The 57671-nt window shown below is 34.2% G+C and carries 48 protein-coding genes, 2 tRNA genes and 1 riboswitch (1 of these 51 running past the window's edge); of the genes, 24 read left to right on the forward strand and 26 right to left on the reverse strand.

Annotation, left to right across the window (positions count from 1 at the left end):
• The 12 genes from DM444_RS14720 to DM444_RS14775 all read right to left on the reverse strand — a co-directional run.
• The coding region (locus DM444_RS14720; protein ID WP_162614980.1) for an Ig-like domain-containing protein at positions 1-4853 on the reverse strand (4853 nt) is incomplete at its 3' end.
• 518 nt (positions 4854-5371) lie between these two features.
• Positions 5372-6295, reverse strand: a complete 924-nt coding sequence (gene queG / locus DM444_RS14725) for a tRNA epoxyqueuosine(34) reductase QueG (RefSeq protein WP_111287975.1) — start codon at positions 6293-6295, stop codon at positions 5372-5374.
• On the reverse strand, positions 6295-7641 hold the full coding sequence (locus DM444_RS14730) for a cytochrome P450 (protein WP_111287977.1): 1347 nt from the start codon (positions 7639-7641) through the stop codon (positions 6295-6297). Before DM444_RS14730 ends, queG begins: the two co-directional genes overlap by 1 nt.
• Before the next feature lie 11 nt (positions 7642-7652).
• Positions 7653-8675, reverse strand: a complete 1023-nt coding sequence (gene ruvB / locus DM444_RS14735; protein ID WP_111287979.1) for a Holliday junction branch migration DNA helicase RuvB — start codon at positions 8673-8675, stop codon at positions 7653-7655.
• Between the two features lie 108 nt (positions 8676-8783).
• Entirely contained in the window at positions 8784-10586 is a 1803-nt protein-coding gene (locus DM444_RS14740) for a cytochrome c oxidase subunit I (RefSeq protein ID WP_111287981.1), read from the reverse strand.
• A 30-nt stretch (positions 10587-10616) separates the two neighbouring features.
• The gene (locus tag DM444_RS14745; RefSeq protein ID WP_111287983.1) at positions 10617-11807 is read right to left on the reverse strand and encodes a cytochrome c oxidase subunit II; all 1191 of its coding nucleotides are present in this window, start codon (positions 11805-11807) and stop codon (positions 10617-10619) included.
• Between the two features lie 19 nt (positions 11808-11826).
• Complete coding sequence (locus DM444_RS14750; RefSeq protein ID WP_111288520.1) at positions 11827-13221, reverse strand: quinol:cytochrome C oxidoreductase; 1395 nt, start codon at positions 13219-13221, stop codon at positions 11827-11829.
• A gap of 27 nt (positions 13222-13248) precedes the next feature.
• Complete coding sequence (locus DM444_RS14755) at positions 13249-13794, reverse strand: c-type cytochrome (RefSeq protein WP_111287985.1); 546 nt, start codon at positions 13792-13794, stop codon at positions 13249-13251.
• An 8-nt stretch (positions 13795-13802) separates the two neighbouring features.
• On the reverse strand, positions 13803-14327 hold the full coding sequence (locus DM444_RS14760) for a DUF3341 domain-containing protein (RefSeq protein WP_008466841.1): 525 nt from the start codon (positions 14325-14327) through the stop codon (positions 13803-13805).
• A complete protein-coding gene (gene nrfD / locus DM444_RS14765) occupies positions 14320-15723 on the reverse strand; it encodes an NrfD/PsrC family molybdoenzyme membrane anchor subunit (RefSeq protein WP_008466839.1) in 1404 nt (467 codons plus the stop codon). The genes DM444_RS14760 and nrfD overlap by 8 nt, the downstream gene beginning before the upstream one ends.
• Positions 15724-15757: 34 nt before the next feature.
• Positions 15758-18808 (reverse strand): TAT-variant-translocated molybdopterin oxidoreductase, encoded by a 3051-nt coding sequence (locus DM444_RS14770; RefSeq protein WP_111287987.1) that lies wholly within the window; start codon positions 18806-18808, stop codon positions 15758-15760.
• A gap of 32 nt (positions 18809-18840) precedes the next feature.
• The gene (locus DM444_RS14775) at positions 18841-20175 is read right to left on the reverse strand and encodes a c-type cytochrome (RefSeq protein ID WP_111287989.1); all 1335 of its coding nucleotides are present in this window, start codon (positions 20173-20175) and stop codon (positions 18841-18843) included.
• Positions 20176-20394: 219 nt separating this feature from the next.
• On the opposite strand from DM444_RS14775, the gene DM444_RS14780 reads away from it, so the two are divergent.
• On the forward strand, positions 20395-20784 hold the full coding sequence (locus DM444_RS14780) for an SPOR domain-containing protein (protein ID WP_111287991.1): 390 nt from the start codon (positions 20395-20397) through the stop codon (positions 20782-20784).
• Between the two features lie 99 nt (positions 20785-20883).
• Here DM444_RS14780 and DM444_RS14785 read toward each other — a convergent pair whose 3' ends face one another.
• From DM444_RS14785 to rimP, 4 genes are all read right to left on the reverse strand, one after another.
• Entirely contained in the window at positions 20884-21393 is a 510-nt protein-coding gene (locus tag DM444_RS14785) for a DUF4920 domain-containing protein (protein WP_111287993.1), read from the reverse strand.
• 151 nt (positions 21394-21544) lie between these two features.
• A complete protein-coding gene (gene infB / locus DM444_RS14790; protein ID WP_111287995.1) occupies positions 21545-24424 on the reverse strand; it encodes a translation initiation factor IF-2 in 2880 nt (959 codons plus the stop codon).
• 59 nt (positions 24425-24483) lie between these two features.
• Positions 24484-25737, reverse strand: coding sequence for a transcription termination factor NusA (gene nusA / locus DM444_RS14795; protein WP_012023705.1), 1254 nt, complete (start codon positions 25735-25737; stop codon positions 24484-24486).
• A 19-nt stretch (positions 25738-25756) separates the two neighbouring features.
• Complete coding sequence (rimP, locus tag DM444_RS14800) at positions 25757-26221, reverse strand: ribosome assembly cofactor RimP (protein ID WP_162614981.1); 465 nt, start codon at positions 26219-26221, stop codon at positions 25757-25759.
• Between the two features lie 176 nt (positions 26222-26397).
• On the opposite strand from rimP, the gene DM444_RS14805 reads away from it, so the two are divergent.
• The 3 genes from DM444_RS14805 to DM444_RS14815 all read left to right on the forward strand — a co-directional run bounded on the left by DM444_RS14805 (position 26398) and on the right by DM444_RS14815 (position 29690).
• Entirely contained in the window at positions 26398-27222 is an 825-nt protein-coding gene (locus DM444_RS14805) for a universal stress protein (protein WP_111287999.1), read from the forward strand.
• A 181-nt stretch (positions 27223-27403) separates the two neighbouring features.
• Positions 27404-28825, forward strand: coding sequence for an aldehyde dehydrogenase family protein (locus DM444_RS14810; protein WP_111288001.1), 1422 nt, complete (start codon positions 27404-27406; stop codon positions 28823-28825).
• Positions 28826-28886: 61 nt separating this feature from the next.
• Positions 28887-29690, forward strand: coding sequence for a helix-turn-helix domain-containing protein (locus DM444_RS14815; protein ID WP_111288003.1), 804 nt, complete (start codon positions 28887-28889; stop codon positions 29688-29690).
• A gap of 57 nt (positions 29691-29747) precedes the next feature.
• Here DM444_RS14815 and DM444_RS14820 read toward each other — a convergent pair.
• Positions 29748-29818: transfer RNA gene (locus DM444_RS14820), tRNA-Gln, on the reverse strand.
• 109 nt (positions 29819-29927) lie between these two features.
• Positions 29928-29998 (reverse strand) — tRNA-Gln (locus DM444_RS14825).
• 246 nt (positions 29999-30244) lie between these two features.
• Between DM444_RS14825 and DM444_RS14830 the strand changes: the two genes are divergently transcribed.
• Together DM444_RS14830 and DM444_RS14835 are read left to right on the forward strand one after the other, a co-directional pair.
• Positions 30245-33526, forward strand: a complete 3282-nt coding sequence (locus DM444_RS14830) for a glycosyltransferase family 117 protein (RefSeq protein ID WP_111288005.1) — start codon at positions 30245-30247, stop codon at positions 33524-33526.
• A gap of 98 nt (positions 33527-33624) precedes the next feature.
• Positions 33625-34266: a polysaccharide deacetylase family protein gene (locus DM444_RS14835; RefSeq protein ID WP_111288007.1), complete on the forward strand. Its 642-nt coding sequence runs from the start codon at positions 33625-33627 to the stop codon at positions 34264-34266.
• A 24-nt stretch (positions 34267-34290) separates the two neighbouring features.
• On the opposite strand, the gene DM444_RS14840 is transcribed toward DM444_RS14835, so the two are convergent.
• The 6 genes from DM444_RS14840 to DM444_RS14865 all read right to left on the reverse strand — a co-directional run bounded on the left by DM444_RS14840 (position 34291) and on the right by DM444_RS14865 (position 38767).
• Positions 34291-34593: a thioredoxin family protein gene (locus DM444_RS14840; protein ID WP_008466807.1), complete on the reverse strand. Its 303-nt coding sequence runs from the start codon at positions 34591-34593 to the stop codon at positions 34291-34293.
• Between the two features lie 73 nt (positions 34594-34666).
• Entirely contained in the window at positions 34667-35902 is a 1236-nt protein-coding gene (locus DM444_RS14845; RefSeq protein ID WP_111288009.1) for a metallophosphoesterase, read from the reverse strand.
• A gap of 167 nt (positions 35903-36069) precedes the next feature.
• The gene (locus DM444_RS14850; protein WP_111288011.1) at positions 36070-36261 is read right to left on the reverse strand and encodes a hypothetical protein; all 192 of its coding nucleotides are present in this window, start codon (positions 36259-36261) and stop codon (positions 36070-36072) included.
• A gap of 104 nt (positions 36262-36365) precedes the next feature.
• Entirely contained in the window at positions 36366-37694 is a 1329-nt protein-coding gene (locus DM444_RS14855) for a sensor histidine kinase (RefSeq protein WP_239455689.1), read from the reverse strand.
• 10 nt (positions 37695-37704) lie between these two features.
• On the reverse strand, positions 37705-38379 hold the full coding sequence (locus DM444_RS14860; protein WP_111288013.1) for a response regulator transcription factor: 675 nt from the start codon (positions 38377-38379) through the stop codon (positions 37705-37707).
• A 181-nt stretch (positions 38380-38560) separates the two neighbouring features.
• Positions 38561-38767 (reverse strand): hypothetical protein, encoded by a 207-nt coding sequence (locus DM444_RS14865; protein WP_111288015.1) that lies wholly within the window; start codon positions 38765-38767, stop codon positions 38561-38563.
• A gap of 190 nt (positions 38768-38957) precedes the next feature.
• On the opposite strand from DM444_RS14865, the gene polA reads away from it, so the two are divergent.
• Both polA and DM444_RS14875 read left to right on the forward strand, forming a co-directional pair.
• Entirely contained in the window at positions 38958-41801 is a 2844-nt protein-coding gene (gene polA / locus DM444_RS14870) for a DNA polymerase I (protein ID WP_111288017.1), read from the forward strand.
• A gap of 60 nt (positions 41802-41861) precedes the next feature.
• Complete coding sequence (locus DM444_RS14875) at positions 41862-42371, forward strand: hypothetical protein (protein ID WP_162614982.1); 510 nt, start codon at positions 41862-41864, stop codon at positions 42369-42371.
• 58 nt (positions 42372-42429) lie between these two features.
• On the opposite strand, the gene DM444_RS14880 is transcribed toward DM444_RS14875, so the two are convergent.
• Positions 42430-43455 (reverse strand): LacI family DNA-binding transcriptional regulator, encoded by a 1026-nt coding sequence (locus tag DM444_RS14880; RefSeq protein WP_111288021.1) that lies wholly within the window; start codon positions 43453-43455, stop codon positions 42430-42432.
• Between the two features lie 209 nt (positions 43456-43664).
• Here DM444_RS14880 and DM444_RS14885 point away from each other — a divergent pair, with 209 nt between their 5' ends.
• The 6 genes from DM444_RS14885 to tsf all read left to right on the forward strand — a co-directional run bounded on the left by DM444_RS14885 (position 43665) and on the right by tsf (position 48327).
• Positions 43665-44411, forward strand: a complete 747-nt coding sequence (locus DM444_RS14885) for a ferritin-like domain-containing protein (RefSeq protein ID WP_111288023.1) — start codon at positions 43665-43667, stop codon at positions 44409-44411.
• 25 nt (positions 44412-44436) lie between these two features.
• Positions 44437-45249: a ferritin-like domain-containing protein gene (locus DM444_RS14890; protein ID WP_111288025.1), complete on the forward strand. Its 813-nt coding sequence runs from the start codon at positions 44437-44439 to the stop codon at positions 45247-45249.
• A gap of 191 nt (positions 45250-45440) precedes the next feature.
• Positions 45441-45896 (forward strand): 50S ribosomal protein L13, encoded by a 456-nt coding sequence (rplM, locus tag DM444_RS14895; RefSeq protein WP_095927953.1) that lies wholly within the window; start codon positions 45441-45443, stop codon positions 45894-45896.
• Positions 45896-46282: a 30S ribosomal protein S9 gene (rpsI, locus tag DM444_RS14900; RefSeq protein ID WP_111288027.1), complete on the forward strand. Its 387-nt coding sequence runs from the start codon at positions 45896-45898 to the stop codon at positions 46280-46282. The genes rplM and rpsI overlap by 1 nt, the downstream gene beginning before the upstream one ends.
• Positions 46283-46458: 176 nt before the next feature.
• Positions 46459-47223 (forward strand): 30S ribosomal protein S2, encoded by a 765-nt coding sequence (rpsB, locus tag DM444_RS14905; RefSeq protein WP_095927954.1) that lies wholly within the window; start codon positions 46459-46461, stop codon positions 47221-47223.
• A gap of 141 nt (positions 47224-47364) precedes the next feature.
• The gene (gene tsf, locus DM444_RS14910; protein ID WP_111288029.1) at positions 47365-48327 is read left to right on the forward strand and encodes a translation elongation factor Ts; all 963 of its coding nucleotides are present in this window, start codon (positions 47365-47367) and stop codon (positions 48325-48327) included.
• Between the two features lie 57 nt (positions 48328-48384).
• Here the strand turns inward: tsf and DM444_RS14915 are convergent, their stop codons facing one another.
• Positions 48385-50448, reverse strand: a complete 2064-nt coding sequence (locus DM444_RS14915) for a M3 family metallopeptidase (protein ID WP_111288031.1) — start codon at positions 50446-50448, stop codon at positions 48385-48387.
• 172 nt (positions 50449-50620) lie between these two features.
• Here DM444_RS14915 and DM444_RS14920 point away from each other — a divergent pair, with 172 nt between their 5' ends.
• The 10 genes from DM444_RS14920 to DM444_RS14965 all read left to right on the forward strand — a co-directional run.
• Entirely contained in the window at positions 50621-51283 is a 663-nt protein-coding gene (locus DM444_RS14920) for a queuosine precursor transporter (RefSeq protein ID WP_111288033.1), read from the forward strand.
• Positions 51284-51297: 14 nt separating this feature from the next.
• Positions 51298-51975 carry a hypothetical protein gene (locus tag DM444_RS14925; protein WP_111288035.1) on the forward strand — a complete coding sequence of 226 codons (678 nt, stop codon included), beginning with the start codon at positions 51298-51300 and terminating at the stop codon, positions 51973-51975.
• 165 nt (positions 51976-52140) lie between these two features.
• On the forward strand, positions 52141-52575 hold the full coding sequence (locus tag DM444_RS14930) for a lipocalin-like domain-containing protein (protein ID WP_111288037.1): 435 nt from the start codon (positions 52141-52143) through the stop codon (positions 52573-52575).
• Positions 52576-52648: 73 nt separating this feature from the next.
• On the forward strand, positions 52649-53212 hold the full coding sequence (locus DM444_RS14935) for a DNA-3-methyladenine glycosylase I (RefSeq protein ID WP_111288039.1): 564 nt from the start codon (positions 52649-52651) through the stop codon (positions 53210-53212).
• Positions 53213-53297: 85 nt separating this feature from the next.
• Positions 53298-53395: riboswitch (TPP riboswitch) on the forward strand.
• A gap of 65 nt (positions 53396-53460) precedes the next feature.
• Positions 53461-53667 carry a sulfur carrier protein ThiS gene (gene thiS / locus DM444_RS14940; protein WP_111288041.1) on the forward strand — a complete coding sequence of 69 codons (207 nt, stop codon included), beginning with the start codon at positions 53461-53463 and terminating at the stop codon, positions 53665-53667.
• Between the two features lie 119 nt (positions 53668-53786).
• Complete coding sequence (gene thiC / locus DM444_RS14945; protein ID WP_111288043.1) at positions 53787-55610, forward strand: phosphomethylpyrimidine synthase ThiC; 1824 nt, start codon at positions 53787-53789, stop codon at positions 55608-55610.
• A 126-nt stretch (positions 55611-55736) separates the two neighbouring features.
• The gene (locus DM444_RS14950) at positions 55737-56327 is read left to right on the forward strand and encodes a thiamine phosphate synthase (RefSeq protein WP_111288045.1); all 591 of its coding nucleotides are present in this window, start codon (positions 55737-55739) and stop codon (positions 56325-56327) included.
• The gene (locus DM444_RS14955; protein ID WP_111288047.1) at positions 56285-57025 is read left to right on the forward strand and encodes a hydroxymethylpyrimidine/phosphomethylpyrimidine kinase; all 741 of its coding nucleotides are present in this window, start codon (positions 56285-56287) and stop codon (positions 57023-57025) included. Before DM444_RS14950 ends, DM444_RS14955 begins: the two co-directional genes overlap by 43 nt.
• Positions 57018-57656, forward strand: coding sequence for a thiamine phosphate synthase (locus DM444_RS14960; RefSeq protein WP_111288049.1), 639 nt, complete (start codon positions 57018-57020; stop codon positions 57654-57656). Before DM444_RS14955 ends, DM444_RS14960 begins: the two co-directional genes overlap by 8 nt.
• Positions 57637-57671: the 5' portion of a thiazole synthase gene (locus DM444_RS14965; protein WP_111288051.1), read on the forward strand. It continues 742 nt past the right edge of the window; 35 of the gene's 777 nt are visible here — the first part of the coding sequence; it begins with the start codon at positions 57637-57639; its stop codon lies beyond the right edge, outside the window. Before DM444_RS14960 ends, DM444_RS14965 begins: the two co-directional genes overlap by 20 nt.

Here is a 57671-nt window from a genome sequence, read left to right on the forward strand (position 1 = left end):
TGGCTTACGTAATAGGTTCCTGTTGCCAAAGCATCTGTTCCCGCAAGCGCTGTTCCGCCTGTAGAAGCTTTATACCATTTTAGGCCTGTTCCAGAAGCAGTCAGATCGCTTACCGTTTTATTTTCTGAAGAGCAGAATGCCTGTGCTGAAGCTGATGGAGCCGATGGCGTAGGATTGATTTTTACATCAACCGAAGTTCTTGCGCTTTCGCATCCCTCTGCCGAAGTCTGGCTTACGTAATAGGTTCCTGTTGCCAAAGCATCTGTTCCTGCAAGCGCTGTTCCGCCTGTGGAAGCATTGTACCATTTTATGCCTGTTCCGGTAGCAGTCAGATCGCTTACCGTTTTATTTTCTAAAGAGCAGAATGCCTGCGCCGAAGCTGATGGAGCCGATGGCGTAAGATTTATTTTCACATCAACCGAAGTCCTTGCGCTTTCGCATCCGTTTAGTGTTTCGCTAACGTAATATGTTTTTGTTGAAAGTATATCTGTCCCTGCCAAAGCGCTTCCGCCTGACGAAGCAGCATACCATTTATAGGCGCTTCCCGATGGCTGTAGATTGCCAACTGTTCTGCTGTCCGCAGAGCAGAATGACTGCGCTGCTGCTGTGGGTGCCGAAGGTGTAGCTGTTACTGTTACGGCAACCGAAGTTCTAGCGCTTTCGCATCCGTTTAATGTCTCACTAACGTAATATGTTTTTGTTGAAAGCGCATCTGTTCCTGCCAAAGCGCTTCCGCCTGACGAAGCATCATACCATTTATAGGCGCTTCCCGATGGCTGCAAATTGGCTACAGTTCTATTATCCGCAGAACAGAATGACTGTGCTGATGCTGTCGGTGCTGAAGGAGTCGCGGTTACTGTTACGGCAACCGAAGTTCTAGCGCTTTCGCATCCGTTTAGCGTTTCGCTAACATAATATGTTTTTGTTGAAAGCGCATCTGTTCCTGCCAAAGCGCTTCCGCCTGACGAAAAATCATACCATTTATAGGCGCTTCCCGATGGCTGTAGATTGCCTACGGTTCTGTTATCCGCAGAACAGAATGACTGTGCTGCTGCCGTCGGTGCTGAAGGTACTGAATTAACTGTAACTGTTGTTGCCGCTGAAATTGCACTAGGACAACCAGAAGCATTTGTTACTTTAACAGTATAATTTCCAGAAGCAGAAACAGTAATTGATTGTGTTGTTGCTCCTGTTGACCACAGATAACTACTTCCGCCTGTAGAAGTTAAGGTTACACTTCCGCCTTGACAGAATGTTGTTGCTCCATCTGCTGAAATAGTAGGCGTTGCCGGCGTAGGGTTTACTGTAACTGCTACCAAAACTCTTGCACTTTCACAACTGTTAAGTGTCTGACTTACATAATAATTCCCAGAAGATAAAGTTTCGCTTCCTAAATATTGCGTTCCTCCAGTACTTGCATTATACCATTTTAAGTTAGATCCTGTTGCAACTAAATCGCTAACTTTTTTAGCATCAGCAGTACAGAAAGTCTGAGCTGAAGCTGTAGGTGCAGTTGTATTATTTATAGTAACTGCTACTTGAGTTCTTTGACTTTCGCAACCATTTAGTGTCTGACTTACATAATAATTCCCTGTAGATAAAATTTCAGTTCCTGAATATTGTGTTCCTCCAGTAATTGCATTATACCATTTTAAATTTGATCCTGTTGCAACCAATTCGCTTACCTTTTTAGCATCTGGATAACAGAATGATTGCGCTGATGCTGTTGGTGCAGCTGTATTATTTACGGTAACTGTTACTTGAGTTCTTGAACTCTCTCCACAGCTATTACTTTGGCTTACAAAATAGTTTCCTGAAGATAACGTTTCTGTTCCTGCATATAACGTACCGCCTGTAGCTGCGTTATACCATTTATAAGCTGTTCCTGAAGGTGTTAAATCACTAACTTTTTTATTATCAATTGCACAAAATGTTTGCGCAGAAACTGTAGGTGCTGATGGTATTGTATTTATCGTAACTGTAACCTTAGTTCTATCACTTTCTCCACAGCTGTTCGCTGTCTGACTAACATAATAATCTCCATTAGTCAAAGCTTGCGATGCTGAAAGTGCTGTACCGTTTGAAGATACATTGTACCATTTTATATTAGTTCCTGTTGCTTGCAAATTATTAACTGTACTATTGTCCGCAGCACAAAATGACTGTGAAGCTGCAGCAACTGGTGCTGAAGATTTTGAATTCACAGTTACAGATACTGCAGTTCTTGAACTTTCGCAGCCATTTGCTGAAGTTTGGCTCACATAATATGTTCCAGTAGCCAATGATGCTGTTGATGCATACTGCGTTCCCCCATTATTGGCATTATACCATTTTAGACTAATTCCTGTAGCAACTAAATCACTTACTTTTTTATTTTCAGAAGAACAAAATGTTTGAGATGAAGCAGTTGGCGCTTCAGGTGAAAAAGTTACAGTTATTGAATTTGAACTGGCACTAGCACATCCTGAACTATTTATTATTTTTAATGAATAAGTTCCTTCACTCGTTATTGTAATACTTCTGGTAGTTTCACCATTAGACCATAAATAACCCGTTCCATTATACGAACTCGCATTTCCAGTAGCCCTTAGTACCGCATTACCTGAACTTGTACATGAAGCTTGTCCTGAATTCACATTAATTACAGGCGTATTAGGTAGCGGATTAATTGTTACTACAACTGATTTTACAACCGAACACCCATCAGAAGAAAGAGCTTTTATGTAATAAGTTCCTGAAGTCGTTACAGCGTTTGGCGATGATAATGCTGCTGTCGCTGCCGCATTTGTCCAATATGAAAACGTTAGATTTGAAGAACTTCCTGCTGTTACGGCAGAAGCTGTTAAATCAACTGTTGAAGGCGAGCAAACTGCTGCTGGATTGGTTACAACAAGATTTGCTGTTTTTGGATTTACAGCTGCACTCGCAGAATTGTTTGCTGTGTTTGTATCAATCGCGGTTGGCAATGATGCTGTATTAGTATAATTTCCAGACGCATTTACTGTAGCAACAATTTTTAATGTCATTGATGTTTGCGCCTCAACATCACCAATACTCCAGATACCTGTTCCTGAATCATAAGCCCCTACTGATGGTGTTGAACTAACGTAAGTATATCCCGAAGGAAGTAAATCAGTTACAGAAACTCCTGAAACATTATTACCTCCTAAATTACTTACTTTCACAGTAAACTCTACATTCGATCCTGGACAAGGCACTGCATTATCAACAGTTTTAGTAATTCCTAAATCGGTACATAATGTAACATTTACTGCTTTTGACTGGGTTTGGCTTCCACAAACTAAAGTAGAAGAAACCGAGTAAGCTCCTGTTTTTGTAGCGGTATATGTTGCAGAATTAGCTCCGCTAATAGCAGTTCCATTATAATACCATTGATATGGCGCAAAACCTGTTGGTGTTGTTAGTTCTGCTGTGTTATTAGTACAGCCTCCTCCAGAAATATAAGTAAGTCCTGGATCATCTGGCTGTGCTGCAAAATTTGAGAAAAACCCTGCCATAGAGAATCCTCCTGCCTGTTGTACAATCGAAACTGTTAATTTAGCATCACTGGCAATTGAAAGATATTCCGGACTTCCTATCTGAACACTATTAAAATTGATAATATACCAACCTGTTGTTCCTATCTGATAACGAGCCCCAACACCAGATATGTTGGCAATATTGGTACCATTTACAGTTACAATATCTGTGGCACTTCTTAAAAGAATGTATCCAAAATAATCTAATGTTCCTGAATTATAATTTCTAAATTTTGCTGTCTCTATAAAATTGGATCCCCCACATTCAGAAACTGGTGCAATAGTTGAAATATCAACCTCACAGCCTTGTGCTGTACCTGAATATACAGCCACTCTTTTATCAGCAACGATATGTGAGGCTGTAAAATTGGTGCTATTTGAACCGTTCACAAAAGTATAAAACTGACCTGCCTGCGCTAAAGTAACTGTATTTGTAGTTACCAATGCTCCAGTAGTAGAATATCCTTCAACTTTTACAACTGTATTATCTTTTGTTGCTACTACAGTAGTCTGTTCTGCTGTACTATTACCCGTTCCTCTTTCCAAAAAATATTCTGTTCCCAAAACAGCCTCAGGCGGAATCTGATTGTATGCACTATCCCCACAACCACCTGGAGTATCAATCGCAGCCGATGTGTTCATTACAATAGGATTCGAAGATTCAACCAACGTTCCTATTGCTGCTTTAAATAAATAACTCTGCCCAGCATTTAAAGTAGTGGTAACAGTATTATTAATTTTTATTGTAGTATTATTAACGGTAGCCATAATACTATAAATAGGACGCTGATCTCCGTAATTATTAAAATTTCCTAAAGACCCGTCTCTATAATATCCTACTCTAAATCTTATTCCAAGTCCTGCATCTCCAAAACTAGTTAAAGCAGCATTTCCTTTGATATCCTTATCTACATCAGTACCCGATAAAGCATCAGAAGCGACGTTTCTTAAATTAATAGACACTGGAGCACTACCTTCTACAATTAATCCTGCACCGTTTAAAACAGTATTAAAAGCATACGCCTTTGTTGTACTTGGAGTGCCAGAAAATCTGTATACAGCGGGAGTTCCTTTAATTGCTGTAAGACTAGTTACTAATGTCCCATCACTTTTTGATACAGTAATGTTTACACTAGTTGTAGAATTTGTTGCTATAACAATTTCATTAGCATTGTTAAAATACTGCCAAGGAGCTGGAGCAATATAGTGTTTCGTATAAAATTGAGCCGAAGCGCTATAAGCGGTTAGTAATAAAAAAACAAAAAGAAAAGTTAGCCTGGAAAAACAAGGCTTTCGAAAAGTAAAGTTACGCATAGACAACTTGAGTTTGTGGAACAGAAATATAAGACACTAAAAAACAGATGATTGTTTTTAGCATATTGGTGAGATACGTGAAAAAAGATAAAATGGATTTAAAAAAACTTGAAAAAGCTTTTTCAAGACAAACACATAAAAATGAAATTATGTTGACCATTGACATATAGTAAAAAAGACTTAAAAAAGTCTATTAGGTTATAAATTAGTAGATTGGAAGTGCGAAAGTATATTAGGGAATGTATTAGAACTACATTATTCCGACAAAATGCAGATAAACTCGTCGAACAACAGTTTTTAACAAATGCTGAAGCATTTTTAAGTTAAAAAATGTAGGAAATTAATAACGAATGAGTCAAAAAGTCTTAAATAATTATCAATAAAATGCATTCTTACAGAATATATTGACAAAACAGCAATAAATCGTAAGATAAAAAAATAAGATTTTACTTGAATTAATTATTTTAAAACACTGAAAAACAATAAATTAAAAAATAAAGACTAAAAACTTAACATTTCTACTCTAAAAATTTAATATTACGTTTTAAACCTTCAAATTTTGTTCTTTTGATAGGTGAATTTTTAAAAACAAGTTTAAAAGTTTCTTCAGTGATTTCCATCCAGTCTTTTTTAGTAAAAGAAAGTAAATCTGGGTTTGGATTAAATAGAGGTTCTGAATGTGGTTTAGAAAATCGATTCCATGGACAAACATCTTGGCAGGTATCACATCCAAACATCCATTCATCAAATTTTCCTTTCATTTCATTAGGAAGGTTCTCTTTTAATTCGATAGTGTAATAAGAAATACATTTACTACCGTCAACTATATAAGGGGCCACAATAGCTTGTGTAGGACAAGCATCTATGCAGGCTGTGCAAGTACCACAGTGATCTGTTACCGCATGATCATATTCTAATTCTAAATCAATAATTAACTCCGCGATGAAGTAAAAAGAACCTACTTTTTGAGTAATTAAATTGCTGTTTTTTCCAATCCAGCCAAGTCCGCTTTTGGCTGCCCAAGCTTTATCTAAAACTGGCGCTGAATCTACAAAAGCACGTCCAGAAACTTCCCCAATATTTTCTTGAATAGAATGAAGAAGCTCCTTCAATTTATCTTTAATTACAAAATGGTAATCTTGTCCGTAAGCATATTTTGAAATTTTAAAACTTTCATCATTCTGCAATGAATCGGGATAATAATTAAGCAAAAGAGATACAACACTTTTACCATCATCAACTAACAAAGTTGGATCTAAACGCTTGTCAAAATGATTTTCCATATAAGCCATTTGACCATTACGATTATTCTTCAACCAGTTTTCAAGTCGAGGCGCTTCTTGTTCCAAAAAACCTGCTTTGGATATCCCACAAGAAAGAAAACCAAGTCTTTTCGCTTCATCTTTAATAAATTTCGAATATTTCTCTTTAGAATTTATCATTACCTTTCAGAAAAAACGACTTCAAGTCCAACAGGTTTTAGGGTAATTAAGGGATTAAAATTGATCGTATTACCCATTGAAACAATTTTATATTTTTTGACAATATAAGAAATTGCCAAACACATTTCGTAAATGGCAAAACCAGCACCAATGCACATCCTTGGTCCTGCTCCAAAGGGATAAAAATATTGCATAGAATGCTTCTTTTGTTCCCCTAAAAAACGATTGGGATCAAAGTGATCTGGGTTCTTCCAGTACTTCGGATTTCGATGCAACTCATAAAAAGAAACCCCAATCAGAGTATCTTTTTTTATATTAAATGTTCCTAAAGCATCATCTTCAACATTTTGTCTATCTGTAATCCAAGCTGGCGGATATAAACGCATAGATTCATTTAAAACAGCATTTATATAGGGCATTTTCTGAAGCTGTTCCACAATATTCTCCGTTTCAGATTCAGCATTAAGAACCTCTTCAAATATACTTTGTTGTACATCAGGATGATTTCCCAATAAATACAATGTAAAAGTTAAAGCATTTGCAGTTGTTTCATGTCCAGCAATAAAAAGAATTTTTATCTCATCAATTAATTGTTCAATTGACATTCCTTCGCCAGTATCTTCGTAGCGAGTTTCCAAAAGCATATTAAGCAAATCGTTCACCTCATTTTTAGAGGAAACTCTTTCTTCAATTAGACCTCGAATAATTTTATTATTTTCTTTAGCCAACTGAAGATGCTTTTTTACTTGACCACTCACCGAAAACCACCAAGCTTTATGAGGCAGTCTGATTTCTTTAATTAAAAAATTCTGAACTGCTTCAATAATATACTTAATTCTATCTAGTTTTTCTTCGGTAATAGAAAATTGAAACAATGATTTAGCTACAACGTTAAAAGCTAATTCGCTCATAACAGGAAAAAGATCCATTTTTTCATCTTTTACAATTGTTTCTAATTCTGAAATAATCGTAAGTTTCATATTTTCGACCAGCTGATTCATCTTCTGTTTATGAAAAGCAGGCTGAATAAGTCTTCTTTGTTTTAACCAAAATTCACCGTCAACAGTTAGAAGACCTTTTCCTAAATATTTAGACAAATAAACTGACTGAAATTTTGATTTGTGATAATTCTTTTGGTTTTTCTGTAAAATGTATTGTGCTACATCATTATCTCTTGATAAAATGATGTACTTTGATTTTCCAATTCTAATAGAAAACGAATCACCAAAATTATCAAAATACTTTGTATGATACGGGATTGGATTTCTACGAATTCCTTCCGCATCAATAAAAAATCTTAAAATAGATAGTTTTGGGGGATAATTATATTTTCTTTTAACAGACATTTATATCAAAACTAAAACAATTCTCCCTGATTATTAATATTAACTTTTCCAAGATGTTTATATGCTTTGTCTGTAACTTCTCTACCACGAGGTGTTCGCATAATAAATCCTTCTTGAATTAAAAAAGGCTCATATACTTCTTCGATTGTTTCGCTACTTTCACTCACAGCAGTTGCTAAAGTTGAAAGCCCAACTGGACCGCCTTTAAATTTATTAATAATAGTTAATAATATTTTATTATCCATTTCATCTAGACCATGAGCATCTACATTTAGAGCTTTTAAAGCATATCTAGAAATTTCTAGATCAATTCTACCATTTCCTTTAATTTGGGCGAAATCACGAACCCTTCTTAGCAACGCATTTGCGATACGAGGAGTTCCACGGCTTCTTCCTGCAATTTCAATTGCCGCTTCTAGATCAATAGGCATTTTTATAATAGATGCACTTCTTTCAACAATTGTTGTCAAAAGTTCTGTAGTATAATATTGTAAACGTGAAGATATTCCGAAACGGGCGCGCATTGGAGCCGTTAATAATCCAGATCGAGTAGTTGCTCCAATTAAAGTAAAGGGATTCAAATTAATTTGCACTGTTCTTGCATTCGGACCAGATTCAATCATAATATCAATCTTAAAGTCTTCCATTGCAGAATACAAATATTCCTCAACTACTGGACTTAATCGATGAATTTCATCAATGAACAAAACATCTCTTTCATCTAAGTTTGTTAGCAATCCTGCTAAATCCCCAGGTTTATCTAATACCGGCCCTGAAGTAATCTTGATACCAACTTGTAGTTCATTAGCTAAAATGTTAGCCAAAGTAGTTTTCCCAAGACCAGGAGGACCATGAAAAAGAGCATGATCAAGTGCTTCACCACGTTGATTAGCAGCAGCAACAAAGACTTTTAAATTTTCCAAAACTTGATCTTGTCCAGCAAAATCATCAAATGACAGCGGACGCAATCTTTTTTCAAGATCTAACTCTTCTGAGTTATATCCTTTAGTAGTAGGATCTAGATTTTCATTCATCCTACAAAGATATATAAACTAATCAGTTTGTAAAACAGTTGAACTGAACGTTTAAAACTTTAACTAAACAAAAAAGACTGTCATCTCTGACAGTCTTTTTATTATTTTTTAGTGGTGTAAAACTTCTTCACCTTCTTTCATTGGTACATTTTGAGGAACAAAATCTACATCATGATTTGGGTTACTGTAGTCATACGGCCAACGATATACATGAGGAATTTCTCCTGGCCAGTTTCCGTGGATATGTTCAACTGGAGTAGTCCACTCTAAAGTTGTAGATCTCCATGGGTTCTGAACTGCTTTTTTACCGTAGAAAATACTGCTAAAGAAGTTGTATAAGAATACTAATTGGAACGCACCTCCTACAAGAGCAAATGTTGTAATTAAAACATTCACATTTTGTAAATCATCAAATAATGGGAAGTTTGTGTTAGTATAGTAACGTCTTGGTAAACCAGCTAATCCGATAAAGTGCATTGGGAAGAAAACTCCATAAGCACAAACTGCAGTTACCCAGAAGTGGATATAACCTAAGTTTTTGTTTAACATTTTTCCGTACATTTTAGGGAACCAGTGGTAAATACCAGCAAACATTCCGTAAAGTGCAGAGATACCCATTACTAAGTGAAAGTGAGCAATTACGAAGTAAGTATCGTGAACGTTAATATCTAAAGTACTATCTCCTAAAATGATCCCTGTTAAACCTCCAGTGATGAAAGTAGAAACCATTCCGATAGAGAATAACATTGCAGGGTTAAATTGTAAGTTACCTTTCCATAAAGTTGTAATCCAGTTAAATGCTTTTACAGCAGATGGAATTGCAATCAATAAAGTTGTAAAAGTAAACACAGATCCTAAGAAAGGATTCATACCTGAAATAAACATGTGGTGGCCCCAAACGATAGTTGATAAGAATGCAATTGCAAGAACTGACATAATCATCGCTCTATAACCAAAAATTGGTTTACGAGCATTTGTAGCCATAATTTCTGAAACAAGTCCCATCGCTGGTAAGATTACGATGTAAACCTCAGGGTGTCCTAAGAACCAGAATAAGTGCTCAAACAATACTGGAGAACCTCCTTGGTAGTGTAAAACCTCTCCTGCAATATAGATATCAGATAAGAAGAATGAAGTACCAAAACTTCTATCAAAAATCAATAATAAAGCTGCAGATAATAAAACTGGGAACGAAATAACACCAATAATAGCTGTTACGAAAAATGTCCAGATTGTAAGCGGAAGTCTAGTCATAGACATTCCTTTAGTTCTTAAGTTAAGTACAGTAACAATGTAATTTAAAGATCCCATCAAAGAAGATGCGATGAAAATAGCCATAGATACTAACCATAGTGTCATACCTGTTCCTGATCCTGGAATTGCTTGTGGCAATGCACTTAAAGGAGGGTAAATTGTCCATCCTGCAGATGCTGGTCCAGCTTCAACAAATAAAGAACATAACATTACAACAGCTGATAAGAAAAACAACCAGTATGAAATCATATTCATAAATCCAGATGCCATATCTCTTGCCCCAATTTGAAGCGGAATCAATAAGTTACTAAAAGTTCCACTTAAACCTGCCGTCAGTACAAAGAATACCATGATGGTACCGTGAATTGTAACTAAAGCTAGATAAATATCATTTGCCATTACACCATCAGGTGCAAATTTATCTCCTAATAAAACATTAAATATTTTGAAAGACTCTTCTGGCCACGCTAATTGCATTCTAAAAAGCAAGGACATTGCAATCCCAATTACTCCCATAACAATACCAGTAATCAAGTATTGTTTAGCAATCATTTTGTGATCAATACTAAAAATATATTTAGTAATGAACGTGTCTTTATGATGATGTTCGTGCTCGTGATCGTGTCCGTGATCGTGACCGTGCGCTTCTGCTGACATATATTTGTACTTTAAATTTTCTTAATAATATTATTTCATCGCAACTTTAGCTACAGCTGCTTTAACTGTATCAACAACAGTTTTAACAGTGTCAATTACTTTTGCAGCAGTATCTGTAGTTGGTGCAGCTCCTTCAGCTGGTTTCTCAGCAGCTTTTGCAGCTTTAATATCCTGAGCTAAAGTAGTTTTTTCACTTAACCATTTTTTGTAATCTTCTGGAGTATCAACTACTACTTTCATTTGCATGTTATAGTGTGAAGCTCCACAAATTTTGTTACATAATAATAAGTAGTCAAATGTATAAGGATCTAAAGCTGTTCCGCCTTTCGCAACTAACTCAATGCTTTTTTCAGCTCTAAGTTTGTTGATGTTTGCAACTTTTTCAACCATAAAAGGCAACTCTCTATATTCTGCAGTAGTGTAAGTTGGAACGAAAGCAAATTCAGTAACCATACCTGGAACACAGTTCATTTGAGCTCTAAAGTGTGGGAAGTAAGCTGAGTGCAATACATCCTGAGAACGCATTTTAAAGTGAACTTTTTTACCTTTAGGAATATGCAATTCTGAAACTACGATATCATCTTGAGCATTTGGATCTGACATATCAACCCCTAAAGTATTTACTCCTTCGATTAAACGAACGTTAGCTTTACCTAAAACGTTATCTTGTCCAGCGTATCTTGCAGTCCATTTAAATTGCTGAGCATATAATTCAATTTCGATTACATCTTCATCTTTATCAACGAACATAATGTTATTCCAAGCGTACAATCCGTAAAGAATTAAACAAGCTAAAACTACAGATGGAATAATACTCCAGATTGCTTCTAATTTATTACTATCAGCAAAAAATAATGCTTTTTTATCTTTATTTCCTCTATTTTTAAAAGAAAACCAGTATAGTAAACCTTGCGTAATAAATTGAACTAAAAAAATTAAAACCCAAGTAATATTCATTAAATTATCCACTAAAAGTCCATGCTCTGAAGCAGGGGTATGAAGTGCTAAACCTCCCCATTTTAGTAAACCGTAAATCGTAAATATATATATGAATGCCAAGAAGCCAAACATAACATACCCTTGAATATTATTATCATTATCTGATGCAACTTGAGAATCGTCCGAAGAAGCTCCAACCTGTGTAAGATCAAATATCTTGGTCAATTGCCATAATGCAACTGCTAATAAAACTAAAACTATAATTACCAACAAACTTGTCATCTGTTTACTTCTTTAAATATTAATAATGAAAATGTTTACTTTCTTCGATGAAAGGATTTCTTTTTGCAAGCAAAGGAGATTTAGTTAATGCAGTAAATACAACAAATATAAATAAACCTAAGAAGAAAAGAATCGATGCAATTTCAGGAACTCCAATAAACCATTTGTCTCCTACTGTACCAGGCATGATCATATTAAAGAAATCAACATAATGACCTAATAATATCACAACACCAGCCATAACAATAACCCAGTTAAGACGTTTAAAGTCAGTATTGATTAATATTAATAATGGGAAAACAAAGTTCATAACAACCGCTCCAAAGAAAGGAAGGTTATATAACTGAATTCTTGTTACAAAATAAGTTACCTCCTCTGGAATGTTAGCATACCAGATCAACATGAACTGAGAGAACCATAAATAAGTCCAGAAAACACTAATACCAAACATAAATTTAGCTAAATCGTGAATGTGGCTAGTATTTACATACTCTAAATAACCTTTAGATTTTAAATAGATAGTAACTAATGCAATAGTTGTAATACCGCTTACAAAGAAAGAAGCAAATACATACCATCCAAATAAAGTACTAAACCAATGTGGATCAAAAGACATAATCCAGTCCCAAGACATAATAGACTCAGAAACAATAAAGAATACTAAGAATCCCGCAGATGCTTTGAAATTCTTTTTGTAGTAAAGATCATCATTTGCTTCATCTTGTGCTAAACAGTTTTTTCTAGAAAAATGGCGGTAGATATTCCATCCTAATAAAAAGATAAATGCTCTTGCAATCCAGAAAGGAAAGTTTAAATATCCTGATTTTCCAGCAATTATAGCATCATAATTTGGGCTTTTAGGATCGGTTACACCTTCTCCTAACCATACGAAAATATGATTAAAATGTAATCCACATAATACTAAAAGTATAAAGAAGATTATAGAACCAGCAGGCAAATATGCTGTTATACCTTGCATAACTCTAAATAAAACTGGAGACCATCCTGCTTGAGCTACTTGTTGAATAGCATAAAAGGCTAAAACCCCCATTGAAAGCAGTAAAAAGAAAATACAAGCTACATATACAGCAGACCAAGGCTTATTTTGCAATTGGTGTAATACGTGCTCTAAATGTTTTTCGTGCTCATTTGCACCAGAAACTTCAGCATGCTCAGCTCCTTTATGAGAGTCATGTGCAACTTCAGCAGCCTCATGATGACCTGCTTCTTTGTGAGATGTCTCCGCTTTTTCTTCATGCGCCGCACCATGAGAACCATGTTCATCTGCAGCTAGTATTTTTTCAACTTCTTGAATATCTTTTGGTGCACTTAAAAAACCATACCCAATTCCTAATAGACCAACGGCCATTAAGATGATAGAAAAAGTTTTTAATTTACTTGAAAATGTATACATATCTATTACGATCAGTTTGTTCAACAATTATAATTGGCTTTTTAGTTTCAGAACATAGTCAGCAACTAACCAACGTTCGTGAGCACTTAATTGATTTGCATGTGAACCCATTGCATTTAAACCATAAGTCTCAACATGAAAGATACTTCCTTCAGTGATCTCTCTGTCTTTATAGCTAGGTACTCCAAGAAATTTCTCTCTTTCAACCAATTTACCTTTACCGTTACCAGCAGCACCATGGCAGCTAATACAGTAAATTTCAAAAAGCTCTTTACCTTTTCCAGAATTTCTTTCTTCTTCAGTCAAAGGTGATTTCAAATTAGCTTTTGCTAATTCATAACCAGCAGTTGAATTTTCATATTCATAAGGTTCAAAACCTCTATTGATAGTTCCTGCAACAGGAAGCTGTCCTTCTTTTCCTCCCTTAAATATTTTTGCTTCTGTATATGGCTCGTAAGCAACAGATTCATACATATTTGGGAAATACTGATAGTTCGGTGCCGAATTATTGTGGCAAGATGAAACTAAAATAGTTATACCAACTAAAAGTGTTATTTTATATATCCTTTTCATAGCTACAATTAATTCTTTTCAATTACTTTAACTTCAACAGCTCCCGTTCCTTCAAAGAAAGAAACCAACTCTGCTTCGTTATCATTTACAGCAACCTCCATTAAAAAGTGGTCATCAGTTGTTCTTACATCTGGGTTTTCAGCTTCTTTAAAAGGCCATAATCTACTTCTCATATAAAAAGTGATTACCATTAAATGAGCTGCAAAGAATACAGTCATCTCAAACATAATAGGCACAAAAGAAGGCATATTTTGGATAAAACTAAAACTTGGTTTACCTCCAATATCCTGTGGCCAGTCATGAATCATGATGTAACCCATCATAGTTGTTGCAACAGAAATACCAACACAACCATATAAAAAAGCACATATTGCTAATCTTGTTGGTGCTAATCCCATGGCTTTATCCAATCCGTGAACTGGGAATGGAGTAAAAACCTCTTCAATATGATGATGAGCAGCTCTAGTTTTCTTTACTGCATTCATCAAAACGTCATCGTCATTATAAATGGCGTATATAACTTTATTACTCATGATGTGAATCTTTACTGTTTGCTCTTTCTCTAATATAATTATCTCCTGTTCCTTTCAAAATTGTTTTAACCTCTGCCTGAGCAATTACAGGGAATGTTCTAGAGTATAATAAAAACAATACAAAGAAGAAACCAATTGTTCCAATGAAAATTCCAATATCAACAAATGTTGGTGAAAACATTGTCCAAGAAGATGGAAGGTAATCTCTATGTAAAGAAGTAACAATAATTACAAATCTTTCAAACCACATACCGATGTTTACAACAATCGAAATGATGAATGAGAACATGATACTAGTTCTTAATTTTTTGAACCACATGAACTGAGGAGAGAACACATTACATGTCATCATTGACCAATATGCCCACCAGTAAGGTCCAGTAGCTCTGTTCAAGAATGCATATTGTTCATATTCTACACCTGAATACCAAGCTACGAATAACTCAGTGATATAAGCTACACCAACGATAGATCCAGTAATCATAATAATGATGTTCATTAACTCGATGTGCTGTAATGTGATGTATGCTTCAAGATTAGATACTTTTCTCATAACGATCAACAATGTATTTACCATCGCGAATCCTGAGAATACCGCTCCAGCAACGAAGTATGGAGGGAAAATTGTTGTATGCCATCCTGGAATTACAGAAGTAGCAAAGTCCATAGATACAATCGTGTGTACAGAAAGTACAAGAGGAGTAGCTAAACCAGCTAATACTAAAGATACTTCTTCAAAACGTTGCCAGTCTTTAGCTCTACCGCTCCATCCAAAACTTAAGATAGAATAAACTCTCTTATTAAATGGAGTAATAGCTCTATCACGAAGCATTGCAAAGTCAGGCAACAAACCAGTCCACCAGAAAACTAATGACACTGAAAGATACGTTGAAATCGCGAATACGTCCCAAAGTAAAGGTGAGTTAAAGTTTACCCATAAAGATCCAAATTGGTTTGGAATAGGCAATACCCAGTATGCTAACCATGGACGTCCCATGTGAATGATTGGGAAAAGACCTGCTTGAACTACCGAGAAGATAGTCATTGCTTCCGCAGAACGGTTAATAGCCATTCTCCAACGTTGACGGAAAAGTAATAATACCGCAGAAATTAATGTTCCAGCGTGACCAATACCAACCCACCAAACGAAGTTAGTAATATCCCAAGCCCAGCCAACTGTTTTATTTAATCCCCATGTTCCGATACCGGTAGATACGGTGTAAATTATACAACCTAACCCCCAAAGGAAGGCTATTAATGCGATTGAAAATACAATCCACCATTGCTTGTTTGCAGGCCCCTCAACAGGTGCAGCTACATCTACAGTTACATCGTGATAAGATTTATCACCAATAACTAAAGGTTTTCTAATGGGTGCTTCGTAGTGAGACGACATAATCCTTTATATTGTTTCTTAATTAATAATTTTACTAAGTATTTCTAACTTTAACATGGTAAACCACATTAGGTTTTGTACCTACATGCTCTAATAAGTGGTATGATCTTTCGTCAGCAGCTAATTTAGCAACTTTACTTTCTTTATCATTCACATCACCAAATATCATCGCTCCTGAAGAACAAGCACTAGAACAAGCAGTTTGGAATTCACCATCTCTAACTGGACGGCCTTCGTTTTTAGCTTTTAATTTAGTTGCTTGTGTCATTTGGATACACATAGAACATTTCTCCATAACACCACGAGAACGTACGTTAACATCAGGATTAAGAACCATACGGCCTAAATCATCGTTCATATGATAATCGAACTCGCTGTTTTTGTTGTATAAGAACCAGTTAAAACGACGTACTTTATATGGACAGTTGTTTGCACAGTAACGAGTACCAACACATCTGTTGTAAGCCATATGGTTTTGACCTTCACGACCGTGAGAAGTTGCAGCAACAGGACAAACTGTTTCACAAGGTGCGTGGTTACAGTGTTGACACATTACAGGTTGGAATGCAACTTGAGGATTATCTCCTGCTTTCTCCATTTCATTAAATGTAGATAATGAACTAGATAAACCAGCAATTCCTTCTTTTCTTTCATTATCACCTTCAAAAGTACTTTCAGAAGAGTAGTATCTATCGATACGCAACCAGTGCATATCACGGCTTCTTCTTACCTCTGCTTTACCTACAACTGGAACGTTGTTTTCAGCGTGACAAGCGATAACACAAGCTCCACATCCAGTACAAGCATTTAAGTCAATTGAAAGGTTGAAGTGATGCCCTGTCGTACGATCAAATGATTCCCAAAGATCTACAGTAGTAGCCTCAACTTCTTGATGGTCTAAAGATACCATTGGTTTTTCATTCCAATGTTCAGCATCTTTAGTATTGAATATTTCTAAAGTTGTTTCTTTAATAATATCTCCTCTACCCATTAAAGTTTTCTGACCTTGAACACAAGCAAACTCATGTACTCCTCCAGCTTTAACAATAGATACAGATTGAACATTATTGAAACCTTTATATAAAGCGTAAGCATTTAAACCTACTTGCATTTCTTCTTTTAGAGCTGCTTTACGTCCATAACCAAGAGCTAGACCTAAAGTACCAACTGCTTGACCTGGCTGAACGATAACTGGAACATTTTCCAATTTAACCCCATCAACAGTGATAGTAGCATAACTACCATTTAAACCACCGTTTGCAACAATTTCATTTGTTAAACCAAGTTTTTTAGCATCAGCATTAGACACTGTAACATAGTTATCCCAAGAAACTCTTGTAATTGGATCTGGAAACTCTTGCAACCATGGGTTGTTCGCGTGCTGTCCATCTCCTAATCCTGTTTTAGTATATAATACTAATTCAAAATCACCAGCAGATTTTGATTTTGCAACAGCATTTGCAGCAGTAGCAGCATCAATAGCTCCTCCAGATAATGCCGTAGCTCCAAGAACAGCTACACCATCATGTAATACTTTATTCCAAGAAGCACCTGCAGTATAAGCTCCAGAATTTGCTTTTAAGTAGTCATAATAAGTACCAGCAGTACCATTTACTGACAATAAAACATCTTGAAATTGTTTTGTATTGAAAATAGGACGGATTGTAGGCTGAGTTAAGCTATATGTTCCGCTTGTAAGTTCAAGATCTCCCCAAGATTCTAAGTAGTGAGGAGCTGGTGCAGCAATTGAAACAATTGATGCAGTTTCGTCTTCTTTTAATGAAAAAGCAACAGACGTTTTAACTTTTTTCAATCCAGATACGAAAGAATCTGAATCAGCTAAAGTATAAACAGGATTAACTCCACTCATAATTAAAGTGTGAACACTTCCTGCATTCAAATCTTTAATTAACTGTGCAACTGCAACATTAGAACCTTTTCTAATTTGTCTAGCTCCAGCAGTACTAAAAGCTTCACTAGCCAATACTTGATTGATAGCTAAAACTAATAATTGAGCATTTTTATCTTCAATTCCAGATACTAAAACTCCTTTTGAACCAGCAGCTTTAAGCTGTTGTGCAGCTTTTACTACTTCAGCTTTAAAGTTTCCTTCTAAAGCTACAGGAACAGAAGCACCTACAACAATATTATAAATTTGAACTAAAGCTTGCTTTTGAGCAGCTACAGTCATTGGAACACGCTTATCAGCAGCAGCTCCAGATAATGTCATGTTTGATTCAAACTGAAAGTGACGAGACATTTTTCCGTTTTGAGGAATACGTCCTTGTGCATATCCAGTATCATATCCTCCACCTTGCCAATCTCCTAAGAAATCTGCTCCAACAGAAACGATTAAAGAAGCTTTTGAAAAATCATAATCAACTAAAGCTCTTTGCCCGTAAACAGATTCAAAAGCATCTAAAGCCTCAGATGATGAAACTGCATCATATACAACGTGCTTAGCGTTTGGATTTTTTGCAATAAATTCAGCAATTAATTTTTCTGTAGATGGACTTGCTAAAGTATTAGTCAACAATACTACTTGACCACCTTTAGCTTTTGCATCTGCTAAACTTGATTTGATTTTCAAATCAACAGCTGACCAAGAAGAATTTTTACCATCCACTTTTGGCTCTTTCAAACGAGTACTGTCATACAAACCTAAGATAGAGGCATGAATTCTAGCATTCGCAGAAAATTTAGCTCCTGCAATTGTATTGTTTTCAATTTTAATTGGACGACCCTCACGAGTTTTCACCAAAAGATTAGCAAAATCAAATCCATCAAAAACTGTAGTTGCATAATAATCTGCAACACCAGGAATGATTTGTTCTGGTTGTAATACATAAGGGATAGACTTGTGAACAGGACCTTCGCAAGCAGCTAATGTTACAGCCGCTGTACTAAACCCTACGTACTTTAAAAAGTCACGACGTGAAGTTCCTGATGTAGCTAAAGCATCTGCATTACCTAAAAACTCATCAGTAGGAATTTCTTCAACAAATTCGTTATTTCTAAGCGCCTCAACAATAGAGCTATTTTCTAGCTCTTCAACACTTTTCCAGTATTTTTTGTTTGATGACATTGTATATATATATTAAAATCTTAATAAATCGATTAATAGTGGCATTTACCACATTCTAAACCTCCCATTTGCGCTGCAGTTAATTTCTCTACACCGTATTTTTTAGAAAGTTCAGCATGAATTTTGTCATAGTAAGCATTACCTTCCATCTTAACATCAGTTTTTCTATGGCAATCAATACACCATCCCATTGTTAATTTAGAGTACTGCTTCATGATTTCAAATTCTTGTACTGGTCCGTGACAAGTTTGACATTCAATACCTGCAACAGAAACGTGTTGAGAGTGGTTGAAGTAAACAAAGTCAGGCAAGTTATGAATACGAACCCATTTTACAGGCTGTGTTTTTCCAGTATAAGCTTGTTTAGTCTTATCCCATCCAACAGCATCATATAATTTTTGGATTTGAGCATCGTAGAATGCTTTACTGTACTCAGGAGTAGCAGTAGTTTCAGCAACCTCTGAAATGTTTTTATGACAGTTCATACAAACATTTAAAGAAGGAATACCAGCTGTTTTACTTACACGAGCAGCAGAGTGGCAATATTTACAATTGATTTCGTTATCACCAGCGTGAATTTTGTGAGAGTAGTGAATTGGCTGAATTGGCTCATAATTTTGATCCACACCTACTTGCATTAAGTATCCATAAACAAAATAACCACTTGCCAAAAGCAAAAAGATCGAAGTTACCAAAACCAAGAATTGATTTTTAGCGAAAGCTTTCCAGATTGGAAGTCTTGCTTCTTTTGGAGCAACCTCAATACCGTTTTTATTTGCAACTTTAGTCAACACTTTGTTCACCATGAACAGCATAACAACTAAAATAGCCATAACAAGAGCAAGAGCTCCTAAAATAATGTTATTTGAAATAGCACCACCTTCTACGTTAGTCCCTGGAGGCGTAGCAGCAGTAGTTGCACCAGGAGCTGGTTCTGCTTTTTTCTCAGAAGTATAAGCAATAATATTATCGATATCGCCCTCCGATAATTGAGGAAAAGAAGTCATTACAGCTTTGTTGTTTTCTTCAAAAAGCTTAACAGCTACAGCATCTCCTGATTTAATCATATCAGAACTGTTGTGCACCCACTTGTAAATCCAAGCCATTTCATGCCTTTCAGCAACGCCTCTTAAAGCAGGACCTGTTGATTTAGCATCTAATTTGTGACATGCAGCACAATTTGCATTAAAAAGTTCTTTCCCTTTTACTGGATCACCGCCTCCTGCAGCCGGAGCAGCCGCTGCAGCTTCAGGCGCCGCCGGAGCAGCAGCTTCTTGAGCAAATGAAGTTAGGGAGAAAATTAACGTTAGCGATAAGCTAAGCAGCAATTTTCTTGAGATCGAATTATGGTTACCCACCTTTTTCATATAGTATAAATAATTGTCTACTAATTTTTGGTATGATTTTTTCTGTAATAAAACCAGTAAAATCTATACCCTCTTTTAAAACTTGCACAAAAATACGACTTATGAGCTATTCTCAAAACCTTAAAATACCCTTAAATATCAATTTATATCAATTCTAAATAATATTAAAATTTCACACTCAAACTTTAAATAGTATTTTTGCATAAAAACCATCACATTATGAGAATTTTAAGTCCTTCAAAAAACCTTTTCTTAACAATTACTACGATTGCTTTCGCGCACAATATTAACGCTCAGGACCAAAATTTAACATTGAATCAAGACCCTAAATTTGAGCAATTGCTAAATGAGAAGCGCAAAATTAACACGTCAATAAATACAAACGATACTTATAGAATTCAAATCTTTAGTGGTAAAAGCGACGAGGCTAAAAAAACACTATCGGATTTTAAAAGAGAAAATTCAGACATTGACGGAACAATTATTTTTAGCACACCAAACTATAAGGTAATCGTAGGGAATTTCAAGACAAGAATTGAAGCTGAAAGAAACTTAGCTGAGATTAAAAAAAGATACAAAACAGTCTTTTTACTCAAACCTGGGAAATAATTTATTTCAAATAAAAAAGCGAGATTTTCATCTCGCTTTTTTATTGCTTTTAACATTTAAATATTCCAATTTTTCTAAATAAAATCAGTGGTATTTTACTTAGTTTACTACTTTAATACCACTAGCCAAAAAACGTATCTCTTCTTTAGGAGCTTTAATAGCGTCTATTTCTGTTTTGCTTTTTTTAGCATCTTTCGCATAATGCTTTAGTTCGTCAACAGAAGTAACTTTTCTTTCTGCGCTTCCTTCTAAAACAACATTTTTACCTTTTAATGCAGTTGGCACAAAAAATGCATAATCTTTCATCTTAACAAAGAAAGATGCTCCATCTTCAGTTTTAACACTCACCCAGCATCCTCTTTTTGGACAAACATCAGTCACTTCACCTTTCACTGCAACTTTTTCTATTTTATTTACAGCTTTTAAATCTTTCTCTAATGCCTCAACCGAAATCGCTTTACTTACCGTGGTATTCGATACATTTTCCCCATAATAATCCCCTATCAATGCATTACCTGCCGGTGGAGCTGCTTTTTCAACTGGTTCTTGAGAAAAAGAAAAAGTAGAAAAACAGATAAATAAAATCGTGGTATAAAATCCTTTTTTCATATTTCATTATTTTTTAATTCAACGCATTAAAATTTCAACAAACTAAAGTACACATTTATTACAACTCATTACAAAACAATTCAACCCAAAAAAAATATTCATAAAAAAAGTCCCAATTTACATTGGGACTTTTAAATATAGTAATTGAATCTTATTTCAATTTCTTTTTGATTGCTACTTCATGGTAAGCTTCAATAACATCATTCATTTCGATATCATTAAATCCTTTTATCTGAATACCACAATCGTAACCTTTAGTTACTTCTTTAACATCATCTTTGAAACGTTTCAAGGCAACTAATTCACCTGTATGAACCACAACTCCATCTCTAATAACTCTGATCTTAGAAGTTCTTAAGATTTTACCATCTGTCACCATACAACCAGCAATTGAACCCACTTTAGAAATTTTGAAAATCTCACGAATTTCAGCATTACCTAAAACTTCTTCTTTCATTTCTGGAGCCAACATTCCTTCCATCGCATCTTTCAAATCATCGATAGCTGCGTAGATAATAGAGTAGTAACGGATATCAATTTCTTCTTTATCAGCAAGCTGTCTTGCATTTCCTGCTGGACGAACGTTAAATCCGATAATAATCGCATCTGATGCAGAAGCTAAGTTAACATCGGTTTCTGTAATTGCTCCAACTCCTTTATGGATAATATTAATTTGAACTTCTTCTGTAGAAAGTTTAGAGAACGAATCTGATAATGCTTCTACAGAACCATCCACGTCTCCTTTAAGGATTACGTTCAATTCTTTAAACTGACCAAGAGCGATACGACGTCCAATTTCGTCAAGCGTAATATGTCTTTGAGTACGAACAGATTGTTCACGCATTAACTGAGAACGTTTAGATGCAATTTGTTTTGCTTCTTTTTCGTCTTCAAATACATTAAACTTATCACCTGCTGTTGGAGCTCCATCTAAACCTAAAACAGATACCGGAGTCGAAGGACCAGCACTTAAAACTGTATGTCCTCTTTCATCATGCATTGCTTTAACCTTACCGTGATGTTTACCAGCAAGCATATAATCTCCAATTTTCAAAGTACCTTGTTGTACTAAAATCGTAGACACATATCCTTTCCCTTTATCTAAGAAAGCCTCAACAACAGTTCCTTGAGCTGCTTTGTTTGGATTTGCTTTTAGATCTAAAATCTCAGCTTCCAATAAAACTTTCTCTAATAACTCTTTTACACCTGTTCCAACTTTTGCAGAAATATCATGTGATTGAATTTTTCCACCCCAATCTTCAACAAGTAAATTCATACCAGCCAAACGCTCTTTAATTTTGTCAACGTTAGCATTTGGTTTATCAATTTTATTGATTGCAAATATAATTGGCACTCCCGCAGCCTGTGCGTGAGAAATAGCTTCTTTTGTTTGTGGCATGATGTCATCATCCGCCGCTACTACGATAATAGCAATATCTGTAACTTGAGCTCCACGTGCACGCATCGCGGTAAACGCCTCGTGACCCGGAGTATCTAAGAATGCAATTTTTTGTCCATTATCTAAAGTAACTCCATACGCTCCAATGTGCTGTGTAATACCTCCAGACTCACCAGCGATAACATTCTCTTTACGGATATAATCCAGTAAAGATGTTTTACCGTGGTCAACGTGACCCATTACAGTAACGATTGGCGCTCTTGTTACTAAATCTTCTTCTCTATCTTCTACAACTTCTATTGCTTCTTCAATATCTACTGTAATAAATTCAACATCATAACCAAATTCATCTGCTACAATAGTTAATGTTTCAGCATCTAGACGTTGGTTCATGGTTACCATGATACCAAGAGACATACAAGTTCCAATTACTTTAGTAATCGGCACATCCATCATGATCGCAATTTCACCTACAGTAACGAACTCTGTAACTTTAATAGTTTTACTTCCTTCGTCAAGAGCCCTTTGCTCATCATCAGATTTCTGACGGTGCGTTTCTCTTTTATCTCTTCTATATTTAGCCGCTTTAGATTTTCCTCCTTTACCTTGAAGTTTTTCAAGAGTTTCTCTAATTTGGTTTTTTACTTCTTCTTCCGTTGGCTCAACTTTAGCTACAATCGCAGGACGATTCCCTTTTACGAAACCAGGTCTTTGACTTCTGTTCGCATTGAAACCTCCGCCACTATTATTATTTTGAGCTGGTTTATTTGTATTTGGAGTTCCTGGCGCATTACCTGTAGCAGGTTTTGGCGCACCAGGTGTACCTGGTTTAGGACCAATTCTTTTACGCTTATTTTTATTTGCGTTATTATTATTACCAACTCCAGGAGCTCCAGGTTTATTCTGAGCCACTTTTGGATCTTCTTTCTTTTTCTTAGGCTTATTAAATTGAGATAAATCAATTGTTTGTCCTGTCAGAGTTGTTCCAGTAAGTTTTTGATATTGAGTAGTAATAGTTTCCTCTGAAGTTGTTGGATCAGTAGACACGATTGGCTCCTGCGCAACTTTAGAAGATTCTGCTTTAACTTCTTTTTTCTCAGTAATAATAGGTTCTTCTTTTTTTGTTTCAACAACAGGAGTTGAAACAACTGGTTCAGATTTCACCGTTTCATTTTGAACAGGTTTTTCTGGTTGCACAGGTGCAACAACAGCTTTAGGCTCTTCAACCTTCGCTGGTTCCTCAGAAGGAGTAATTGCAGGTTTTTTAGGATTCAAGTCGATTTTACCAACTTGTACAGGTCCCGAAACAACCGCTCTTGCTTTGATTATTTCTTGTTGTTTTTGACGTTCCTCTTCTTGTCTGCGTTTGTCCTCAATTTCTTTCTCACGCTCTACACGCAACGCTTCTTTTTCTTTTCTCTTTTCTTCTCCAACCTCTTTAGAAGCCTCCTTATTCCCCTTATCGCCCGCAAATTGGCTTTGAAGGATATTAAATTCACTGTCAGAAATTTTTGCATTAGGATTAGCATCAATAGCAATTCCTTTATCTTTTAGATAATCTACAGCTCTTTCTAACGAAATATTTAATTCCCTTAAAACCTTGTTTATTCTTATTACTCTCTCTTCAGACATATAACCTTTTTATTATTACCTTTTTCGTTGTGTTGTTAGAGCAGATATTCAGCTATTTCCTAGCTATCAAACTCTTCTTTTAGTATTTTCATAACGTCTAGAATAGTTTCCTCTTCTAAATCTGTTCTTCTTACTAAATCTTCTACGTCGTGTTTCAAGATACTTTTTGCAGTATCCAAACCTATTTTTGCAAATTCTTCAATTACCCACTCTTCGATTTCATCTGAGAACTCTGTCAATTCAACATCGTCTTCATCTGCAACTGTTCCAGCGACATCTCCTTCACGAATAACATCTAATTCATAACCTGTCAATTGACCTGCTAATTTAATGTTGTGACCGCCTCTACCAATTGCTTTAGAAACCTCTTCTAATTTCAAGAAAACTTCAGCTCTTTTACTTTCCTCATCAATTTTGATAGAAGAAACTTTTGCAGGGCTTAATGCTCTTGTAATAAATAATTGAATATTATTTGTATAGTTGATAACGTCAATATTTTCATTTCCAAGCTCACGAACAATTCCGTGAATACGAGAACCTTTCATTCCTACACAAGCTCCAACTGGATCAATTCTATCATCATAAGAATCAACAGCTACTTTTGCTTTTTCACCAGGAATACGCACTACATTTTTCACTGTAATTAATCCGTCAAAAACTTCTGGAATTTCTTGCTCAAATAATTTTTCTAAAAACTTTTCTGAAGTTCTAGACATAATAATTTGAGGTTTGTTTCCTTTTAATTCAACGCTTTCGATAATACCGCGAACATTATCACCTTTACGGAAGAAATCTGATGGAATTTGTTTTTCTTTTGGAAGAACAATTTCATTTCCTTCATCATCAACTAAGATAACAACTCTTGGACGTACGTGATGCACCTCTGCTGTATAAATATCACCGATAATATCTTTAAATTGTTTGTAAAGATTTGTGTTATCGTGTTCGTGAATTTTAGATATTAGATTTTGACGAAGCGCTAAGATAGCTCTTCTTCCTAAATCAATCAATTTTACTTCTTCAGAAACCTCTTCACCAATTTCAAAATCCGCTTCAATCATTCTTGCTTCCGTCAAGGTAATTTCTTCGTTTTCAAAATCCAGATCTTCATCAGCAACAATTACTCTTCTTCTCCATATTTCCATATCTCCTTTATCAGGATTTATAATAATATCGAAGTTATCATCAGATCCGTATTTTTTCTTCAATGCATTTCTAAACACATCCTCTAAAATTGCCATAAGCGTTACACGATCAATAAGTTTATTATCTTTAAACTCTGAGAATGAATCGATTAATGCTAAATTTTCCATGCGAATTCTTTAATTAAAATTAAAATGTTACTGTAACAACTGCCTCTTTAATTTCTGTATAAGGTATTTGTTGCTCTTTTTGAACTGTTTCTTTTCCTTTTCCTACTTTTTTAGGTTCCCTTGCTTTCCAAGACAAAATTATAAAAACATCGTTAGCTTCTATCAATTCTGCTTCGATTTTTTCAGTATTTGTGGTAACAATCAACGTTCTACCGATATTTTTTTTGTATTGTCTTACCATTTTCAGAGGTGTCCCTACTCCAACTGATGCTACTTCAAGCGAAAAATCCTGTTCTTCACGATCTAGATTATTCTCGATTGCACGGCTAATGTCAATACAGTCTTGCAGCGCCACTCCATTATCTCCGTCTAAACCAACACTAATTTTAAAAGAATCCGAAACAGCCAGATCAACCAAAAAGATTGATGGTTTTTCGAGAAGAGCTTCCGTAATTAATCCGTTTACTTTTTCTTTGAATGTCATAATTTTATAAAAAGAGGGGACACTTAGTCCCCTCATTATTTAGATTTTAATAAATAACAGTGCAAATATAGTGTTTTTTTTATAAATCAAATAAATTGATTGCTCTAAAAATATTTCATACCTTTATAATAGCATTAAAACATAGAATTATTCACATTATTAACCCCTCAAAAATCATGAAACGAATTTTAGTACCTACCGACTTCTCAGAACACGCCGAAGACGCTTTAAAAGTTGCCGCTCAAATAGCGAAAAAGAATAATTGCGAAATTATTCTTCTTCACATGCTCGAATTGCCGCATCAGACAAATGACGCGATAATGGGCGGAGCAAGCATCCCTGAAAGCATGCTCTTTATGAAGAAGGCAAACGAAACACTTGACGAAGTTGCTGCAAGACCTTATTTAGACGGAATTCCAGTAACTGAGGTTGTAAAAATGGACAAACCAATACATGGAATCACACAAATCAGTAAAGATTACGATGTTGATTTGATCATAATGGGATCTCATGGATCTTCTGGTGTTGAAGAATTACTAATAGGTTCTAATACCGAAAAAGTGGTTAGAAATTCAGAAATCCCAGTTTTAGTTATCAAAAAAGACATTCCTAGTTTTAGTGCCGCTAATATCGTTTTCGCATCTGATTTCTCAGAAGAAGCAAAAAAACCTTTTAAAAAACTTTTAAAATTTGTAAAACTATTTGATTCAAAACTACACCTAGTTACCATTTGCACTCCTAATAGCTTCAAACCAACTCACGTTAGCGAAGAAGTTATGAATGAGTTTATATCTGAATTCGACATTCCTAATTACACAACCCAAATTTACAACGACACCAATATCGAAAAAGGAATTATCAATTTCTCTAACAGAATAGATGCCGACATTATTGGAATGTTCACACATGGCAGAACTGGCTTCGCACACTTCTTTAACGGAAGCATCAGCGAAGGCTTAGTTAATCATGCCGTTAGACCCGTTATTACCTTGAAAATCTAACAACCAACATATCAACATTAGTAAAAGCTTCTCAATTGAGAAGCTTTTTTTTATGCAATTTAATATTTCAAACAAAATCACACTGAGCTTTTCAACAAAGCATATTTGAGCTTTTCAACAAAGCGAAACGCGTTATTAATGCAGAAATTTGTCAAATAAAAATTCATTAAAAAACTACAACATGAAAACAATAGACAAAATTTACATTAATGGAGAATTTGTAACTCCTCAAGGAACAGAATATTTTGACCTTATTAGCCCAACAACAAATGAAAAATTAGGAAAAGTTCGTTTAGGGAATACTGAAGACACTCAAAATGCAATTAGAGCTGCAAAAAATGCTTTTAAAACTTTTTCAAAAACTACAGCTTCAGAAAGAATTCAATATCTGACAAACATTAAATCTTCTGTCGAAAAAAGAAAAAATGACTTTATTAATGTAATGACAGAAGAATACGGAGGCACATTACAATTTGCAACCGTAAGCTATGATTATATGCTAAAAAGTTTCGATTCTGCAATCAACCTTCTTAATATTTATGATTTTACCAAAACCATGGGAGAATCTGAAGTCCAAATGACACCAATTGGCGTTGTCGGAATTATTATTCCGTGGAATTCCAGCAATGGTTTTATCTGCAGCAAATTATCAACTGCAATTGCCGCAGGATGCACAACTGTTATTAAACCAAGTGAAATGAGCGCACAACAAACACAATTAATCATTGAATGTCTTCATGAAGCAAATCTTCCAAAAGGAATATTCAATATCGTAAATGGATTAGGAGAAATTGTTGGAGCCGAAATAAGCAAAAACCCAGACATCGCTAAAATCTCTTTTACAGGATCAACCAACGTTGGAAAAATTATCGCAAAAGAAGCAATAAACAGCATGAAACGTGTCACTCTTGAACTTGGCGGAAAATCTCCAAATATTATTTTAGATGATGCCGATTTCTCAAAAGCCATTCCGCTTGCTATTGGCGCTGCGTTTATGAATAGCGGGCAAGCCTGTATTGCCGGTACTCGATTATTGATTCCTGAAAACAAGCTAGAAGAAATCAAACCAATCATTAAAGAGATTGTTTCAAATATAATTGTTGGTGATCCTAAAAATCCAAATACCGCGGTTGGACCAATGGTTAGCACAAAACAATATAACCGCGTTCAGGATTACATTCAGATTGGAATTAATGAAGGCGCAGAAATTCTAACTGGCGGACTAGGAAAACCTGACGGATTAGAAAATGGAAATTTTGTCAAACCAACTGTTTTCATTAATGCAAACAACCAAATGCGAATTGCCAAAGAAGAAATTTTTGGACCTGTTTTATCTATTATCACTTATAAAACAGAAGAAGAAGCAATTGAAATCGCAAACGACACCACTTACGGATTACAAGCCTATGTAAGTTCATCAGACGAAAAAAGAGCTCACAATGTCGCTTCTCAAATTAATGCTGGACGTGTTCAGATAAACGGAATTGGACACGACCCAATGGCTCCTTTTGGCGGATTCAAACAATCTGGAATAGGACGTGAATTTGGAACATTCGGATTGGAAGCTTATTTAGAACCAAGAGCTTTGATTCAGCAAAAATAATTTTACAGATCTGGAAATCTTCTTCAAAAAGATTTTCCAGATCTTTTAGTAATTTTACAATATGAGCACGAAAACAGAAAAACCAAAAATACTTTACTCTTGTTATTATTCGCGAAGCCGCGAAGGAGAACATTTTATTCCTGAACACGTTTTTAGCTATCAAATTTCTGGCGAAATGATTGCTTCTGACAACAAAAACACTTTTTATTCAAAACCAGGAGATTTTCGTTTTAGCAGAAGAAATAATTTAGCAAAATTCACCAAAATTCCACCTGAAGGAGGCGAATTCAAAACCATTTCTCTTTTTCTAGACCAAGAAATCTTGCGAGAAGTAAGCAAAGAATACAATTTAAAGTCTGACAAAAAAGTAGATTCGGACGCTATGTTTTCATTAGCTCCTAACCCACTTTACAAATCTTTTATGGAATCATTGCTTTCCTATCTTGAAGTTGAAGAAGAAAACAATGAAACTTTGTTCCATTTAAAAATCAAAGAAGCCATTCATCTTTTATTAAAAGTAAATCCTGAACTAAAAGATATTTTATTTGATTTCAACGAACCAGGCAAAATTGATTTGGAAGCATTTATGAACAAAAATTTCCATTTTAATGTTCAAATGCAACGATTCGCCTATCTTACTGGACGAAGTCTAGCAACATTTAAAAGAGATTTTCAAAAAGTTTTTCAAGAAACACCTGGAAAATGGCTGTTAAACAAAAGGCTTCAGGAAGCTTATTATTTAATAAATGAAGGAAAATCTCCATCAGAAGTTTACATTGGAGTCGGCTTTGAAGACTTATCTCATTTCTCTTTTTCATTCAAAAAGAAATTCGGAATTGTTCCTTCTTCTTTAAAACACTCATAAGTCACAACTTAAATTTATTCCATAAAAAAAGCCTCTCATTTCTGAGAGGCTTTTCTGTTGGTCTACTAGGACTCGAACCTAGAAAGACTGCACCAAAAACAGTTGTGTTACCATTACACCATAGACCAGCAGTGCTGTTAAGCGGGTGCAAAATTAGAACTTTATTTAATTTATGCAAATTTTTTACAAAACTTTTTTGCATAAAAAAAAGCCTCTCATTTCTGAGAGGCTTTTATGTTGGTCTACTAGGACTCGAACCTAGAAAGACTGCACCAAAAACAGTTGTGTTACCATTACACCATAGACCAGCAGTGCTGTTAAGCGAGTGCAAATTTAAGGCTTTATTTAGTTTACGCAAACTTTTTGGGCAAAAAAAAACACTTTTTTTCATTTTTTTACTTTTAAAATTTTCACTACAATCAAAAACACCTCATAGCCAACGCGTTACTTTTAAATGATAGTTTTGTAGAATTTTTTGTTAATGACCTTTTCTTTACATAAAAAAACATTTTCTTTGTAGGATAGAAAAACATTCAAATTTTTAACACCTAAATATGGCACAATTCAATTTCAATAAATGGAATACCGTTATTGGTTGGTTTGCATTTGCAATCGCTTTAATCACTTATACATTAACAGTTGAACCTACAATGAGCTTTTGGGATTGTGGAGAATATATCGCTACCGCAGCCAAACTTGAAGTAGGTCACCCTCCGGGAGCTCCGCTTTTCCAAATGATGGGTGCATTTTTTGCCATGTTTGCAATAGACGCACAACATGTAGCTGTAATGGTTAACATGATGTCTGTTTTCTCTAGCGCATTTACTATATTATTTCTGTTCTGGTCTTCGTCTATGATCTTAAAAAAGATTGTAGCTCGTTTTGCTGAAATCGACCAAAACAATTCAATTGTTATTCTAGGAAGCTCTTTTGTTGGGGCTTTAGCTTATACATTTTCTGATAGTTTTTGGTTTAATGCTGTTGAAGCAGAGGTTTACGCAATGGCTTCTTTATTAATTGCATTACTTTTTTGGCTTGGTTTACGCTGGGAACAAGATATGGACAAACCAAAAGGAAACAAATGGCTTTTAATCATTTCGTTGGTTGTTGGTCTTTCGTTTGGAGTCCACTTTATGGCTCTTTTAACTATTCCATCTATCGGATTTTTATACTATTTCAAACACTACGAAAAAGTTACAATCAAGAATTTCCTTATTGCTAATGTAGTTGTTATTGGAATTTTATTATTCATTTTCAAATTACTACTTCCATTAACTATGGCATTTTTCGGGAAAACCGAAATCTTCATGGTAAACAGCATGGGACTTCCTTTTAACTCAGGAACTATTTTTGTAGCATTATTATTTATTGCTTTTTTCTATTTTGGATTAAAATACACTAAACAAAAAGGATTTATATTCTACAACACTATAATATTATGTATTTTATTCATTCTGATTGGTTTCTCTACATGGTTAATGCTTCCTGTACGTGCAAATGCAAATACAGTTATTAACGAAAACAAACCTTCTGATGCTACTGAGGTTTTAGCGTATTATAATCGTGAACAATATGGGGTGAATCCTTTATTTTATGGACCTCAATACACAGAACTTTTTTCTGGCCTTGATGCTAAAACACCTTATTTGGACAAAAAACCTAACTACGAAAGAGATTATAAAACAGGTAAATATATCATTACCAACAATTATAAAAATGCAGAGCAAAATTCTGACGACAATCAAAAAGCGGTTCTGCCAAGAATGTGGAGTACAGAAACGGCTCACATTCAAAACTATATCAATTTTACAAATCCTCCGAAATTCAGAATTAACCCTAACTATGATTATGATGAAGATTTGTCAAAATATGGAATAGACGCTAGCCAATTAAGCGAAGACGAATACAACAAAGCTACAGCTCAATTGCGTAATGAAGTTGAAAAAACAGTTTCTGAATTCAGAAAAGCTTACGCACAAAAACAAATTGATAACGAAGGTTATATTAAATTCTTAAGAAGTTATGGTGACTACTTAATTATCGAAAAACCAACTACAGTAGACAATTTCAGTTTTATGTTTGAGTATCAATTTGGATACATGTACTGGAGATATTTAATGTGGAATTTTGTTGGACGCCAAAATGATGTTCAAGGTAAATACGATAATTTAGATGGAAACTGGATCAGCGGTATCAAACCTTTAGATTCAATTCATTTAGGTTCTCAAGACAATTTGCCATCAGATGTATTAAATAACAAAGGAAGAAATGTTTACTATTTCCTTCCATTTATTTTAGGTTTAATTGGTATCATGTACCATGCTAACAAAGATTTAAAGAGCTTTTATGTTCTTTTGGCTTTATTCTTATTTACAGGAATTGCATTAAAAATATACTTAAACGAAAGACCTTTTGAACCTCGTGAAAGAGATTATGCACTTGTAGGATCGTTCTATGTCTTTGCTATCTGGATCGGATTTGGTGTTTATTCCCTTTATGAAAGTTTCCAAAAATATCTAGCTCCAAAAATTGCTGGACCAGTTATCATTGCTGGAAGCTTATTAGCCGCTCCTATTTTAATGGCTTCACAAAACTGGGACGATCACGACAGATCTGGAAGATATACTGCTGTTGCAATGGCAAAAGCATATTTAAGTTCTTGTGATAAAGACGCAATTTTATTCACCATTGGAGATAACGACACCTTCCCGCTTTGGTATGCGCAAGAAATTGAACATTTTAGAACCGATGTAAAGATTGTAAACACTAGTTTATTTATGACAGATTGGTACATCGATCAAATGAAGGCTAAGTCTTATGAATCTAATCCGTTGCCTATTTCTTTTGTACATAGCCAATATGTAGGAGACAATTTAGATTATACAGCTTATATTCAAAAAATTGATACCCGTTGGAATATTAAGGATTTCATTGATTTCATCAAAAATCCTAAATCGACTGTTGGATTACAAAATGGACAAACTATTCATTTCTATCCAACTAACAAGATCAGAGTAAATGTCGATAAAGACGCCATCATTAAAAACAAAGTAGTTAATCCTAAATACAATGATTCTATTGTTCCTTACTTAGATATTGACATTAAAGGAAGCGCATTATACAAAAACCGTTTAATGATGCTTGATATCTTAGCAAATAACAATTGGAAGAGACCAATCTACTTTAGTGGTGGTGCTTTTGATGATGAAGATTATTTATGGTTAAAAGATTATCTGCAATTAGACGGAATGGTTTACAAATTAGTTCCAGTAAAAAATACTCCTTCGAAAGATGGTGGGCCATTAGATATGGGACAAATTGATGCTGATAAAATGTACGATATTGTAATGAAATGGGATTGGGGTAACAGCGAAAGCGAAAAAATCTATCATGATCCAGAAACAAGAAGAAACAGTATTACATACCGCACTAATCTTTCTAGATTAATGAACCAACTTATTGAAGAAGGTAAAATTGACAAAGCTAAAAACGTAATTAATTTGGCAATGACAAAAATGCCTTTAGACAAATTTGGATATTACTCTTTAGTTGAAGCTTTTGCTGATGGTTATTACAAAGTTGGAGAAACTGCTAAAGCACAAGATCTTCTAAACAAATTAGTTCAAAAATATAAAGAGAACTTAAACTATTACAGCACATTGACTCCATCTGACCAAACTGATTTAGCAGTAGATATTATAACAGATATTGAACGTTATAGAAGTTTATTACACGTAATGGATGCAAACAAAGACACTGCTTTTTACAATAAACACAAAACAACATTCAATACTTATGTAAATGTTTTTGAGCGTTTTGGACGTGAAAAAGAATAGATAATATACGAAAATCTTAACAATTAAAAAAATGCAGCGCTGTTTGATAAATAGCGCTGCATTTTTTAATTTTATACTATAATACAATTCCATTCAAGATGAGTTTCTATTGGGTAAAAACTAATTCATTTATTAAAAAGGTATTCTCTAAATATTGCTGGGACATTCCCAACAATGAAAAGAAAATATACTTGACTTTTGATGACGGCCCTACTCCAGAAATAACAGATTGGGTTTTATCTGAATTGAAAAAATTTGATGCAAAAGCCACTTTCTTCTGCATTGGAAAAAACATTAAAGCCAACTTGGCTCTTTTCGAAAAACTAATTACCGAAGGCCATTCAATTGGAAACCACACCATGAATCATGTCAATGGGTGGAAAAGCCACACGAATGAATATATTGAAAATGTAAAAAACTGTGCAGATATTTTAGACGAACAGGAAAAAGCTCCGCATCATTTATTATTCCGTCCTCCTTACGGAAAAATCAAAAAAGCACAATCTAAAATTCTTAGAAAATTAGGCTATAAAATTGTAATGTGGGATGTTTTAAGTGCAGATTTTGACCAAAGTATAACTCCTGAAAAATGCCTAGAAAACGTAACAAAAAATGTAAAATCAGGAAGTGTAATTGTTTTTCATGACAGCATTAAAGCTTCTCCAAATTTAAGATTTGCTTTGCCTAGAACACTGCATTTTTTAAAAGAAAACGGATATAAGTTTGACATTATTCACTAAATAACATCAATAAAAAGAGGTTATTTAGACGTTAAATTGTTCTTGAACAATTCCTATTATAGTATTCGCATCAAGCTCTCCAGATTGTCTCCAGATCATTTGTCCTTCTTTATAAATCATTAAGGTTGGTAATCCTTTTATGCGAAGTGCTTCTGCCAGTTCCTGATTTTTATCTACATCTATTTTGATTACCTTAGCTTTATCACCAAGTGCAGCAGCAACATCCTTAATAACAGGATGCATAGAAACTGAAGATTCATTCCAATCTGTGTAAAAGTCAATTAACACTGGAACTTGAGCATTTATTAATTCTCCAAATTTTGACATAAAACCAAAAATTTAAGTTTTTTAAATCTCTTAAAAGAAATAAATATTATACAAATGTAGCATTTTTAACGAATTAAGCGACATTACGGCCCTTTTTTAGTTCAATTACTGTTATTTCAGGCATAATTCCAACTCGTCCTGGATAAGCATGAAAACCAAATCCACGGTTAACATAAACGTATCTTCCGACGTTTTCGTACAGTCCAGCCCATTGTTTATAAATATATTGTGCTAAACTCCATTTGAAATATCCAGGAATTTCGATTCCGAACTGCATACCGTGCGTATGTCCTGCAAATGTCAAATGAAAATTCTTTGGATGATCTTTAATTTCTGCTTCCCAATGACTTGGATCGTGGCTCATTAAAACTTTAAAATCGTCTTTATGGACATTTTCAGAAGCTTTATTTAAATCTCCCGCTTTTTTAAAATTCACCCCCCAGTTTTCCACACCAATCAAAGCAATTTTATCATCGCCTTTTTGAATATAAGTATGTTCATTCAGCATTAATTTAAAACCAATCTGACCATACAAATTTTTAATCTCCTTAAAATTTTCGTCCTTTTCTTTTTCAGAAGGCCAAGTCACATATTCGCCATAATCGTGATTTCCTAAAACAGCAAACTTCCCATATTTATAATCTTTAATACGACTAAAAGTTTCCAGCCAAGGATGCATTTCTTTAGCGTGTGTATTGACAATATCACCTGTAAACAAAATCAAATCTGCTTCTTGGGCATTAATCAAATCAATAGCATAATTGATTTTCTCAGGATTATCAAAACTTCCGCTATGAACATCCGAAATTTGTGTGATTTTAAAACCATCAAAAGCATCTGGAAGATCTGGAAAAAAGATCGTTTGTTTGATTACTTTGAAATTATATTTTCCTTCAAAAATTCCATAAATAATAGAAAGAAACGGAATTGCTGCCAAACCTAATGCCAACTGACTTACAAACTTTCGCCTATCAGGCATCATCTCCTTTCGAGGAGTATTATAAATAAAATAATTTAAGATGCTTGCTCCTATTCTAAAAATATCTTCGCCAAACATTATTAGCGTAAGCACAATTTTAGGCACATATACCGTTAGCATCAAACCTGTGGTAAACATAAATTGCCTAGTCTGGCCAACAGATCGGTCTACTTGCGAAAAAGAATATATAATAAAGATTAAAACCAGTAAGCTTATAACTTGATAACCAATCAAAACCCAACGTGTTTTGATTAAAGTTCGAAAAGCCTGATAGGAATAGAACTCAATAAATAATAAAAGAGCACAAAGAATTATAAAACGAAAGATCATTTAATTTATAGTTTTAAACAAAGTAACAAAGAATGAGAATTCTATTTCTTTTTATTATAAAAAATTTAACTCTAAAAAATAAAAAAGCTGAAAGAATGGCTTCTTCCAGCTTTAACCTACCAACCTTTAAAACTATTTAATCTTACGATTTATAAGTGTCGCTTATATTATTTTGCTTTTTCAGCTTCTGGTTTTGCAGTTTCTGCTTTTTTCTCACCTTTAGCTTTTTTGTTTGTTTTTTTATCATATTTAGGAGCTTTCGCTTCTTTTGTTTGAGTTGTTTGCGCTGGAGTTGTTTGCGCGTTTACCATTGAGAATGTTCCTAAAACTGCTACTGCTAAAATTGCTAATTTTTTCATGACTTTTAAATTTTTATGATTGTTATTTCATTATTTATAAGTCAAAGATATAATCGTTAAATGAAGACAAAATGAAGATAAAGTCTTACAAGAAATTTTAACTTTTAATTAGCTTTTTCAAACACTAAGATAAAAGTGGTTCCTTCATTTAAAACCGATTTCACTTTTATTTGAATATGATGAAAAGATGCAATACTTTGTGCAATCGCAAGCCCTAACCCCTGCCCTTCCTGATCGGAATTGATTCTGGCAAAACGGCTGAATATTTTTTCAGTCTGCGATTCATCCATTCCTATTCCTGAATCTTTTACTGAAATGAAATAATGTTCATCAACAAAACCATCTTCTACTATAATATTTCCACCAGATTTATTGTACTTAATGGCATTTGTAGCTAAATTATATAAGAGAATATGAATTAATGTTTTATTCCCAGTAAAGACAAAGCCATTCTGCATTTTATTTTCGAAGTGAATTTCTTTGTCATCAATTCGATCCTGAAGATCTTCATACAAATCTGAAATTATTTCGCGAAGATCAATTTCTTCATTCGCTTCATATTGATTATTATCAATTCTAGAAATCAAGAGAAGATTATTGATGATTTTTTTTAGCATATCTAATGTCTTTAGCGAACCAGCAATTTTATCAACTGCATTATCGTCTAAAGATTCATTCTGCAATAAGTTTTCAAGTTTGTTTTTGAGCAGTGCAATTGGCGTAAGAAGTTCGTGTGAAACATTCGAAATAAACTGTTTCTCTTTTTTAAAAACTTCAGCAATTCGATCCATCATTTGATTCAGAACAAAATCCAATTCTCTAAAATCTCTCGAAGCTGCTTTTATCGGAGTATGATCAAATGTTTCCGGTTCGTTTACTCGCCTTATTTTGGTATCAATAATTTTGTAAAACGGCTTTAAAAGATATTCTATATAAAAAGTATCGGCCAAAAAAGTAATAAATAGAATGACCACAAAAACTATTATAATAAAGAGTTTAATTACAAAAGTCAAATCGTTAACCTCGCTCAAACTGCTTCCAATTTCAAGCTGATAGTCTTGACCTTCATACACAAAATGATGCTGCAAAATTCGATATTCGTTTTCTTCTCCTTCTATTTTTCGATACTCATTACTAAAAGTTGTTTTCTTTTGATGTAATTGCATTGGAACGCGAGAAAGCACTAAAAACTCACTGTGAAGAGTTGAAAACTCCGAAAAAGTTTCAGTTGAATCATCTGGATTTTCTATAAAATCATTTATTTCTTCCTGATTTAAGTACTCAATAAATTTCTTCTTTTTCTCTAAAAGACTATTATTGATATGATGATAGACCACATTTTCAACCAAAAGGGGAAGCATTAGCCATAAAACCAAAATGACCAACAATCTTGTCATGGCATTAAAAATGGCTAATTGATGTTTTATTTTCACAAGAATCGTTTTATTCGTTTATACGATAACCAACATTTCGAACAGTTTCAAACCAATCTATTGCTGCATGTTTATCTAATTTCTTTCTGAGATTTCGAACATGAACATCAATAAAATTAGAATCTGAATTTACCTCTAAAATATCTCCCCAAATATGTTCGGTTAACTGAAGACGAGTAATAACACGATTTTTATTTAGAACCAAATATTGAAAAATATCGAATTCTTTTTTCGTAAGACTAATTGGCTGATCATTAAAACTTACTTTATAATCCTGAAGCTGTAAAACAAAATCATGAATCGTAAGATTATTTAAAGTAAAACCGTGTATTCTTCGAATAACAGCAAATAATCTTGCGCTTAATTCTGTCAAAGCAAAAGGTTTAGTCAAATAATCGTCGGCGCCAAGATGAAGTCCGTTGATTCTATCATCCAGTTCTCCTCTAGCCGTTAAAACAATAACTGCCATTTTTGATTTTGTTTTTCTAACGGTCTGCAGCACTTCAAAACCATCGCCATCGGGAAGCCCCAAATCCAGTAGCATGGCATCATAATCATTACTATTAAACTCTTCTAAAGCATCACTGCAAGTATGCGCAATCTTGCAGATGTACCCTGCATTACACAAAAAATCATAAACTTCTACGGCAAGTTCTCGATTATCTTCTACAATCAAAACATTCATAAACAAGGTGTTTAAGCACAATTAAAATTAATCATTTAAAAAGAAGAAAAAACAGCATTGTCAAAACATTAACGAAAAAAGCTGACAAATTTCTTTATCAGCTTTTACCACCGGCATTCTTCATAATTATCCTTCCTGTTTTGTTTCCTTACAATCCTTTGAAAACAAAACAAAAACAATATTATTTTTTCACTTCTGCTTTTGGGGTTTCTGTTTTTGCAGTTTCACTTTTTGCTGATTTTGCTTTTTTCTCAGATTTGTGTTTTTTAGGATGTTTTGTTGCTTTTACTTCTTTAGCTGGAGTTTCTTTTCCTGTTTTTGCTGGAAAAGCATGAACCATTGCACTTGTTCCTAAAACTGCTACTAGTACCATTAATAAATTTCTCATGATTTCTAAGATTTAATAATTAATAACCTTTTAATTTATACCTCAAAATTATCCTGACAACATGAAGAAAAAATGAAGAAATCGTACCTAATGAATATTTTAACTAGACATTAACTATTCGGATAATTTTCGAGAAGCAAATCGTTTTTTAAAACCCAATTGTTTATTTTTACAGACTAATATTTTTTATATGTCAACTCAAAAACGCCTTTTTCTTCTAGATGCTTATGCACTAATTTTTCGTGGTTATTATGCTTTTATAAAAAACCCGAGAATCAACTCAAAAGGAATGGATACATCTGCAATTATGGGTTTTATGAACTCACTTTTGGATGTTATTAAAAGAGAAAAACCAGATCATTTAGCCGTTGCTTTCGACAAAGGCGGAAGCCATGTAAGAACCGAAATGTTCGTAGAATACAAAGCCAATCGTGATGCAACGCCAGAGGCTATTAAAATTGCCGTTCCGTATATTCAGGAATTATTGCGAGCAATGCATATTCCTATTATTGAAGTCGAGGGCTGTGAAGCCGATGATTTAATTGGAACTATTGCCAAACAAGCAGAGAAACAAAACTACAAAGTCTTCATGGTAACGCCAGATAAGGATTTTGCACAATTGGTTTCTGAAAATATATTTATGTACAAACCTGCTCGTATGGGCAACGGAATTGAAATTTGGGGAATCCCAGAAGTTTTGGCAAAATTTGAGATTGAAAGACCAGACCAAGTAATTGATTTTCTTGGAATGATGGGTGACGCCGTGGATAATATTCCAGGATTGCCTGGAGTTGGTGAAGTTACAGCCAAAAAGTTCCTGAAAGAATTTGGTACAATGGAAAACCTTTTAGAAAATACACATTTACTAAAAGGAAAAATGAAAGAAAACATCGAAGCTAATAAAGACAAAGGTATTTTGTCTAAAAAACTGGCAACAATTATTTGCGACTGCGATGTAACCTTCAACGAAGATGATTACGAACTTTCGCGTCCTGATATCGAAAAAACAGATGCTATTTTTCAAGAATTAGAATTTAGAAGAATGGCGGAACAGTTTGATAATTTATTTAAAACTGATGGCACACAAACTGCTACTCCAGCTCCTGATGCCAAATTATACAAAAAACCGCAACCTAAAAACGAAGACCAATTTGATCTTTTTGGCGGTGGCGGAACTCTTGACGATGAAAACCCTGAAAGTGCAAAAACTTCGTTTTATAATACTTTAGAAAACACAGAACATTCTTACCAAACCATTCAAGGCGATTTAGGAATTAAATTGCTTTTGCAGAATTTAGAAAAACAAACTGCGGTTTGTTTTGACACAGAAACGACTGGAATTGATGCTTTACACGCAGAATTGGTCGGAATGTCTTTCTCGTACGAAAAAGGAAAAGCATTTTATGTTCCGTTTCCGGAAAGCCGAGAAGAGGCTCAAACTTTGATTAACAAATTTGTTCCGTTTTTTGAAAATGAAAACATTGAGAAAATCGGACAGAACTTAAAGTACGATTTAAAAATCCTTTCTAATTATGGTGTAACCGTAAAAGGAAAACTTTTTGACACCATGATTGCACATTATCTGATTAATCCAGATATGCGTCATAATATGGATATTTTAGCCGAAACGTATTTGAAATATTCTCCAAAATCTATTGAAACTTTAATTGGTAAAAAAGGAAAAAATCAACTTAATATGCGCGATGTTCCTTTGGAAGATATTAAAGAATATGCTGCCGAAGATGCCGATGTTACATTACAATTAAAAGAAATCTTTACAGCTGAATTAGATAAAACAGAAACTAAAAAGTTATTTGATGAAATCGAAATTCCGTTAGTAAGCGTTTTGGCTGATATGGAAACAGAAGGTATTCGTTTAGATGTTGACTTCCTTAAAGAAATGTCTTCTGAAATGGATGTCGAAATCAAATCTTTGGAACAAAAAATTTACGAAACAGCTGGCGAAAAATTCAATTTAGCTTCTCCAAAACAATTAGGTGACATTTTATTTGATAAAATGAAGATTGGCGGAGCAAAACAAAAGAAGACTAAAACAGGTCAATATGCAACTGGGGAAGAAGTTTTGACTTATTTGGCTAATGACAACCCAATAGTAAAACAGATTCTGGATTGGCGTCAAATGGTAAAACTACAAAGCACTTATATTTTAGCTTTACCTGAACAAGTAGATAAAAAGACTTTACGCGTTCATACTGATTATATGCAAACTGTCGCTGCAACGGGACGTTTAAGTTCTAATAACCCGAACTTGCAGAACATTCCAATTCGTACCGAAAGAGGGCGTCAGATTCGTAAAGCATTTGTGGCTCGCGATGAAAACTACACTTTAATCTCTGCCGATTACTCTCAAATCGAATTGCGAATTATTGCTGCTTTAAGCGGTGAAGAAAATATGATTAAAGCTTTCCAAAATGGAGAAGACATTCACAGAGCTACTGCTGCGAAAGTTTTTGATGTGGCGCTAGAAGAAGTTTCTCGCGAACAAAGAAGCAATGCTAAAACCGTAAACTTTGGAATTATCTACGGTGTTTCTGCTTTCGGATTAAGCAATCAGACTTCGTTATCAAGAAGCGAAAGTGCCGCATTGATTGATGCTTATTATAAAACATATCCACGTCTTAAATCTTATATTTCAGAACAAGTTGAATTTGCTCGTGAAAAAGGTTATGTGCAAACTATTTTAGGGCGTCGCAGATATTTAAAAGATATTAATTCGGCAAATGCTGTTGTAAGAAGCGCTGCAGAACGAAATGCTGTAAATGCTCCAATTCAAGGAAGCGCTGCCGATGTGATTAAAATTGCAATGATCAATATTCATAAAAAACTTCGCGACGAAAACTGGAAATCAAGAATGTTGCTTCAAGTACATGATGAGCTTGTGTTCGATGTTCACAACGATGAACTCGAGAAAATTCAGCCTATGATTAAACACGAAATGGAAAACGCGTTTAAAATGTCTGTTCCTTTAGAAGTTGAACTTGGAATGGGTAAAGACTGGTTAGAAGCGCATTGATAATTTTAGATTTCAGATTGTTGATTTTAGATTTATAAACAAACTAAATTGTGGCTTTTAATGAGGAAAAGAAAAATCTTAATTAAGATATTTTTTATTTTAATGACATTAGGAATTCCCCAATTTGGTAATTCTCAAATAAATGATGAAAATATTAGATTAAAAGTTCTTCATAAAAATGTTGTGGGAAAAGAATTTGTTTTTGGAAAATGGAGTGAGAAAGGAGGAACAGAAACTTCTTTAACCTATTTAGGAATTTTAAAAACTAACAAAGGAAGAACCTACAAAATCATGAATTATATTTGGACGTGGGGCATGTCATATCGAAGCACAAGTAGAATACTGGTATTTAATGACAAAAATCAATATTTAGGAAATTATTACGCTCCAACAGAAAGTAGTTTGCCTAAGAAAATTAAAGATGGTATTTTAATCTTTGCAAATAAAGATCATAAATGCGACAAAAAGATTATTTCAAAAATTAGTTTCAAAAATGGATTGCCAAAAGAAATTTACGTTGCATGTAATAATACTTATGGATATAATCTCGTATTTGACGGAACTAACTAAAAACTTCAAATCTATTTTCATAAAAAAACCATCAGTTTCAGCTGATGGTTTTTTAGTTTTATTTTTTTCGAGTCGATTCTCTTTCTTTCAATTTTGTTTTGATGACGATTGTTTCGTATTCAGAAATTGTTCCTTCTGGCTCTTCCAATCTTTCGATTAATCTTTTTGCAGCAACTTCTCCAATTTCAACTCCATGCTGACTTACTGTAGTCAAACTTGGCGATAAACGTCTTGAAGCTAGAATTCCGTCTGCAAAACCAATGATTGAAATATCTTCTGGCACTCTAAATCCTTTTTTCAAACTTACTCTTAATGCCGCAACCGAATCATTTTCATCCAAAGCAAAAATTCCGTCAATTTTATGATCAAAAATTCCTTCGATTTTAGCCTTCATGTCTTCTTCAGAATCGGTACGAAGAATAATTTTTTCGTTAACCGGAATATTATTGTCTTTTAGAGCTTTCAAGTATCCTTCTGTTCTTAATCTTCCAACACTTATATTATCTACAGAAGAAATCAACGCAATATTTTTACATCCTAAATCAATTAAATGCTGTGTAGAGTTTAAAGCTGAATCAAAATCATCAACCACAACTTTATCACAATCTACTTCATCAGCAATACGATCGAACATTACAATTGGAGTTCCATCGTTTATAATTTCTGAAAAGTGATTGTAATCCTGAAGTTTTTGTGCCTCCTGAGAAACAGAAAGAATAAATCCATCAATTGTTCCGTTGCTCAACATTTCTAATGTATGAACTTCTTTCTCTAAAGATTCATTCGAAATACACGTAATTACATTATATCCTTTTTTATCGGCAACTTTCTCGATACCGCTAAAAACCTTAGCAAAAAAAGAGTTTAATATATTAGGTATAATTACACCTATCGTTTTTGTCTTACGATTCTTTAAATTCAGACCAATAACATTCGGCTTATAATTTTTGAGTTTTGCATACTCTTTAATCTTCACCTTCGTTTGCTCACTAATTTCCGGACTGTCGTTCAGAGCTTTAGACACTGTTGACACCGAAACTCCTAGTTCTTTCGCAATTTGTTTTAGAGTTGCTTTAGCTTTCATCTATAAAAGTTTATGTAATTAATACAAATATAGTAGAATTACCGAAAATACAATAAAAAACAACTAGCTGTCTTTCAAATTATACCATTTATTCGAAATAATATTAAAAAAGCAGATTTTTCTGAAACCGCATCTCCTAAAATTTCGTTAATAATTAAATACCAAACAACTAATGGCCAATGTTGTTAACCTATTAAAAAAACTTGATTATGAAAAACGAAGTTAAAATTCATGAAGTTGACCCTTCACTGAATAGCAGAAGGAGCTTTCTTAAGCTCAGTGGATTAACATTAGTGACCACAGGTTTGGTTCTAGCTGGCTGCAGCGACAATGATAATGATGACAATATGCCTGACACTTCTCTGCCGGGAATCAGAAATGGTGTCTTCGACTTAGGTTCTGGAGATTTTGGAGTATTAACGTATGCCTATGCTCTAGAACAATTAGAAGCCGACTTTTATACTAAAGTAGTAAATTCGAGCAGTTTCAACACAACATTCAGTAGTGTGGAACAAGAAGTTTTAACTGACTTATACCATCACGAAGTAGTTCATCGAGATTTTTTCAAAGCTGCTTTGAATGGAGCGCTTCCCGATCCAAGTTCACAATTACTTCCTACTCTAGCCTTTAATTATGGTTCTTTAAATTTCAACAGCCGCACTGAAGTTCTTGCTACTGCAAAAGCGCTAGAAGACACTGGGGTTGCTGCTTATAATGGAGCGGGAAAATTAATTAAAACAGCAGACTATTTATTATTGGCAGGAAAAATTGTTTCTGTAGAAGCAAGACATGCTGCGGCAATAAGAAGTTTGATTAATCCGAATTCTAATGATTTTGCTGGAGACGACATTGTAAATATGTCAACAGGATTAGACGACGCAAAAGATCCGTCTAAAATTCTGCCTATCGCTGCGAATTTTATTACCACACAATTTACAGCTAAATACTTACCTTAATATAAACCAGTAAAACTTAGAAATTATGAACATTTTAAAATTTATAGAATCCTTTACTGATGATAACTTAATGAAAAGTACTGGATCAAGAAGAGACAGTTTTACTCAGTTTGGGAATATCGGAAAAAATTTAGCTTTAGCATCAATTCCGTTTGGATTGTCGGCTCTTACCAATAAAGTTTTCGCACAAGATATTACAGCAACTCCCGCAACACCTATTGGTGCCTTGCAATTTGCCTTAACCTTAGAATATCTTGAAGACGAATTTTACGCAATGGCTTTAGATTCTGGAGTAATTCCAGCTTCTGAAAATGGCGGACGCGATTTAAAAGTATTTCAACAAATTGCTGCACACGAATCTGATCACGTAAAATTTTTAATTGCAGGTTTAGGAGGTTCAGCAAGTGCCAATTTTGTTCCAAAACCAACTTTTGACTTTACAGTTGGAGGCGCTTTTGATCCGTTTGGAGATTACCCAACCTTTTTAGCACTAGCGCAAGCTTTTGAAGATACGGGAGTTCGAGCTTATAAAGGACAGGCTGCTAATTTAATTACTACACCAGATTTATTAACTGCAGCCTTGCAAATTCATTCTGTTGAAGCACGCCACGCTTCAGAAGTTAGAAGATTGAGAGGTTTAAAAGGATGGATTTCCAATGCTGAAAGAGGCGTAGGTATGCCAGCAGCAACACAAGCTGTATACGATGGCGAAGGCGTAACCATGCAGGCGGGATTTAATACTGCAACTGCTTTTGGTCCTGCAGCAGGCTCAGAAGCTTATGATGAGCCACTTACAACACAACAAGTTGTTGATATTGCCAATATATTTATTGTATAATCGATTTTTCTAAATATTTAACCGTCTTTACTTTATTGTAGAGACGGTTTTTTTATTGGCTAAATAATTAAAAAACTGAAGTCCTGATTTTCAGCAGATAAAATATTCTTTCAGGTATTTGGTTTTAAAATAATTAATTGTACTTTTGCATCCCCTTTATTGGGGATGGAATGTTTAATTAAAATAATATTATGGACGCATTAAGCTACAAAACAGTTTCAGCTAGCAAAGCCACTGTAACTAAAGAGTGGATTGTTGTTGACGCTGAAGGTCATAACTTAGGACGTCTTGCTTCTAAAGTTGCAATGATCTTAAGAGGTAAGTACAAGCCAAGTTACACACCGCACGTTGACTGTGGAGATAACGTAATTGTTATCAACTCAGAGAAAATTAACCTTACAGGTACAAAATTGAATGACAAAATTTACATGCGTCATACAGGTTACCCAGGAGGACAAAGAACTTTAACTGCTAAAGTATTGCAAGCTAAAAACCCTGCATTATTAGTAGAAAAAGCTGTAAAAGGTATGTTACCTAAAAACAAATTAGGAGCTGAACTTTTTAGAAATCTAAATGTTGTTGTAGGATCTGAGCACACTCACGGAGCTCAAAAACCTAGAACTGTTAACCTAAATGATCTTAAGTAATGGGAGTTATTCACAAAATCGGTAGAAGAAAAACCGCTGTTGCACGTGTTTATGTTTCTGAAGGAACTGGAAACATCACTGTAAACAAAAAAGAATTCGCAACTTACTTTCCAACTGCAACTTTACGTTACAAAGTTTTACAACCATTATCTATGACAGAAAATGAAAACAACTTTGATGTAAAAGTAAACGTTTACGGAGGTGGTACAACTGGTCAAGCAGAAGCTGTAAGAATGGCATTAGCACGCGTAATGTGTGAAGTTAACGCTGAAAACAGAGGAATCCTTAAACCAGAAGGTTTATTAACAAGAGACCCAAGAATGGTTGAACGTAAGAAATTCGGTCAGAAGAAAGCTCGTAAGAGATTCCAATTCTCTAAACGTTAATATTACCTGTCTTGTTCAGATGGGACAAGACATTATCAATTATTTATTGAAATTAAAAAACACAGTTATTGTTGCTCTCCTACCGAGGTAGGATATAGTTTAGCATCTAAATGTATAAAGCCAGAGAAATCGCCATTTATACATTGCTAATCAACAGAACGTAAACTAGTACAAAAATGGCAAACAAAATAGAAGTAAAAGAATTACTAGAAGCAGGTGTTCACTTCGGACACATGACTAGAAAATGGGATCCAAATATGGCTCCTTACATTTATATGGAGCGTAATGGTATTCACATTATCAATCTATATAAAACTGCAGCTAAAATTGAAGAGGCTAATGAAGCTTTGAAAAAAATCGCTGCATCAGGTAGAAAAATCTTATTCGTAGCTACCAAAAAACAAGCAAAAGACATCGTTGCTGATAAAGCAAAAGCTGCAAACATGCCTTACATCACTGAAAGATGGCCAGGTGGTATGTTGACTAACTTCGTAACTATCAGAAAGGCAGTTAAAAAAATGTCTTCTATCGATAAAATGAAGAAAGATGGTACTTTCAACACTTTATCTAAAAAAGAGCGTTTACAAGTTGATCGTCTACGTGCTAAATTAGAGAAAAACTTAGGTTCAATTGCTGATATGTCTAGATTACCTGCAGCATTGTTCGTAGTAGATATCAAAGCTGAACACATCGCAATAAAAGAAGCTCAAAAATTAAACATTCCAGTTTTCGCAATGGTTGATACGAATTCTGACCCAAGAGAGGTTGATTACGTGATTCCTGCAAATGATGACGCTTCTAAATCAATTGACAAAATTTTATCTTTAGTAACTACTGCAGTAATCGAAGGTCTTTCTGACAGAGGTGCTGAAAAAGAAGTTGAAGCTGCTGAAGAAGCTCCTGCTGTTGAAGCTGAAGCTGCTCCTGCAACTGAAGAATAAATCAAACATTTAAATTCCAAATTTTAAATTCCAAAGTCCAAGCCAAATTAAAAACGTTATGTTGATAATTTATTAAAATTGGAGTTTGGGATTTAAAAGCTGGAATTTTTTACTTTTAAACACATTAAAACTTAAAATATTATGGCAACAATTACTGCTGCAGACGTAAATAAATTAAGACAATCTACAGGTGCCGGAATGATGGACTGTAAAAAAGCTTTAGTTGAAGCTGAAGGAGATTTCGACAAAGCTATACAAATCCTTAGAGAAAAAGGACAAAAAGTTGCTGCTAACCGTTCTGACCGTGAGTCTGCTGAAGGAGCTGCTGTTTCTTTTATCAATGCAGATAACACTAAAGGAGCTATCATCACTTTAAACTGTGAAACTGACTTCGTAGGTAAAAATGAAGCTTTCGTTGCTTTAGCTAAAGATTTAGTAGAAAGAGCTATCAACTTCTCTTCTAAAGAAGAATTATTAGCTTCTGATTTCAACGGAATTACAGTTGCTGAGAAATTAATCGAGCAAACTGGAGTTATTGGTGAGAAAATCGAAATCGGTGGTTTCGAAATTTTAGAAGGTGCTTACGTTGGATCTTATGTTCACGTTAATAAAATTGCTGCTTTAACTGCAATTTCTGCTCCAGTTGCTAACGCTGAAGCTTTAACAAAAGATATCTCTATGCAAGTTGCTTCTATGGGAGCTGATACATTATCTTACAAAGATTTTGATCCTGCTTTCGTTGAATCTGAACTTGCTGCTCGTATTGCTGTAATCGAAAAAGACAATGAAGAAGCAAAACGTTTAGGAAAAACTTTAAAAAATGTTCCTAAATACATCTCTTTCTCTCAATTAACTCCTGAAGTTATTAAACAAGCTGAAGAAGATGCTAAAGCTGAATTAAAAGCTGAAGGAAAACCAGAGCAAATTTGGGACAAAATTCTTCCAGGAAAAGTTCAACGTTTCATTTCTGACAACACTACTTTAGATCAAGAAAAAGCTTTACTTGATCAAAACTTCATCAAAGATGACAGTAAAAAAGTTGGTGATTACGTTAAAGGATTCAATGTTGAAATTACAGGTTTCAAAAGAGTTACTTTAGGTTAATATATTATTTTCAATATTAAAAAGCCCGAATATTTATTTATTCGGGCTTTTTTATTTTTAGCTTTCAACAGGAAAATTTCTTGCTCGCATCAATGCATCAGATTTTGGAGCGTGCCCTCTAAAATTCTCGTACATTTCTTCATTATCAATCGTATTTCCAACGCTTAAAACTGTTTTGTAAAGGCGTTCAGAAACATTCTTATCAAAAGGTCCGTTTCCTTCTAAAAAAGCTTCGTAAGCATCTGCATTGATAACATCTGCCCATAAATAACTGTAATAGCCTGCCGCATATCCGTCACTTGAAAAAATATGAGCAAATTGCGGAATTCTATGCCTCATTACAATTTCAGCAGGCATATTAATTTCACTTAAAACTTTCTCTTCAAAAAACTTCGGATCAATTGTTTCCGTTGTTAAATGTAATTTCATATCAACAAAAGAACTTGAAATCGTTTCGACAGTTGCAAAACCTTCATTAAAATTAGCTGCTTTCCCTATTCTTTCAACTAATGACTGAGATAAAGGTTCATTCGTTTTATAATGAAGCGCAAATTTATTCAGAACCTCTGGAACAGCCAGCCAATGTTCTAAAAGCTGCGAAGGAAATTCGACATAATCTCTTGCAACTGAAGTCCCTGAAAGACTTGGATATGTCACATTTGAACACAATCCATGAAGTGCATGACCAAATTCATGAAATAAAGTAGTCGCATCATCCCACGAAATTAAAACTGGTTCGTTACTATTTCCTTTAATAAAATTACAGTTGTTCGATACAATTGGAAGCACTTTTCCATTTATTTTCTGCTGGTCTCTGTGTGAATTCATCCACGCACCTGAACGTTTACCAACACGCGCATACGGATCGAAATACCACAATCCTATTGGTTCTCCAGTAATTCTGTTATTCACTTCCCAAACACGAACATCGGCATGATAAACTGGAACATCAAATAGCTGTTTAAATCCTAAATCAAACAATTCTCCAGCTGTCCAAAACATTCCTTCTCGCAAATTCTCTAACTGCAGATATTGTTTTATTTCATTTTGATCTAAATCATATTGTGCTTTTCTGACTTTTTCCGCATAAAATCGGTAATCCCAAGGCTGGATTTTAAAGTTTCCTCCTTCTCGATCAACCATTTCCTGCATTGCCGAAACATCATTCTTTACCTTTTCAACCGCAGGCTTCCAAACAGATTCCATTAACTCTAATGTTTTCTGGGGATCTTTTGCCATTTTATTTAACAAACTCCATTGTGCAAAATTATCAAAACCTAATATTTTTGCTTTTTCTGCTCTTAATTTCAGAATACGAACAAGTGTTTCATTTGTATCATTTTCATTCTTATTATCGCCTCGTTTTACGAAAATATCAAAAGCTTTTTCTCTTAAATTTCTTCTGTTTGAGAAAGTCAAAAAAGGTTCAATTGAAGATCTTGTATTTCCAATACATCCTAAAACCTTTAGATTTCTTTCTTTGGCTTCAGCAATAGCCGCATTTTTAAATTCTTCTGGAAGACCATCAAAATCAGCTTCTGTTTTTAATTCTATATATTGATCGTTTTCTTCTGCTAACAATTTTTGACTAAACGATGTAAAAAGCGTTGCCAGTTCTTGATTAATCTTTGCAACTTTATCTTTTTCCTGTTCGTTTAATTCTGCTCCTTCTCTCACAAAATCAGTATAATAAAGCCAAAGTAAACGCTGTTGTTCTTTGGTTAAATTCTTCTTTTCATCCGATTTATATAAAGCTTCAATCCTAGAAAACATCTTGTCATTTTGATACAGTTTATCATTAATCTCAGCCAATTTTGGCGACATTTCAACATCAACTACATTAAATTCAGGAGTACTGAGATTCGATCGATAAATACCATAAACAGCGTGAATTCGATCTAATTTCTCTCCAGAAAGCTCCAAAGCCTTAATTGTATTATCAAATGTTGGTGTTTCAGGATTATTTGCAATTGCATCTATTTCATCTAATTTTTCCTTAATGGCAAATTCTATTGCTGGCTTAAAATCTGAAACTTTATATGCGTTAAAATCAGGAACTCCACCATAAGCTCCTGACCAATCTTTTAACAATGGATTATCTAAATTTGATTCTGTTTTCATACTAAATACATTAATTATTTCTGTTCAATTTATTTCTAAAAAACAATGACAGAATCCCAAAATTAACCAATCAAAAGCAAACTTCAAATTCGACCGTATTATAAAAACAGATCGGCTTTAAAGATTTAAAAAGAAATAGCTTATTTTTGAAATATCAATATCCAAAATAAAAATGTTTAAGACTCGAAAAGAAATTGTTTTTGTAATTTTAGCAGGAATATTTATAACCAATGCCGTTGTTGCTGAGTTAATTGGAGGAAAGTTAATTCAAATTGGCCCCTTTGTAATGAGTATAGGAATTTTGCCTTGGCCAATTGTGTTTCTAACTACCGATTTGATTAATGATCATTTTGGTGAAAAAGGAGTAAAAAAACTTTCTTTTATAACAGCCTGTTTAATTGCATATGCCTTTTTAATTTTATTTATGGCAATGACAATTCCGGCAGCAAAAGGAATCAGTCCTGTAAATGATCAACAGTTTCAAGCAGTTTTTGGACAGAGTATGTGGATTATTTTCGGAAGTCTTATTGCTTTTATGGCTTCACAACTCATTGATGTCTGGATATTTTGGTTTTTTAAAAACAGAACAGGCGAAAAGAAAATATGGCTAAGAGCAACGGGCTCTACTGTAATTTCACAATTATTTGATTCATTTATTGTATTAGGAATCGCTTTTTGGCTTCCTGGAAAAATTGATTTTGACACTTTTATATCTTCTGGATTAATAGGATATACATTTAAACTGGCAATTGCAATCTTATTGACGCCAGCAATTTATTTAGGTCATCATTTGATTAAAAAATATCTAGACGAAGATCATTCTAAAAAAGAATAAAAATATTTTGGGTCATGAAAAAACTTAGCTTAATTATTTTAATATCAATTACCTATTTCTTTTTCAGTTGTGGCAATGACGAAAAAAAACAGCCTAAAAAAGAAATTCAGTCTGTAAATAAACTGAAACCTGCTGCTGTAAAAATAAACCCCAAAATCTCATCAAAAAATATTACTGCTCCAAAAGAAATTGAGAGCAAAAAACGGATTGATAAAAGAAAAATTTTTGCAGTTAAAAATGATATCGAAATCAAAGCTCCGATTCAAAATACTGCGCCTAAAACTGCAAATCCTTCAAACGTAAAAAAAGAAGTTAACGACAAACTAATGAGTTTTGTTAATCTTCGAAAAATATTAGATAAATGCAAAATGGGTCAGACCATGACTCAAAAACAGCTTACAGAAAACTTTGAAATTCCAGAAGAAGCCGTTAAACTAGTAAAAAGCGTAACCAAAACAGCTGAAAACGAATTGGCCGTAAAATGGCAATCAACTTGGTTTGTTGAAAAAGTATCTGACGCAGAACTTGAAGATGGCAAAATGAAAGTAATCTTTAAAGCTAACAAGATGTATACTTCTGGAAACGCGATAGGCATCAAATACAACAAAAAAATCTACAACGATTTGGTTATAATTGGTCGTTCAGCCTACATTCCGAGTGTAAAAGGATATAGTTGGCAGATTGGAAGATAATGAAAGAAAAGCTGTATCAAATTAAATTTGAAACGTCTTGCCTGAAAATCAGTAAATTATAAATTAATGTTAAAAAATTACGAAAAAACTTATTTTTACTATTAGTTTTTCTCAAAAAAGATTCTATTTTTGTTAATAACATTTAACAAATAAAATCCACCAAAAATGAAAAAACTAAGTATCCTTTTCGTGTCAGTATTGACATTAGGTTTAACAGCAGTATCTTGTAGTAGCGATGACGATAACAAGAACGCATCAATTGAAGGAAAATGGGAAGTTACTCACCAAGGAGTAATTATTAACGGTCAAGAAGTTTTACAACCTTATGATAATGAAGGAGGTTGTGAAATTCCATCAATGACTTTTACTAGCGATGCAAAATTCGTAGACGTTACATCTGAATTTTGGGATTCAGAATGCAGTACTTATACTGAAGACGGTACTTGGAAAAAAGACGGAAACACTTTAACGCTAAAATATAGTGATGAAGAGGTTAAAGTTGACATCTTAGATTTAAACGGTAGTACTTTAAAAATAAAATCTACATACACAGAAGAAGGCGTAACATTAAGTGCTGTTTCTGTATTTAAGAAAAAATAATTTACACTTTGAATTTATCCAAAAAACCTCAAGCTTACAGTTTGAGGTTTTTTTATACATTTGAAATAAAAAGATGGAACCAATAAGATGTGGCTGGTGTACTTCCAGTGATTTATACAAAAAATATCATGATGAAGAATGGGGCGTTCCTGTTTATGATGATCCTACTTTATTTGAATTTTTAATTCTAGAAACTTTTCAGGCTGGTTTAAGCTGGATTACAATTTTAAATAAAAGAGAAAACTTCAGAGCTGCTTTTGATTATTTCGATTATAAAAAAATAGCTAATTATTCTGAAGATAAAATCGAAGAATTAATGCAGAACACCGGAATTATTCGGAACAAACTAAAAATTAAGGCCGCAGTTTCTAATGCTCAGGCTTTTATGAAAGTACAGGAAGAATTTGGAACATTCTCTGATTATATTTGGAAATACACTGATGGAAAACCGATTGTAAATAATCTAAAAAATTCAAAAGATGCTCCAGCAACTACTCCTCTTTCAGATGAAATTAGTAAAGATTTAAAAAAACGCGGATTCAAATTTGTAGGTTCAACCGTTATTTATGCTCACATGCAAGCTACCGGAATGGTCAATGATCATGTGGAAGATTGCTTTACGCGAAAGGGAAAATAGTCTCAGTTTTCAGTCACAGTTTTCAGTTTTTTTGAACCTGAAACTAGAAACCTGAAACTTTTAAACAAAAATTACATATATTTGCTTCACACTTTAGGGGTGTCTACAAACTTGTAGGCTGAGATTTTACCCTCTGAACCTGATCTAGTTCATACTAGCGTAGGGAAAAGTAAGATGACTTCTGCGCGCATTTTTATGCGTTCTTGTAGCCATTCCTAAGGTGTATCTATACACTAAACTCAAAAGGAATGGAACTAAAAATCAATCAACAAACCAAATTTTTCAATGCCGAAACGCTAAGCGTTCAATCATTGCTCGATCTCGAAATTCCGCACAAACAAAACGGAATCGCCGTTGCTGTCAACAATACTGTTGTTCCAAAACTCAAATGGAACGAATTCTTCGTACAAGAAACCGACGATATTTTAATTATTTCTGCTACGCAAGGAGGTTAATAAATTCCAAAAAAGAAATTCCAAATTCCAATTTTTCAATCTTTCTGTAGACGCACTGCAGTGCCTTACTACAGTTCACAGTTCACACTTTACATCTCACATTTTACAATATATAAGCTATGACAAACGAAGAACAAATATCCAGAACCCCTTTTCCAAATTCTAAAAAAGTATATATCGACGGAGAAATCCATCCGATAAAAGTAGCCATGCGTGAAATTGCTTTGAGTGACACCAAACTTTCAAATGGTGGCATTGAGAAAAACCCGCCAGTAACGGTTTATGATACTTCGGGCGCTTACACAGATCCAAATATTGAAATTGATATTAGAAAAGGATTGCCACGCTTACGCGAAAGTTGGATTCTAAATCGAAATGATGTTGAAATTTTAGACGAAATAACCTCCGATTATGGCTTAAGCCGATTAAAAGATGAAAGTCTAAATCATCTTAGATTTGAATATTTACATCAGCCAAAACGTGCTAAGAAAGGTGCAAACGTAACACAACTGTATTACGCTAAACAAGGCATTATCACTCCAGAAATGGAATATATCGCGATTCGTGAAAACCAACGAATCGAACTTTTAAACGAACAGACTAAAGCAATGCAATGCCAACACGGAGGAAATAGCTTTGGTGCGAACACTCCAAAAAATAAAATCACTCCCGAATTTGTCCGCTCTGAAGTAGCTTGCGGAAGAGCTATTATCCCAAACAATATCAATCACCCAGAAAGCGAACCAATGATTGTTGGTCGTAATTTCTTGGTAAAAATAAATGCTAACATTGGAAACAGCGCTGTGACTTCAAGCATTGAAGAAGAAGTCGAAAAAGCCGTTTGGGCTTGCCGTTGGGGAGCTGACACGATTATGGATTTATCAACAGGAAAAAATATTCACGAAACTAGAGAATGGATTATTCGAAATTCTCCTGTTCCAATTGGGACTGTTCCAATTTATCAAGCTCTTGAAAAAGTAAAAGGAATTGCCGAAGATTTAACTTGGGAAATTTTCCGTGATACACTGATTGAACAGGCAGAACAAGGCGTTTCGTATTTTACCATTCACGCTGGGGTTTTACTTCGCTACATTCATTTAACCGCCAATCGCGTTACTGGAATTGTTTCCCGAGGTGGTTCTATCATGGCAAAATGGTGTTTATTTCATCATAAAGAAAACTTTTTATACACGCATTTTGAAGAAATCTGCGAAATCATGAAACAATACGACGTAGCTTTTTCTCTTGGCGATGGTTTGCGTCCGGGTTCGATTGCAGATGCGAATGACGCTGCACAATTTGCCGAATTAGAAACTTTAGGCGAATTGACCAAAATCGCTTGGAAACATGACGTTCAGGTTTTTATTGAAGGCCCAGGACACGTTCCAATGCATATGATTAAAGAAAATATGGATAAACAATTGGAACATTGTCATGAAGCTCCATTTTATACTTTAGGGCCTTTAACGACAGATATTGCACCAGGTTACGATCATATCACTTCGGCAATTGGTGCCGCTATGATTGGCTGGTACGGCTGCGCTATGTTATGTTATGTTACGCCAAAAGAGCACTTAGGTTTACCGAATAAAAAAGACGTTAAAGACGGCGTAATCACCTATAAGATTTCTGCTCATGCTGCCGACTTGGCAAAAGGCCACCCAGGAGCGCAATATCGCGATAACGCATTGAGTAAAGCAAGATTTGAATTCCGATGGGAAGATCAGTTTAATTTAGCTTTAGATCCAGATACAGCAAGAGAATTTCATGATGAAACACTTCCTGCTGATGGCGCGAAAGTAGCGCATTTCTGCTCAATGTGTGGACCAAAATTCTGTTCTATGAAAATATCTCAAGAAATTAGAGATGTTGCTGCAGCGGAAAAAGGAATGCAGGAGAAATCAGAGGAGTTTATTGAGCAAGGGAAAGAGATTTACATATAACGAAAGTATTAAAGTATTAAGATGGAAGAATTAAGTATTAAGATTTTAAATCGATAAACTTTCAATGCTTTCATCTTGATACTCTCGTCTTAATTCTTAATACTCAAATCTTAATACTCCAAAAAAATGATTGTGATTACAAATCCTCTTTTTGTTGAAAATGAAATAAACATTCTTCATTCTTTATTAGAGGAAGGATTGTTTTTGCTTCATATTCGGAAACCTGATTTTTCTGAATTGGAAATGGCTCAGTTTATTCATCAGATCAAATTGGAATTTCACGATAATTTGGTTTTGCATAATCATCATCATTTAGCGAAAGATTTTGGTATCAACCGATTTCATTTCTCTGAAAAGGAAAGAATCAATTATAATCAATCTTATAAAAGTTGTAAGTCAACATCAACACATTCAATTGAAGATTTTAATTCTCTTCAAAATTTTGATTATGCGTTTTTAAGTCCAGTTTTCAAAAGTATTTCTAAAGAAAATTATTATCCTGAAAAAGATCTTTTTGAAGAAATAAAATCACGAAAAAACCAACAGACCAAAATGGTTGCTTTGGGTGGAATTGATTCAGAAAACATTCAACAAGTCTTAGAAAAAGGTTTTGACGATGTCGCACTTTTAGGAACAATTTGGAAAAATGAAAATCCATTAAAACAATTTAAATTATGTCAAAAGATCGCCCTTATGCACTCACAATCGCAGGTTTAGATCCGTCTGGAGGAGCTGGAATTTTGGCTGACATCAAGACATTTGAACAGCACAAAGTGAATGGTTTTGCTATTTCGACAGCAAATACCATTCAGACTGAAAATCAGTTTTATGAAATTCAGTGGACTGATTTGAGTTTTGTAATTCGCTCGATCGAAACTCTATTTTTAAATTATAAAATCAGCGTTGTGAAAATTGGAATTGTATCTTCTTTACATGATTTAAAGCAAATTGTTTCGACCATAAAACTGCTTTCCCCTTTAACCAAAATTGTTTGGGATCCTGTTTTAAAATCGACTACAAAATTTGAATTTATGAATATTGAAGATCATTTAGATTTAAATAAAATACTGTCAAAAATCGATTTGATTACACCGAATTATTATGAAGTTGAAATTCTATTTCCTGATTTTATTTCTAATGAAAGTAGGTTTTCAACGAACATTTTATTAAAAGGTGGACATAACGAAAAGGCACTAGGAACAGATCGTCTGTTTCTAAAAGATGAAATATTAGAGTTACTTCCATCGGATAAAAACTGCTTTGAAAAACATGGCTCAGGCTGTGTGCTTTCTTCTGCAATTGCTTCGAATTTAGCTTTAAATCAGACACTAAAAGAAGCCTGTAAAAACGCTAAAATCTATATCGAAAATTACTTGAGTTCAACATCAACTTTAATTGGATATCATTATGTATAGCAAACTTCAATATATCTCGCAGGGCGAAACTATCGAAAAACAATTGTATAATATTCATCAGGCACTTGACGCTGGATGCAATTGGGTACAAATACGTTTTAAAAACCAAACACAAAAAGATGCTTTCACTTTAGCGGAAGCGGTAAAACCTTTATGCGAAAAATATACAGCCAATTTTATTGTGAACGACGATTTATATCTTACTAAAGAAATTGACGCAGACGGTATTCATTTAGGTTTAACCGATACCAAAATCGACGAGGCAAGAACATTTTTAGGACCTTCAAAAGTAATTGGAGGCACTGCAAACACTTTTGAAGACATCGAAAATCATGTTAAAAATGGCTGTGATTATATCGGTTTAGGGCCTTTTAGATTTACGAATACAAAAGAAAAACTGAGTCCGATTTTAGGATTATCGGGCTATTTTGATATTCTTCAAAAACTGAAAAAAAATAAAATCGAAATTCCTGTTTATGCTATCGGAGGCATCACATTAAGAGATGTGAATCCGTTAATGGAGACTGGAATTCATGGAATTGCCGTTTCTGGAATCATTACCGAAAGTGATGAGAAAGAAAAATTAATTCAACAACTAAACGAAAAATTATATGCAAACATCATTGTTTAATATAGGAGACAAAAC

It is taken from the genome of Flavobacterium ginsenosidimutans, from assembly GCF_003254625.1.
GTDB lineage: Bacteria > Bacteroidota > Bacteroidia > Flavobacteriales > Flavobacteriaceae > Flavobacterium > Flavobacterium ginsenosidimutans.

Coding starts and splice junctions, on each gene's coding strand:
- DM444_RS14835 (WP_111288007.1), top strand. CDS start 33,625: ATGAGTTTCTATTGGGTAAAAACTAATTCATTTATTAAAAAGGTATTC.
- DM444_RS14860 (WP_111288013.1), bottom strand. CDS start 38,379: ATGAATGTTTTGATTGTAGAAGATAATCGAGAACTTGCCGTAGAAGTT.
- DM444_RS14875 (WP_162614982.1), top strand. CDS start 41,862: ATGAGGAAAAGAAAAATCTTAATTAAGATATTTTTTATTTTAATGACA.
- tsf (WP_111288029.1), top strand. CDS start 47,365: ATGGCAACAATTACTGCTGCAGACGTAAATAAATTAAGACAATCTACA.
- thiS (WP_111288041.1), top strand. CDS start 53,461: ATGGAACTAAAAATCAATCAACAAACCAAATTTTTCAATGCCGAAACG.
- rpsB (WP_095927954.1), top strand. CDS start 46,459: ATGGCAAACAAAATAGAAGTAAAAGAATTACTAGAAGCAGGTGTTCAC.
- DM444_RS14785 (WP_111287993.1), bottom strand. CDS start 21,393: ATGAAAAAAGGATTTTATACCACGATTTTATTTATCTGTTTTTCTACT.
- DM444_RS14930 (WP_111288037.1), top strand. CDS start 52,141: ATGAAAAAACTAAGTATCCTTTTCGTGTCAGTATTGACATTAGGTTTA.
- nusA (WP_012023705.1), bottom strand. CDS start 25,737: ATGGAAAATTTAGCATTAATCGATTCATTCTCAGAGTTTAAAGATAAT.
- DM444_RS14840 (WP_008466807.1), bottom strand. CDS start 34,593: ATGTCAAAATTTGGAGAATTAATAAATGCTCAAGTTCCAGTGTTAATT.
- DM444_RS14760 (WP_008466841.1), bottom strand. CDS start 14,327: ATGAGTAATAAAGTTATATACGCCATTTATAATGACGATGACGTTTTG.
- DM444_RS14805 (WP_111287999.1), top strand. CDS start 26,398: ATGAAACGAATTTTAGTACCTACCGACTTCTCAGAACACGCCGAAGAC.
- DM444_RS14830 (WP_111288005.1), top strand. CDS start 30,245: ATGGCACAATTCAATTTCAATAAATGGAATACCGTTATTGGTTGGTTT.
- rplM (WP_095927953.1), top strand. CDS start 45,441: ATGGACGCATTAAGCTACAAAACAGTTTCAGCTAGCAAAGCCACTGTA.
- DM444_RS14935 (WP_111288039.1), top strand. CDS start 52,649: ATGGAACCAATAAGATGTGGCTGGTGTACTTCCAGTGATTTATACAAA.
- polA (WP_111288017.1), top strand. CDS start 38,958: ATGTCAACTCAAAAACGCCTTTTTCTTCTAGATGCTTATGCACTAATT.
- rpsI (WP_111288027.1), top strand. CDS start 45,896: ATGGGAGTTATTCACAAAATCGGTAGAAGAAAAACCGCTGTTGCACGT.
- DM444_RS14750 (WP_111288520.1), bottom strand. CDS start 13,221: ATGTATACATTTTCAAGTAAATTAAAAACTTTTTCTATCATCTTAATG.
- DM444_RS14915 (WP_111288031.1), bottom strand. CDS start 50,448: ATGAAAACAGAATCAAATTTAGATAATCCATTGTTAAAAGATTGGTCA.
- DM444_RS14775 (WP_111287989.1), bottom strand. CDS start 20,175: ATGAAAAAGGTGGGTAACCATAATTCGATCTCAAGAAAATTGCTGCTT.
- nrfD (WP_008466839.1), bottom strand. CDS start 15,723: ATGTCGTCTCACTACGAAGCACCCATTAGAAAACCTTTAGTTATTGGT.
- rimP (WP_162614981.1), bottom strand. CDS start 26,221: ATGACATTCAAAGAAAAAGTAAACGGATTAATTACGGAAGCTCTTCTC.
- queG (WP_111287975.1), bottom strand. CDS start 6,295: ATGATAAATTCTAAAGAGAAATATTCGAAATTTATTAAAGATGAAGCG.
- DM444_RS14885 (WP_111288023.1), top strand. CDS start 43,665: ATGAAAAACGAAGTTAAAATTCATGAAGTTGACCCTTCACTGAATAGC.
- DM444_RS14730 (WP_111287977.1), bottom strand. CDS start 7,641: ATGTCTGTTAAAAGAAAATATAATTATCCCCCAAAACTATCTATTTTA.
- DM444_RS14960 (WP_111288049.1), top strand. CDS start 57,018: ATGTATAGCAAACTTCAATATATCTCGCAGGGCGAAACTATCGAAAAA.
- DM444_RS14740 (WP_111287981.1), bottom strand. CDS start 10,586: ATGTCAGCAGAAGCGCACGGTCACGATCACGGACACGATCACGAGCAC.
- thiC (WP_111288043.1), top strand. CDS start 53,787: ATGACAAACGAAGAACAAATATCCAGAACCCCTTTTCCAAATTCTAAA.
- DM444_RS14845 (WP_111288009.1), bottom strand. CDS start 35,902: ATGATCTTTCGTTTTATAATTCTTTGTGCTCTTTTATTATTTATTGAG.
- DM444_RS14780 (WP_111287991.1), top strand. CDS start 20,395: ATGAGAATTTTAAGTCCTTCAAAAAACCTTTTCTTAACAATTACTACG.
- DM444_RS14925 (WP_111288035.1), top strand. CDS start 51,298: ATGAAAAAACTTAGCTTAATTATTTTAATATCAATTACCTATTTCTTT.
- DM444_RS14850 (WP_111288011.1), bottom strand. CDS start 36,261: ATGAAAAAATTAGCAATTTTAGCAGTAGCAGTTTTAGGAACATTCTCA.
- DM444_RS14950 (WP_111288045.1), top strand. CDS start 55,737: ATGATTGTGATTACAAATCCTCTTTTTGTTGAAAATGAAATAAACATT.
- DM444_RS14880 (WP_111288021.1), bottom strand. CDS start 43,455: ATGAAAGCTAAAGCAACTCTAAAACAAATTGCGAAAGAACTAGGAGTT.
- ruvB (WP_111287979.1), bottom strand. CDS start 8,675: ATGAATGAAAATCTAGATCCTACTACTAAAGGATATAACTCAGAAGAG.
- DM444_RS14810 (WP_111288001.1), top strand. CDS start 27,404: ATGAAAACAATAGACAAAATTTACATTAATGGAGAATTTGTAACTCCT.
- DM444_RS14745 (WP_111287983.1), bottom strand. CDS start 11,807: ATGACAAGTTTGTTGGTAATTATAGTTTTAGTTTTATTAGCAGTTGCA.
- DM444_RS14890 (WP_111288025.1), top strand. CDS start 44,437: ATGAACATTTTAAAATTTATAGAATCCTTTACTGATGATAACTTAATG.
- infB (WP_111287995.1), bottom strand. CDS start 24,424: ATGTCTGAAGAGAGAGTAATAAGAATAAACAAGGTTTTAAGGGAATTA.
- DM444_RS14955 (WP_111288047.1), top strand. CDS start 56,285: ATGTCAAAAGATCGCCCTTATGCACTCACAATCGCAGGTTTAGATCCG.
- DM444_RS14755 (WP_111287985.1), bottom strand. CDS start 13,794: ATGAAAAGGATATATAAAATAACACTTTTAGTTGGTATAACTATTTTA.
- DM444_RS14770 (WP_111287987.1), bottom strand. CDS start 18,808: ATGTCATCAAACAAAAAATACTGGAAAAGTGTTGAAGAGCTAGAAAAT.
- DM444_RS14920 (WP_111288033.1), top strand. CDS start 50,621: ATGTTTAAGACTCGAAAAGAAATTGTTTTTGTAATTTTAGCAGGAATA.
- DM444_RS14865 (WP_111288015.1), bottom strand. CDS start 38,767: ATGAGAAATTTATTAATGGTACTAGTAGCAGTTTTAGGAACAAGTGCA.
- DM444_RS14815 (WP_111288003.1), top strand. CDS start 28,887: ATGAGCACGAAAACAGAAAAACCAAAAATACTTTACTCTTGTTATTAT.